The organism is Clostridium sp. CAG:221 (assembly GCA_000435835.1).
Lineage (GTDB): Bacteria > Bacillota > Clostridia > Clostridiales > Clostridiaceae > Clostridium.
In genome coordinates, this window is the sequence record FR883404.1 from 52,213 (window position 1) to 97,717 (window position 45,505).

Annotated in this window: 49 protein-coding genes; 45 read left to right on the forward strand and 4 right to left on the reverse strand. The window is 30.6% G+C overall.

The features are described 5' to 3' along the window. From Q5O44_RS08660 to Q5O44_RS08745, 18 genes are all read left to right on the forward strand, one after another. On the forward strand, nucleotides 1-482 hold a 482-nt coding region (locus Q5O44_RS08660), incomplete at its 5' end, for a solute carrier family 23 protein (RefSeq protein ID WP_302637689.1). Between the two features lie 81 nt (nucleotides 483-563). Beyond that, nucleotides 564-1,697: a DUF116 domain-containing protein gene (locus Q5O44_RS08665; protein WP_022168017.1), complete on the forward strand. Its 1,134-nt coding sequence runs from the start codon at nucleotides 564-566 to the stop codon at nucleotides 1,695-1,697. 90 nt (nucleotides 1,698-1,787) lie between these two features. Further along, complete coding sequence (locus Q5O44_RS08670) at nucleotides 1,788-2,669, forward strand: YicC/YloC family endoribonuclease (protein ID WP_022168018.1); 882 nt, start codon at nucleotides 1,788-1,790, stop codon at nucleotides 2,667-2,669. 13 nt (nucleotides 2,670-2,682) lie between these two features. Then, entirely contained in the window at nucleotides 2,683-2,952 is a 270-nt protein-coding gene (remA, locus tag Q5O44_RS08675) for an extracellular matrix/biofilm regulator RemA (protein ID WP_022168019.1), read from the forward strand. After that, nucleotides 2,952-3,584: a guanylate kinase gene (gene gmk, locus Q5O44_RS08680; RefSeq protein ID WP_022168020.1), complete on the forward strand. Its 633-nt coding sequence runs from the start codon at nucleotides 2,952-2,954 to the stop codon at nucleotides 3,582-3,584. Before remA ends, gmk begins: the two co-directional genes overlap by 1 nt. Continuing rightward, nucleotides 3,565-3,783, forward strand: coding sequence for a DNA-directed RNA polymerase subunit omega (gene rpoZ / locus Q5O44_RS08685; RefSeq protein WP_022168021.1), 219 nt, complete (start codon nucleotides 3,565-3,567; stop codon nucleotides 3,781-3,783). The genes gmk and rpoZ overlap by 20 nt, the downstream gene beginning before the upstream one ends. 4 nt (nucleotides 3,784-3,787) lie before the next feature. After that, entirely contained in the window at nucleotides 3,788-4,975 is a 1,188-nt protein-coding gene (gene coaBC / locus Q5O44_RS08690; protein ID WP_022168022.1) for a bifunctional phosphopantothenoylcysteine decarboxylase/phosphopantothenate--cysteine ligase CoaBC, read from the forward strand. 60 nt (nucleotides 4,976-5,035) lie between these two features. Then, complete coding sequence (gene priA, locus Q5O44_RS08695) at nucleotides 5,036-7,237, forward strand: primosomal protein N' (RefSeq protein WP_022168023.1); 2,202 nt, start codon at nucleotides 5,036-5,038, stop codon at nucleotides 7,235-7,237. Between the two features lie 13 nt (nucleotides 7,238-7,250). After that, a complete protein-coding gene (def, locus tag Q5O44_RS08700; protein WP_022168024.1) occupies nucleotides 7,251-7,694 on the forward strand; it encodes a peptide deformylase in 444 nt (147 codons plus the stop codon). Nucleotides 7,695-7,711: 17 nt separating this feature from the next. Next, entirely contained in the window at nucleotides 7,712-8,638 is a 927-nt protein-coding gene (fmt, locus tag Q5O44_RS08705; RefSeq protein ID WP_022168025.1) for a methionyl-tRNA formyltransferase, read from the forward strand. 25 nt (nucleotides 8,639-8,663) lie between these two features. Further along, on the forward strand, nucleotides 8,664-9,356 hold the full coding sequence (locus tag Q5O44_RS08710; RefSeq protein ID WP_022168026.1) for a zinc metallopeptidase: 693 nt from the start codon (nucleotides 8,664-8,666) through the stop codon (nucleotides 9,354-9,356). Nucleotides 9,357-9,366: 10 nt separating this feature from the next. Next, nucleotides 9,367-10,683 (forward strand): 16S rRNA (cytosine(967)-C(5))-methyltransferase RsmB, encoded by a 1,317-nt coding sequence (gene rsmB, locus Q5O44_RS08715; protein ID WP_022168027.1) that lies wholly within the window; start codon nucleotides 9,367-9,369, stop codon nucleotides 10,681-10,683. Between the two features lie 11 nt (nucleotides 10,684-10,694). After that, complete coding sequence (gene rlmN, locus Q5O44_RS08720; protein WP_022168028.1) at nucleotides 10,695-11,726, forward strand: 23S rRNA (adenine(2503)-C(2))-methyltransferase RlmN; 1,032 nt, start codon at nucleotides 10,695-10,697, stop codon at nucleotides 11,724-11,726. A 17-nt stretch (nucleotides 11,727-11,743) separates the two neighbouring features. Beyond that, a complete protein-coding gene (locus Q5O44_RS08725) occupies nucleotides 11,744-12,457 on the forward strand; it encodes a Stp1/IreP family PP2C-type Ser/Thr phosphatase (protein ID WP_022168029.1) in 714 nt (237 codons plus the stop codon). 2 nt (nucleotides 12,458-12,459) lie between these two features. After that, the gene (pknB, locus tag Q5O44_RS08730) at nucleotides 12,460-14,598 is read left to right on the forward strand and encodes a Stk1 family PASTA domain-containing Ser/Thr kinase (RefSeq protein ID WP_022168030.1); all 2,139 of its coding nucleotides are present in this window, start codon (nucleotides 12,460-12,462) and stop codon (nucleotides 14,596-14,598) included. Between the two features lie 113 nt (nucleotides 14,599-14,711). After that, nucleotides 14,712-15,575 (forward strand): ribosome small subunit-dependent GTPase A, encoded by an 864-nt coding sequence (gene rsgA, locus Q5O44_RS08735; RefSeq protein WP_022168031.1) that lies wholly within the window; start codon nucleotides 14,712-14,714, stop codon nucleotides 15,573-15,575. Nucleotide 15,576: 1 nt separating this feature from the next. Further along, on the forward strand, nucleotides 15,577-16,224 hold the full coding sequence (rpe, locus tag Q5O44_RS08740; RefSeq protein ID WP_022168032.1) for a ribulose-phosphate 3-epimerase: 648 nt from the start codon (nucleotides 15,577-15,579) through the stop codon (nucleotides 16,222-16,224). Beyond that, the gene (locus Q5O44_RS08745; protein WP_022168033.1) at nucleotides 16,224-16,862 is read left to right on the forward strand and encodes a thiamine diphosphokinase; all 639 of its coding nucleotides are present in this window, start codon (nucleotides 16,224-16,226) and stop codon (nucleotides 16,860-16,862) included. The genes rpe and Q5O44_RS08745 overlap by 1 nt, the downstream gene beginning before the upstream one ends. Before the next feature lie 247 nt (nucleotides 16,863-17,109). Here Q5O44_RS08745 and rpmB read toward each other — a convergent pair whose 3' ends face one another. Then, nucleotides 17,110-17,301, reverse strand: a complete 192-nt coding sequence (rpmB, locus tag Q5O44_RS08750; protein WP_022168034.1) for a 50S ribosomal protein L28 — start codon at nucleotides 17,299-17,301, stop codon at nucleotides 17,110-17,112. A gap of 217 nt (nucleotides 17,302-17,518) precedes the next feature. Between rpmB and Q5O44_RS08755 the strand changes: the two genes are divergently transcribed. The 6 genes from Q5O44_RS08755 (at nucleotide 17,519) to Q5O44_RS08780 (ending at nucleotide 23,309) form a co-directional block, all read left to right on the forward strand. After that, on the forward strand, nucleotides 17,519-17,869 hold the full coding sequence (locus Q5O44_RS08755; RefSeq protein WP_022168035.1) for an Asp23/Gls24 family envelope stress response protein: 351 nt from the start codon (nucleotides 17,519-17,521) through the stop codon (nucleotides 17,867-17,869). Nucleotides 17,870-17,880: 11 nt separating this feature from the next. Beyond that, nucleotides 17,881-19,521, forward strand: coding sequence for a DAK2 domain-containing protein (locus tag Q5O44_RS08760; RefSeq protein WP_022168036.1), 1,641 nt, complete (start codon nucleotides 17,881-17,883; stop codon nucleotides 19,519-19,521). An 81-nt stretch (nucleotides 19,522-19,602) separates the two neighbouring features. Continuing rightward, nucleotides 19,603-21,633: an ATP-dependent DNA helicase RecG gene (gene recG / locus Q5O44_RS08765; protein ID WP_022168037.1), complete on the forward strand. Its 2,031-nt coding sequence runs from the start codon at nucleotides 19,603-19,605 to the stop codon at nucleotides 21,631-21,633. A gap of 66 nt (nucleotides 21,634-21,699) precedes the next feature. Then, nucleotides 21,700-22,263 (forward strand): 16S rRNA (guanine(966)-N(2))-methyltransferase RsmD, encoded by a 564-nt coding sequence (rsmD, locus tag Q5O44_RS08770; protein WP_022168038.1) that lies wholly within the window; start codon nucleotides 21,700-21,702, stop codon nucleotides 22,261-22,263. 9 nt (nucleotides 22,264-22,272) lie between these two features. Next, complete coding sequence (gene coaD / locus Q5O44_RS08775; protein WP_022168039.1) at nucleotides 22,273-22,749, forward strand: pantetheine-phosphate adenylyltransferase; 477 nt, start codon at nucleotides 22,273-22,275, stop codon at nucleotides 22,747-22,749. Between the two features lie 23 nt (nucleotides 22,750-22,772). After that, on the forward strand, nucleotides 22,773-23,309 hold the full coding sequence (locus Q5O44_RS08780) for a hypothetical protein (RefSeq protein WP_022168040.1): 537 nt from the start codon (nucleotides 22,773-22,775) through the stop codon (nucleotides 23,307-23,309). On the opposite strand, the gene ylbJ is transcribed toward Q5O44_RS08780, so the two are convergent. Further along, nucleotides 23,295-24,479: a sporulation integral membrane protein YlbJ gene (gene ylbJ, locus Q5O44_RS08785; protein WP_022168041.1), complete on the reverse strand. Its 1,185-nt coding sequence runs from the start codon at nucleotides 24,477-24,479 to the stop codon at nucleotides 23,295-23,297. The genes Q5O44_RS08780 and ylbJ overlap by 15 nt on opposite strands. 78 nt (nucleotides 24,480-24,557) lie before the next feature. Then, complete coding sequence (locus Q5O44_RS08790; RefSeq protein WP_022168042.1) at nucleotides 24,558-25,760, reverse strand: nucleotidyltransferase; 1,203 nt, start codon at nucleotides 25,758-25,760, stop codon at nucleotides 24,558-24,560. Between the two features lie 219 nt (nucleotides 25,761-25,979). Here Q5O44_RS08790 and pta point away from each other — a divergent pair, with 219 nt between their 5' ends. From pta to Q5O44_RS08885, 19 genes are all read left to right on the forward strand, one after another. After that, nucleotides 25,980-26,978, forward strand: a complete 999-nt coding sequence (gene pta, locus Q5O44_RS08795; protein WP_022168043.1) for a phosphate acetyltransferase — start codon at nucleotides 25,980-25,982, stop codon at nucleotides 26,976-26,978. 79 nt (nucleotides 26,979-27,057) lie between these two features. Further along, nucleotides 27,058-28,257 (forward strand): acetate/propionate family kinase, encoded by a 1,200-nt coding sequence (locus tag Q5O44_RS08800; RefSeq protein ID WP_022168044.1) that lies wholly within the window; start codon nucleotides 27,058-27,060, stop codon nucleotides 28,255-28,257. A 169-nt stretch (nucleotides 28,258-28,426) separates the two neighbouring features. Next, entirely contained in the window at nucleotides 28,427-28,927 is a 501-nt protein-coding gene (locus Q5O44_RS08805) for a DUF177 domain-containing protein (RefSeq protein ID WP_022168045.1), read from the forward strand. 12 nt (nucleotides 28,928-28,939) lie between these two features. Then, nucleotides 28,940-29,125 carry a 50S ribosomal protein L32 gene (rpmF, locus tag Q5O44_RS08810; RefSeq protein WP_022168046.1) on the forward strand — a complete coding sequence of 62 codons (186 nt, stop codon included), beginning with the start codon at nucleotides 28,940-28,942 and terminating at the stop codon, nucleotides 29,123-29,125. A 62-nt stretch (nucleotides 29,126-29,187) separates the two neighbouring features. Continuing rightward, nucleotides 29,188-30,174, forward strand: a complete 987-nt coding sequence (gene plsX, locus Q5O44_RS08815) for a phosphate acyltransferase PlsX (protein WP_022168047.1) — start codon at nucleotides 29,188-29,190, stop codon at nucleotides 30,172-30,174. Between the two features lie 102 nt (nucleotides 30,175-30,276). After that, nucleotides 30,277-30,507, forward strand: coding sequence for an acyl carrier protein (gene acpP, locus Q5O44_RS08820; RefSeq protein ID WP_022168048.1), 231 nt, complete (start codon nucleotides 30,277-30,279; stop codon nucleotides 30,505-30,507). Between the two features lie 131 nt (nucleotides 30,508-30,638). Beyond that, entirely contained in the window at nucleotides 30,639-31,334 is a 696-nt protein-coding gene (rnc, locus tag Q5O44_RS08825) for a ribonuclease III (RefSeq protein WP_022168049.1), read from the forward strand. After that, nucleotides 31,327-32,358, forward strand: a complete 1,032-nt coding sequence (locus Q5O44_RS08830; RefSeq protein ID WP_022168050.1) for an elongator complex protein 3 — start codon at nucleotides 31,327-31,329, stop codon at nucleotides 32,356-32,358. Before rnc ends, Q5O44_RS08830 begins: the two co-directional genes overlap by 8 nt. Before the next feature lie 129 nt (nucleotides 32,359-32,487). Then, entirely contained in the window at nucleotides 32,488-36,045 is a 3,558-nt protein-coding gene (smc, locus tag Q5O44_RS08835) for a chromosome segregation protein SMC (RefSeq protein WP_022168052.1), read from the forward strand. A 10-nt stretch (nucleotides 36,046-36,055) separates the two neighbouring features. Beyond that, complete coding sequence (ftsY, locus tag Q5O44_RS08840; protein ID WP_022168053.1) at nucleotides 36,056-36,973, forward strand: signal recognition particle-docking protein FtsY; 918 nt, start codon at nucleotides 36,056-36,058, stop codon at nucleotides 36,971-36,973. Nucleotides 36,974-37,259: 286 nt separating this feature from the next. Continuing rightward, nucleotides 37,260-37,589 carry a putative DNA-binding protein gene (locus Q5O44_RS08845; protein WP_022168054.1) on the forward strand — a complete coding sequence of 110 codons (330 nt, stop codon included), beginning with the start codon at nucleotides 37,260-37,262 and terminating at the stop codon, nucleotides 37,587-37,589. Nucleotides 37,590-37,606: 17 nt separating this feature from the next. Beyond that, nucleotides 37,607-38,959 carry a signal recognition particle protein gene (gene ffh, locus Q5O44_RS08850; RefSeq protein WP_022168055.1) on the forward strand — a complete coding sequence of 451 codons (1,353 nt, stop codon included), beginning with the start codon at nucleotides 37,607-37,609 and terminating at the stop codon, nucleotides 38,957-38,959. A 37-nt stretch (nucleotides 38,960-38,996) separates the two neighbouring features. After that, complete coding sequence (gene rpsP / locus Q5O44_RS08855; RefSeq protein WP_022168056.1) at nucleotides 38,997-39,242, forward strand: 30S ribosomal protein S16; 246 nt, start codon at nucleotides 38,997-38,999, stop codon at nucleotides 39,240-39,242. 46 nt (nucleotides 39,243-39,288) lie between these two features. After that, nucleotides 39,289-39,528 carry a KH domain-containing protein gene (locus Q5O44_RS08860; protein WP_022168057.1) on the forward strand — a complete coding sequence of 80 codons (240 nt, stop codon included), beginning with the start codon at nucleotides 39,289-39,291 and terminating at the stop codon, nucleotides 39,526-39,528. A gap of 105 nt (nucleotides 39,529-39,633) precedes the next feature. Further along, complete coding sequence (rimM, locus tag Q5O44_RS08865; RefSeq protein WP_022168058.1) at nucleotides 39,634-40,131, forward strand: ribosome maturation factor RimM; 498 nt, start codon at nucleotides 39,634-39,636, stop codon at nucleotides 40,129-40,131. Then, on the forward strand, nucleotides 40,121-40,834 hold the full coding sequence (trmD, locus tag Q5O44_RS08870; RefSeq protein WP_022168059.1) for a tRNA (guanosine(37)-N1)-methyltransferase TrmD: 714 nt from the start codon (nucleotides 40,121-40,123) through the stop codon (nucleotides 40,832-40,834). The genes rimM and trmD overlap by 11 nt, the downstream gene beginning before the upstream one ends. A 116-nt stretch (nucleotides 40,835-40,950) precedes the next feature. Next, a complete protein-coding gene (rplS, locus tag Q5O44_RS08875) occupies nucleotides 40,951-41,301 on the forward strand; it encodes a 50S ribosomal protein L19 (protein WP_022168060.1) in 351 nt (116 codons plus the stop codon). A gap of 117 nt (nucleotides 41,302-41,418) precedes the next feature. Next, nucleotides 41,419-42,309 (forward strand): ribosome biogenesis GTPase YlqF, encoded by an 891-nt coding sequence (gene ylqF, locus Q5O44_RS08880; RefSeq protein ID WP_022168061.1) that lies wholly within the window; start codon nucleotides 41,419-41,421, stop codon nucleotides 42,307-42,309. Between the two features lies 1 nt (nucleotide 42,310). Then, on the forward strand, nucleotides 42,311-43,129 hold the full coding sequence (locus tag Q5O44_RS08885) for a ribonuclease HII (RefSeq protein ID WP_022168062.1): 819 nt from the start codon (nucleotides 42,311-42,313) through the stop codon (nucleotides 43,127-43,129). On the opposite strand, the gene Q5O44_RS08890 is transcribed toward Q5O44_RS08885, so the two are convergent. After that, nucleotides 43,126-43,494, reverse strand: coding sequence for a YraN family protein (locus Q5O44_RS08890; protein WP_022168063.1), 369 nt, complete (start codon nucleotides 43,492-43,494; stop codon nucleotides 43,126-43,128). The two genes, Q5O44_RS08885 and Q5O44_RS08890, sit on opposite strands and share 4 nt — an antisense overlap. 110 nt (nucleotides 43,495-43,604) lie before the next feature. Between Q5O44_RS08890 and Q5O44_RS08895 the strand changes: the two genes are divergently transcribed. Together Q5O44_RS08895 and Q5O44_RS08900 are read left to right on the forward strand one after the other, a co-directional pair. Next, a complete protein-coding gene (locus Q5O44_RS08895; protein ID WP_022168064.1) occupies nucleotides 43,605-45,125 on the forward strand; it encodes a YifB family Mg chelatase-like AAA ATPase in 1,521 nt (506 codons plus the stop codon). 8 nt (nucleotides 45,126-45,133) lie between these two features. Beyond that, nucleotides 45,134-45,505: DNA-processing protein DprA (locus tag Q5O44_RS08900; protein WP_302637706.1), on the forward strand; the 372-nt coding region annotated here is incomplete at its 3' end.

Consider the following 45,505-nt stretch of genomic DNA (forward strand, 5'->3'; position numbering starts at 1 on the left):
TAGGGAAAGCACTTATGTCTGATGCTATTGCCACTTCAGCAGGAGCAGCACTAGGAGTTTCAACAGTGACAACTTACGTAGAAAGTGCAACAGGTGTATCAGCAGGAGGTAGGACTGGTTACACAGCCATTACTACAGGAGCATTATTTTTGGTGGCTATGTTTTTCTCACCTATTTTTGTAGCTATTCCTAGTTGTGCCACTGCTCCAGCGTTAATTTATGTAGGATATTTGATGTTAAGTACTGTAAAGGATATTGAGTTTAATAATATAACTGAAGGTGTTCCAGCTTTCTTAACTATAGCATCAATGCCTCTTACCTACAGTATTGGTGATGGATTAACCATTGGAATATTATCATATGTGCTTATAAATGTCATATATAATATTTTCTTAGCAAAGGATGAAAGAGATAAGAAAAATATATCTTGGATCATGGTGGTCTTAGCAATTATATTTATATTAAAAATAATATTCCTTTAAAAATAAAATTCAGTAAAATTCAGGTAATTTTACTGAATTTATTTTTACATAATATGGTAAGATAAAAAGGGGGTGTTTATCTTGGTTACGTATGATCTAAAGGGAAAAGAAAAGAATTCAAAAAAATACTATGAAACCGCAAGGGAGATTTCAAAAAAAATAGTAAGAAATATAATGATTACAGGTGAAGATTTTTTATCAGACTATATGAAGTATATAGAAGATAATAAAATTGAAAGCCTTAGAAGTAGTGAGGAGTATTCTATAGAAATTTTGCTTATAGGAGTTCTTATGCTTGAATATATGGATAATGGACGTGCATTTATGAATAAGTCTGTTCATTTATATGTAAGTCTTAATGAACTTAGGAATTCCAGTGAAAAGTTTAAGACGTTTATTGATAAGTTAAGGGGGAGATTTATTAATAGAACCCTTACGAAAAAGAAAAAAGGAATAAATAATTATACTCTTTATGATTTCTATTTAGTAATTAGATGGATGGAAGCTGTGGGAGATTTTCAAGAAGAGCTTAAGAGAATAAAAGGATGGTATTTATTTCTAGAGTCAGAGGATAATGAATTTGTTGAAGAGTTTTTAATATATAGTGAAGAGATAGCAAAATGGGTGTGCAGTGTATGTGAAAATAAATTTAGCGATTATTTAAGCAATGTAGATAATTACCTAAACAGCTATAAAGAAGCTCATGAAGGAAAGGAAGACATAATTTTTTGTGGAAGAAGTAAAAATCAGTATTATTTAAATATAATTGGTGCGGAAATTATGAATGATGTATATAAAGATAGATTTATCTCCTGTAAGGAAAAAAGAGTTTATCTACCTGCATGTATGAGAAAAAATAAAGAGACTTGCAAATCTATAAAGACTAATGAAGGATTTAAGTGTATGAAATGTAATAAGGGATGTTCTGTGAGGACTATTACATTGATTGGAGAGCGTAAAGGTTTTGATACCATGATAATTCCACATCAGACCTCTCTTTTTGATATTAGAGGAAAGAAGGAAATAGGTGTTGTAGGTATTGCTTGTATTTTAAATTTATTATCTGGTGGATGGAAAGCAATAAGAATGGGGTTTACACCACAATGTGTGGTTTTAGAATATTGTGGCTGTGCACATCATTGGTGTGAAAAGGATGTTCCTACAGAAATAAATTATTCTGTATTTAGAGATAAATTTATAAAGGATTCAAAATAAATATGAACAATTTGTTAACAATATATTGACATAAAAAAAGTATGAATATAAACTATTTACTATCAGGAAGAAAGGTTAGTGAGCAAAGTTATGGTAAAAAGTATGACTAGCTTTGGAAGAAGCAGTAGTGAAGAAGGTAAAAAAAGATTTTTTACTGTAGAAATGAAAAGTGTGAACAGTAGATATTTAGATATTAATATCAGAATGCCAAAAAGTATTATTTCTTTAGAAGAGGAAGTAAGAAAAAGAATAAATGAATCACTTTCAAGAGGAAAGGTAGATGTGTTTATTAATCTAAAATCATATTCTGATGGTCAGGGAGTTCCTAAATTAAACTTAAAATTAGCACAGGAGTATTTAAATTGCTTAAAACAAATTGAAGATAACCTTTGTGTGAAAAATGATGTTACAGTAACTCAAATAGCAAGGTTTCCTGAAGTTATTACTATGGTAGAGGAAGAAGATAAAATAGATGAAATAGCTGAAGAACTTACTCCTTTAATATCAGAAGCATTGGAAATGATGATAAAGATGAGGGAAGTTGAAGGAGAAAAACTTAAAGAAGATATCCTCCTAAAGATCAGTAAGATAGAAAAACTAGTATCTGATTTAAATGTTTTAGCAGACAATGTCCCTAAAAATTATAAGGTAAAACTGGAAGAAAGATTGAAAGAACTTTCAGGTTCAGTAGAAATTGATGAAAGTAGAATTGCTACAGAAATATGCCTTTTTGCTGATAAATCTACAATAGATGAAGAAATTATCAGATTAAACAGTCATATTGAGCAGGTAAGACAAACTTTAGAATTAAGAGAGCCTGTTGGTAGAAAATTAGACTTCATTGTCCAAGAAATGAATAGGGAAACAAATACTATAGGATCAAAATCATGTGATATGGAAATGACTAATATAGTCATTGATATAAAAAATATTTTAGAAAAAATTAGAGAACAAGTGCAAAATATAGAATAATAGGAGGAGAATCATGGGGATAAAGTTAATTAATATAGGTTTTGGAAACATTGTTTCTGCAAATAGATTAGTTGCAATAGTTAGCCCAGAATCAGCACCCATAAAGAGAATTATTCAAGAAGCTAGAGATAGAGGAATGCTAATTGATGCAAGTTTTGGTAGAAGAACAAGAGCTGTAATAATTACTGATAGCGATCATGTAATATTATCAGCTGTTCAGCCAGAAACAATAGCACACAGATTATCTACTAAAGAAGAAGCGATAGATGAGGTTGATGAATAATGAATAAGAGAGGATTATTACTCGTTATATCTGGACCATCTGGTGCAGGTAAAGGTACTATATGTAAAGCTCTAGTTGAGAAGCATAAAGAATTATATGTTTCTGTATCAGCAACAACTAGACAGCCAAGAGTTGGTGAAATTGATGGAGTAAACTATCATTTCACTACAAAAGAACAATTTATAGAAAGAATAGAACAAAATGATTTCCTAGAATATGCAGAAGTATATGGAAATTATTATGGAACACCTAAATCTAAGGTGGAAGAAATGCTATCAAAGGGTATTGATGTAATTTTAGAAATAGATATTCAAGGTGCTCTTAAAGTAAAGGAAAACTTTGAAGAAGGTGTGTTCATCTTTATTCTTCCTCCATCAATGGAAGAATTAAAACAAAGAATTATTAAAAGGGGAAGTGAAACTCCTGAGTCATTAATGACAAGATTTAAATCTGCATATCAAGAATTAAATTATGTATCTAAATACAATTATGCAGTAGTAAATGATGAAGTGCATCTTGCTGCGAAGAAAATAGAAGGTATTATAGCAGCAGAAAAATGTAGAGTAGATAGAATAAAAGAAACAATATTAGATTCCAAGGAGGGCTTGATTCATGAACAACTCTATGATTAATCCATCAATAACAGAACTTTTAGAAAAGGTAGAAGATAGATACTCTTTAGTAATAGTAACATCTAGAAGAGCTAGACAAATAATAGATGGCAGTAAGCCATTAACTTCAAGTAAATCAAAAAAACCTTTAACACTTGCTATACATGAAGTTGAAGAGGGAACAGTAAGCTATCATAAAAATAACGAGGTAACAGAGTAGATTTATGAAAAAGTGTGTAGTAATTGGTGTAACAGGTGGTATAGCTGTTTATAAAGCATTAGATATAATCAGTGCTTTAAAAAAGAAGGATATAGATGTAAGGGTTATAATGACAGAATCGGCAACGAAGTTTGTGAACCCTATAACTTTCCAATCTTTAAGCAATAATGCTGTAGCAGTAGACACATTTCAAGAAATAAAGGTCCATGAAATACAGCATATTTCATTGGCTCAAAGGGCAGACTTAATGCTCATTGCACCAGCTACAGCCAATATTATAGGAAAAGTTGCAAATGGCATAGCAGATGATATGCTTTCAACTACTATAATGGCTTGTAAATCAAAAGTTATATTTGCGCCAGCTATGAATACTAATATGTACGAAAATAGAATTGTACAGGATAATATTGAAAAGCTAAAAGGCTACGGCTATGGCTTTATTGAGCCAGGTAGTGGAAGGTTAGCTTGTGGAGATATTGGCGTAGGAAAGCTTGCTGATGTTTCTGATATAGTAGAGAGGGTTTTAGTTGAACTTGAAAATAAAGAACAAGATTTAATTGGCAAAAAGGTGCTAATAAGTGCAGGACCAACAATAGCTCCTATAGATCCTGTAAGATTTATAACAAATAGATCAACAGGAAAAATGGGATATTCAATTGCAAAAGAAGCAAGAGATAGAGGTGCTGATGTGGTATTAGTATCTGGGCCAACAAATTTACCACAAATTAAAGGTATAAAGACCATTAAAGTAAATACTAATGAAGAAATGAAGTTAGCTATGCTATCTGAATATAATGATTCAGATATTGTAATTAAATCAGCTGCCGTTGCAGATTATAAGCCGCTAGAATATAGTGAGCAAAAGATTAAAAAATCTGAAGGAGACTGGAACCTAGTGCTTACAAGAGATAGTGATATCCTTAGAGAGTTAGGTGAAAGAAAAATTAAACAGATTTTAGTTGGATTTGCAGCTGAAAGCAATAATATTATAGAAAATGCAAGAACAAAGATTCATAAGAAAAATTTAGATTATATTGTAGCAAATGATATTACTGCAAATGATGCTGGATTTGGTAGTGAAGATAATAGAGTTACAATTTTATCAAAGGATGGAACAACCGTATCACTAGATAAAATGAGTAAATCTGAGGTGGCTTGCAACATATTTGATATGATTTTAGGAAAGCGCTAATTGCGCTTTTCTTTATATAATAGAAAGTATTTAAACCAATATAAAGGTGGTATTTTAAATTTGTATGCAGAAATAATATTAAATAGTGAAGCAATTGAAATTGATAGACCATTTACATATAAAGTACCTTTAGATATGGAAGAAAAAGTTAAAGTAGGGCAAATCGTAAAAGTTCCTTTTGGTGTTAGAAGTAAGCCTGTAGAAGGATTTATTTTAGATTTGAAAGCTGAAGAAGAAATGAAGGTTTCTTTTAAGATGAAGAACATACTTTCTGTTGAAAATGAAGAACCTGTTATAACAGAAGATGATCTTAAGCTGATTAATTTCTTAAGAGAAGAATATCTTTGTAAATATATTGATGCCATCAGACTACTGATTCCTGTTGGAATATTAAAAGGAGCTAAAAGCAAAAGTAGAAATGTCATTGTCTTTATAGATGATAATCTTGAAAAGATAAAAAACAAAGATGGTTATATAGAAACAATTGATTTTATAAAAAAAAATACAGGCAAATATACTAAAACAGAGCTTAGTAAGGAGCATGGGCTTTCTATTTACAAGCTTAACAAGCTCATGGAGCATGGACTTATAAAAAGTGAAGAGGAAATTGTATTTAGATATAACACTAGGGAATATAATAAAGATGTGCAGAAAAATCTAACAGCAGAACAGTCTATGGCAATAAAGGAAATTGAAGAAAGTGAAGAAAATTTGATATTGCTAAAAGGAGTAACAGGATCAGGTAAGACTGAAGTATATATGAGGATTGTTGAAAAAACACTTAAGGAAGGAAAATCAGCTATAGTCTTAGTGCCGGAAATTGCTCTTACACCTCAGATGATTGAGAGATTTAAAGGAAGATTTGGTAGTAATGTGGCTTTGTTCCATAGTAAGTTATCTGATGGAGAAAGATTCGATGAGTGGTATAGGGTAAAAGAAGGAAAAGCATCATTGATTATAGGGGCAAGAAGTGCTATATTCCTTCCTGCAAAGAATTTAGGACTAATTATTATAGATGAAGAACATGAAAATACTTATAAGTCTGATCAAAATCCTAAATATCAAACAAAAGAAGTTGCTGAATATATAGCAAAATTGAAAGGGTGTAAAGTGATTTTAGGTTCTGCTACACCAACTATTGAGAGTTATTACAGAGCCATTAGTGGGGAAATGAAGTTGGTGGAGCTAAACCATAGAGTAGACAATAAACCTATGCCGGAAATGATGCTGGTGGATATGAGAGAAGAACTTAGAAGTGGTAATAAGTCTCTTTTTAGTAGAAGATTGTATGCAAGTATGAAAGAAAAGCTAGAAAAAGGCGAACAAATTATCTTATTTCTAAACAGAAGAGGTTTTTCTACCTTTGTGTCATGTCGAAGCTGTGGATATGTTTTCCATTGTGAAAATTGTGATATATCAATGACTTATCACAAAAATGGATTTCTTGTATGCCATTATTGTGGCAAAACAAAGAAGCAGCCTAATCTATGTCCTAAGTGTGGAAGTAAATATGTAAAGTTCTTTGGTGCTGGTACAGAAAGGGTAGAGGAAGAAGTACGAAGACACTTTAAGAATGCAAAAATATTAAGAATGGACGTTGATACCACAAGAGCAAAAGATTCTCATGAAAAAATTTATAATGCTTTTAAATCTAGAGAAGCTGACATTTTAATTGGTACACAAATGGTATCAAAAGGTTTAGATTTTCCTAATGTTACATTAGTAGGAATACTTGCGGCTGATATGTCTTTAAATGTTCCAGATTATAGAGCAGCAGAGAGAAGCTTTCAGATAATTACGCAAGTGGCAGGACGTGCCGGAAGAGGAGATAAAGAAGGGGAAGTGATAGTTCAGACATATACCCCTGAACATTATAGTCTTCAATATGCAAAGAAATATGATTATGAAGATTTTTATGAAAAGGAATTTACCATAAGGGCTATGATGGGATATCCTCCTTTTGGAAGGATATTATTAATTAATGGCACTGGTAAGAAAGAAGATGAACTAAAAAAGCAGATGATTTATCTAGGGAAAAAGGTAAAAGAAAAAGCTGAGGAGTTTGGTGGTTTAGAAGTTTTAGGACCAACACCTTGTATAATATATAGAATTAAGGAAAATTATAGGTGGCAAATCATAGTAAAAGGTGAATTTTCATCAAAGTTTTCAAAAAGTATTAAGGATATACTTTATGATAAAGCAAATAACGTATATAATGATATAAGAGTAAGTATGGATATCAATCCGAATAGTTTAAGTTAGGAGGAATAAAATAATGGCAATTAGAAATATAAGAGTAAAAGGTGACGAAGTATTAAGAAAGAAATGTAAGCCAGTTGAATCAATAGGTAAAAGAGAAATGATTATTCTTCAAGATATGGCAGATACTATGTATAAGGCTGATGGTGTTGGTATAGCAGCTCCTCAAGTTGGAATCTTAAAAAGAATGTTCCTTGTGGATATAGGTGATGAAAATGGTCTTATGGTATTTATAAATCCTGAAATATTAGAGGTGGCAGGAAGCCAATGTGGAGATGAAGGATGCTTAAGTGTACCAGGTGAATCACATGAAGTGGAAAGACCTAACTATGTAAAAGTTAAAGCTTTAAATGAAAAGGGCGAAGAATTCATCCTTGAAGGAGAAGAACTTCTTGCAAGAGCAATATTACATGAAAATGACCATTTAGATGGTATATTATATATAGATTACGTTAAATAAGAAAGGAATAGAGAGAGATGAAGATAGTATTTATGGGTACTCCAGATTTCGCAGTTCCTTCTTTAAAAAGATTAATTGAAGAATATGGAGTAGAAGCAGTATTTACTCAGCCAGATAAACCAAAAGGAAGAGGAAAGAAAATGGCCTTTTCACCAGTAAAGGAAGTGGCTGTAGAACATGATATTAAAGTTTTTCAACCATTAAAGTTAAAGGAAGATAGAGAGGCAATAGAGTATTTAAAAGATCTTAAGCCTGACTTTATAATAGTTGTAGCATATGGACAGATACTTACGAAGGAAGTACTAGATATCCCAGTGTATGGATGCATAAATCTTCATGCTTCTCTTCTGCCTATGTATAGAGGAGCAGCACCTTTGAACTGGGTTATTGTAAATGGTGAGAAAAAGAGCGGTAATACAACTATGCTTATGGATGTAGGCTTAGATACTGGAGATATGCTTTTAAAAGATGAAGTTGATATAACAGAAGACATGACTGCTGGTGAACTACATGATATCCTTATGGATAGAGGAGCTAATCTTTTAGTAGATACAATCAATGGATTGAAAGCAGGTACTATTACACCTATTAAGCAAGAAGGTGAAACATGTTATGCTAAGATGTTAAATAAAGAAATAGCAAAAATAGATTGGAATTGTTCTTCAAGAGAAGTACATAACTTAATTAGAGGGTTAAATCCATGGCCGATAGCTCACACAAGTTATCAAGGACAGACTATGAAGATTTACGAAAGTTCTTATCTAAATGAAAATTCAAATAAAGAAGCAGGTACAATTTTATCTGTAGATAAAACAGGAATGAAAGTTTCATGTGGTAGTGGTATACTATTAGTTAAAAAGGTACAATTTCCTAATGGAAAGCCTTTAACAATAGAACAATATATAAATGGTAATTCTATAGAAGAAGGGATAAAACTTATATAGGTTTATCAGGAAAGGAGAGTTTTGAATGTTCTATCCTTTTTATTATGATAAAACAATGTTAATTTTGATTCCAGCAGTAATTATTGCTTTTTGGGCTCAAAGCAAAGTAAGTAGTACGTATAGAAAATATAGACAGCAACCTATGGCAGCTGGCTATACAGGAGAGCAAGTAGCTAGGATGATCCTAGATGGTGCTGGTCTTTATAACGTTCCAGTATTACTTACAGGAGGAGAACTTTCAGATCATTATGATCCAAGCAAGAGAGTCATTAAATTATCAAGGGATATTTTTTATGGAAATTCTATTGCAGCAGCTGGTGTAGCTGCTCATGAAGTAGGGCATGCAATACAACATCAAAAGGCATATAAGCCGTTAGTATTAAGAACCAGTATAGCCACAGGAGTTAATGTTGCAAGTCAGGCATCTATGATATTATTTATATTAGGGATATTTTTATCAATACCTGGACTAACAACTTTAGGAATCATATTCTTTTCAGCTACAGTGTTTTATCAACTTATAACACTTCCAGTTGAATTTAATGCTTCCAAACGTGCTTTAGATATATTAGAAAGTAGATCAATACTTTTAGGAAATGAAGTATCAGGAGCTAAAAAAGTTTTAAGTGCTGCAGCAATGACGTATGTGGCAGCAGCATTAATGTCAATAAGTCAATTATTAAGGCTTATACTAATAAATAATAGAAATAACGATTAAGAGGTAGTTTATGAACAGTAGAGAAATTGCATTAAATATAGTAAGTAGAGTTTTAGACGAGGGTGCTTATTCAAATTTAGTTCTTTCAAAAGAATTAAATGAATCAAATTTAGATGATAAAGATAGAGCGCTAGTTACAGAATTAGTTTATGGAACAATAAGAAGAAAAAATACATTAGATACAATAATATCTAACTTCGTAAAAGATATTAAGCTTATGGATAAGAAGGTTCTTAATATATTACGAATTGCTATTTATCAAATGCACTTTTTAGATAAAGTTCCAGAATTTGCAGCATGTAATGAAGCAGTTGAATTAGCTAAAGCCATTTCAGAACAAAATGGAAAGTTAGTAAATGGAATATTAAGAAGCTATACAAAAAACCCAGACGATATAGAAGTAAGTAATGGAGTAGTTGATAGATTAGCATATCAATATTCATATGAGCCATGGTTTATAAGAATGATTTATAAGCAATATGGTGAAAAAGATGGAAAGAGAATATTAAGTGGATTAAATCAAACGCCTAAAGTTACTGTAAGAGTAAATAACACAAAGGCTGATTTTGATGAAGTTTATGATAGACTTGAAGAAATGGGATATGATGTTGAAGAAGGATATGCTTGTCCAGAAGCAATAATCATTAGAGGTGGAAGATCAATTGAAAGTAACCCATTATTTATAGAGGGAGCAATAACAGTTCAAGATGAAAGTGCAATGCTTGTAGCACCACTTCTAGATTTAGAAGAAAATGATACTGTTTTAGATTTATGTGCTGCACCAGGTGGAAAGACTACACATATTGCTGAATTATTAGAAGGAAAAGGTAAAGTTTACGGATTTGATTTACATGAAAATAAATTATCTTTAATTAAAGAAAATGCTGAGAGATTAGGATTAAACAATATAGAAGTTAAGGAAATGGATGCAACAAAGATGGATTCTTTATATGTATCATCAGCTGATAAGGTTCTTATTGACGTTCCATGTTCAGGAATTGGAATTATAAGAAAGAAACCAGAAATCAAATGGAATAAGACAAGAAAGTCATTAAAAGAATTAATTCCTACTCAAAGAGAAATTATGGAAAATTCATGGCAATATTTAAAGAATGGCGGAACTATGATTTATTCTACATGTACATTAAATAAAGAAGAAAATGAAGACAATGTTGAATGGTTCTTAAATAAGCATAAAGATGCAAAAGTTGAAAAAATATTCTTAGGAAATATGGATAACTTTGTATATAATGCAGATGGATCATTAACAATACTTCCAAATGAATATATGGATGGATTCTATATTGCTAAGATAGTTAAGAAATAGCAGGTGGAAATATGTTAAATTTATTAGATTATACATTAGATGAATTACAAAACTGGATGAAAGAAAATAATGAATCAGCATTTAGAGCTAAACAAGTGTTTTCATGGATATATAAAAAAGTATATAATTTTAATGACATGAATAATATTCCCAAATCCCTAAAGGAAAAGCTAGAAAATTCATTTATTATAGATATGCCAAAAATTGAGCATGTATATGAATCAGCAGTGGATGGAACAAAAAAAATATTATTAGCCCTTAAAGATGGAAATTTAATTGAATGTGTTCTTATGAAATATAAGCATGGAAATTCAATTTGTATTTCAACGCAAGTAGGATGCAGAATGGGATGTAAGTTCTGTGCTTCTACTTTAGGAGGCAGAATAAGAAATTTAACTGCAGGTGAAATTTTATCAGAGATAATAGTAGCTCAGAATTATTTAGGAGAAAGAATTTCTAATATTGTGCTTATGGGAAGTGGTGAACCTTTAGATAACTATGATAATGTTGTTAAGTTTTTAGAACTTGTTAATGCTGAATATGGACTTAATATAGGCCAAAGACATATAACGCTATCAACATGTGGAATAGTACCTAAGATATATGAATTAGCAGATTTAGAACTAAGTGTTACTTTAGCTATATCGCTTCATGCCTTTAGCGACGAGAAGAGAAAAGAAATTATGCCTATTGCAAAAAAATATTCTATTAGTGAAATCCTTGAAGCTTGTGAGTACTATATAAACAAGACTGGCAGAAGAATAACCTTTGAATATTCACTAGTGGCAGGAGTGAATGATGGTAAAGAAGATGCAAAATCCCTTTCTAAACTTTTAAAGGGAATGCTGTGTCATGTTAACCTTATTCCAGTAAATGAAATAAAGGAAAATACATTAAAGAGACCATCAAAGAAAAATATATTAGAATTTGAAGAAATTTTAAAAGATAATGGAATAGAAGTAACCGTTAGAAGAGAAATGGGAACAGACATAAATGCAGCTTGCGGCCAGCTAAGACGAAGTTATTTAGAAGAAAATAAATAGTATATTTGGAGGGGCATATGGTTGGAATTAAGAGCGATGCTGGCAATGTAAGGGAACTAAATGAAGATTATGCATCATTTATTGAAGATGAGCGATTTAAAATTTATTTAGTTGCTGATGGCATGGGTGGACATAATGCCGGAGAAATTGCCAGCAAGTTAGCTGTAAAAAGCATAATACGATATTTACTGGAACATTCAGAAGAAGATGAAAATCTTCTTTTGAATGCAGTTAAATACGCTAATAATGAAATATATGAAATATCTCAAAAAAATGATAAGTGTAAAGGTATGGGGACTACTATCACAGGTTGTTTTATTAAAGGAGATATGATTCAGGTGGTAAATGTAGGAGATAGCTGTTGTTTTTCTATTAAAGATAATGAAATAAAAAAGGTGACGAAAGATCACTCCTGGGTACAAGAGCTCATAGATGCTGGAGCTATAACAGAAGAAGAAGGAAGAGTACATCCTAAAAAGAATATTATCACTCGAGCTTTAGGAACTAATTCATCAGTTAAAATAGATATATTTAATATTGATAAGAGTGAAAGTAGCATGTTTTTATTATGTTCTGATGGACTATCAAATGAGGTACGAAAAGAAGAAATGATTGAAATAGTTAATAAATGCAAAGACTTTAATGAAGCATGTGAAAAATTAGTTGATTTAGCCAAATCTAGAGGGGGAAAAGATAATATTACTGTTTTGCTATTTGGAGGAGAGGTGTAAAGATGATTGGAGAAATATTAGGTGATAGATATGAGCTTATTGAAGTAATAGGCGAAGGCGGAATGGCTATTGTATATAAAGCCAAAGATAAAAAGTTAAATAGATTAGTGGCAGTTAAAATATTGAAGAAGGAATTTTCAGATAATAAAGACATTGCAGAAAAGTTTAAAAGAGAAGCAACAGCAATAGCTAATCTATCTGATACCAATATTGTTAATGTTTTAGATGTAGGCCATGAAGATGAAGGTAACATAGATTATTTTGTTATGGAATATGTAAGCGGAAAAACATTAAAGGATTTTATTGTTTTTAATGGAAAGTTAAATTATACTACAGCAATAGAAATTGCTATCCAAATAGCAAAAGCATTAGATTGTGCTCATAGAAATAATATTATTCACAGAGATATTAAGCCACAAAATATTTTAGTAACAGAAAATGGTGATGTCAAGGTTACTGATTTTGGTATTGCCAAAAGTTCTACAGCATCAACAATAACTAATACAACTACAATTATGGGATCTGCCCATTATTTATCTCCAGAACAGGCAAAAGGTACATTTATAGATGGAAGATCAGATATTTATTCTTTAGGTATAGTTTTATATGAAATGTTAACTGGAAGACTTCCTTTTGATGGAGAATCACCTGTGACCATTGCATTAAAACATATACAAGAAGATGCGGTACCACCAAAAGATATTAATTTAGCAATACCAGATAGTTTGAATGCATTGGTTTTAAAATGTATGGCAAAAGAAGCTACTGATAGATATGCCAATGTGAAAGAATTAATGATGGATTTACAAAAAATTAAAGATGATCCTAATGCAATAATCAATAGTAAAGTAAGTGCATATGATAGCAAAACAATAATTATGACTCCTATAACTGAAAAGCAAATGAATACTGCAAAAGTTGATAAAGTTCAGGCTAAGGTTGTTAATAGTTCAGTTATTGACGATGATTATGATGAGTATGATGAATATGATGACGATGAGTATGAAGATGATGACGAAGATGAATTAGAAAATACTCCTGTGAAGAGAACAAAAGAAACAAATGTAAAGAAACCAAGAAAGTCAAGAAAAGGAATAATTATAGGAATTATAACAATAGCTATTCTAGCTATTATGATACCGCTTGGTATGTATTTTACCAGTGGAGCTAAAGAAGTTTCTATACCTAAGATTGTTGGATTATCACAAGATGAAGCAAAGAGTGTATTAAAGAAGTTAGGTTTAACTATGGAAGTGGATTCAACTAAATATGATGAAAATTATAAAGAAGGATGTATAATATCTTCTAATCCAGCTGAAGGAACAACAGTAAAAACTAATACCATAGTAAAAGTTATTGTTTCTAGTGGTAAAGAAAAAGTTAAAATGCCAGATGTAAGGGATTTAAGCAGTGATGCAGCTGTAAGTGCATTAGAAGATAGAGGACTTATAGCCTCTCTTTCATATGATTATAGTGATACAGTTGAATACGGATATGTTATTAGCCAATCAATAAATAAGAATGAAGAAGTTGAAAAAGGGACTAAAATTTCTTTAGTAATTAGCTTAGGAACAGAAGTAAAATGGGTAACTGTTGAAAATGTTATGGGATATAATGAGAGTGATGCAGTTGCAGTTTTAGAAAACCAAGGCATTGAGGTGAATATTACCACTGAAAATACAAGTAATGAATCAGAAGATGGAATAGTGCTTAATCAATCAATTTATGGAATTGATGTTAAAGTTGGAACAATGGTTACACTTACTGTAGGTAAATATGTTGAAACATCTTATAAAGTTTCTGATTATGTATATATAGGTCAGCCTTTATCTGAAGCTATAGCTGCTTTAGAAGGTGCAGGGCTTTCATATGAAATAAGTGGTGCTGTTTCTGGTGATGATTATGCTAATTATTCAATAACAGGATATACTCAAGAAGTTAAGAAAAATGAACCTGTAAAGTTAAAGGCAAAGAAAGATATAACAGGTGGTACAACTGGAACTACTTCTGGTGATACAACAACTGGAACAAATAATGATGACACAACTTCTAAAGAAGATACTGAAGTTACAGGTAATGATATATCTAGTGATACCATGACTGGGGGCTTTACAGATATATTTAATTGGCATCTTAACTAGATAAAAAAGATTGCACATGTGTGCAGTCTTTTTTTATAATAGTAAAAAAATAATTGCATTTTTTTATAGAAACTGTTTATTATAGATATGAGAGTAAAAAAGATGGAGGTACCATGAAAGGAAAAATTATTAAAGGAATAGGCGGATTTTATTATATTAAAACTGAAGAAGGGCTAATAGAATGTAAGGCTAGAGGAAAATTCAGACATAGGGACATGAAACCTATGGTGGGAGATGATGTTGAAATTACTTTTGAGGGAAGCAAGGGTGTGATAGAAAACATCTATGACAGAAGCTCAGAACTTATTAGGCCTACAGTAGCTAATGTAACTCAGGCATTTGTTGTATTTTCCATAAAGAATCCAGATATTAACTTTGACTTACTAAATAGATTTTTAGTTTTATGTGAGCATAATAATATACATGCTATTGTATGTTTGAATAAGGTTGATTTAGTAAGTGATGAAGAAAAAGAGGAAATAAAGAATAAGATAAATGCAATTGGTTATGATGTGTTATATATAAATGCAAAGAAAGGTATCGGAGTAGAGACCTTAAGAGAAAAGATAAAAAATAATGTTACCGTGTTATGTGGACCTTCAGGAGCAGGGAAATCTACATTAATAAATACTCTAAAGGAAAGTTATCATATGGAAACAGGAGAAGTTTCTGAAAAGATAGGTAGAGGAAGACATACAACAAGACATAGTGAGCTTATAGATGTTGAGGATGGATATATAGTAGATACTCCAGGGTTTTCAACTTTAGAAGTTACTTTTATTGAAAAGGATGATCTTAAATATTGTTTCCCAGAGTTTGAGGAATATAATAATAGTTGTAAATTTAGAGGTTGCCTACATTATAAGGAACCTAACTGTGCAGTGAAGAATGCAGTTGAAGAAGGGTACATAAATAAATTGAGATATGAATTTTATATAAGAACATTAGAAGAAATAATGAATGGGAGGAAGTATTAATATGATTAAAATAGCACCGTCAATATTATCAGCAGATTTTGCAGATTTAGGAAGAGATGTAGAAAGGTTAAGTAATGCAGGAGCAGACTTCATTCATATAGATGTAATGGATGGACATTTTGTTCCTAATATTTCTTTTGGAATGCCGGTAATTAAGGCCATAAGAAATAAAACTGATAAAGTATTTGATGTTCATCTTATGATAGAAAATCCATCTAAGTATATAGATGATTTTATAGATGCAGGAGCAGATATAATAACAATTCATTATGAAAGTGAAAAACATTTAGATAGAACTATAGCATATATTAAAGCAAAAGGAAAAAAGGCGGCAGTTGCACTTAATCCAGCTACACCTGTGCATTTACTTAAAAATATTATTGCCGAGCTTGATATGGTGTTAATAATGAGTGTTAATCCAGGTTTTGGAGGACAAAAATTTATTGAATATACAATTGATAAAGTGAAAGAAGTTAAGGAAATGAGCATAAAATATAATAAGAATTTGATGATCCAAGTTGATGGTGGTATTGATTCTTCAAATGTTCAAAAGGTAATAGATGCAGGTGCTAATGTTATAGTTGCTGGATCAGCTGTATTTAAAAATGGCGCAATTGAAGAAAATATAAAAGCCTTAAGAGGAATATAGTGAAAGTTTTAATTGTAGGTGGTGGAGATGAGCCATCAGGAAAACTAATGGTAAAGTATGCTAAAGAGGTTGATAAAATAATAGGTGTGGATAGAGGATGTTCATATTTATTAAAAAATAATATTTATCCAGATTATATTGTAGGAGATTTTGACTCCATAAATAAGGAAGATATTAAAAGATTAGAAATTGATAGCATAAGAAAATTTAAGTATAACTGTGAAAAAGATAGTACTGATTCAGATATTGCTATGGAAATAGCTTTGAAGATGGAGTTTGTAGAAATATATATGATGGCTATGACCGGCAGTAGATTTGATCATAGTTTTGCAAATTTAGGACTTCTATGTAAAGCTAATGATGCAGGAGCAAAAGCATATATTATAAATGAAACTAATAAGATATACTTAATAGAAGAAAGTTCTAAAATTAAGAAAGATAATTCATATAAATATATTTCATTTTTAGCATATTGTGATAAAGTAGAAAATTTCAATATAAAAAATGCAAAATATGATTTAGAGAATTACACTTTATATCTTGGTGATAATAGAACTGTGTCAAATGAGTTTTTAGAAGATGACATTGAAGTAGAATTTACTAAAGGAAAAATTTTAGTGATTTTTTCAAAAGATTAATATAAAAAATAATCACCTTATCCCGTTATCTAGCATAGAATAGTTAATGGGGGAAGGTGATTATTTTTAGGAGGTGAAAGGTTAATGAAGATAATTGCTATTAAATTACCTAAATTCCTGTCATGTATAATAAAGTTCTTTAGAAAAAAATAAAAATACATAGGAGGAGTGTTGTAACTTATATGTCTTATAAAAAAATATAATAAAAAATGCAATTGATTTAATCAATTGCATTTTTTATTTGAACTTATATTGCTCTTTCAACCTTACCAGATCTAAGGCATCTTGTACATACATGAACTGTTTTTGGTGTTCCGTTAACTAAAGCTTTTACTCTCTTTATGTTTGGAGCCCAAGTTCTCTTAGATTGACGGTGAGAATGGCTGAATTGTGTTCCAGAAACAACACCTTTATTACAAACTTCGCATCTTCTTGCCATTTAAAAACACCTCCTTATATTTGAAGATTATATCTCTTCAATAGGACGAAATTAAGTTTATCAAATTTTAATATAAAATGCAAGAGAAAAATAAAAAAAAATAAAAAAATGATAATAAAAGACGTAAGATATACGTAAATACATACAAATTTACTTGAATTAATACATTATCTAATATACAATAGCTTTATGGAAATGAAATTAAGGAGGGTTTTGTATGATAGGATATTCAAATAACCTTGGAAATATACATTATTCAGAAGAAGTACTTGCTAAGATAGTAGGTTTATCAACAATGGAATGCTATGGTGTTGTAGGTATGGTATCAAAAAATGCTTCTGAAGGCTTATGGGAACTAATGAGAATTGAAAATTTAAGCAAAGGTGTAAAATTAAATTTTACTGAAGATGATAAATTGAACATTGAATTATTTGTAATGGTTGAATATGGAACTAAGATATCGGTAATAGCAAATAATATAATTCAAAAAGTACGTTATAGTGTTGAAAGCTTTACTGGATTAAAGGTTTCTCAAGTTACGGTAAATGTTCAAGCGGTTAGAGTCTAGGAGGGAATAGGATGAAATATCAAAAAATAAACGGCCATGATTTCTATAATATGGTTGTTAATGCTAGTAATAGGCTATTGGAAGAAAGTGATTTTGTTAATGCATTAAATGTTTTCCCTGTACCTGATGGAGATACAGGAACTAATATGTCAATGACATTTAAAGCAGCTGTAAAAGAAATTGAAAACTTGAATTCAGAGTCTATAGGAGAAACTTCTAAAAAACTAGCAAAAGGTGCCTTAATGGGAGCAAGAGGTAACTCTGGAGTTATTCTTTCTCAAATTTTAAGAGGGATTTCTAAAGGCTTAGAAGGAAAAACAGAAGTTGATGGAAGAGATCTTGCAGTAGCCTTCGAAGAAGGAAGCAAAGCAGCATATAAAGCTGTTATGAGACCAACAGAAGGTACTATATTATCTGTAATAAGAGCAGCTGCTGAATCTGTAACAAATGTAGAAGAAAGTAATGTAATAGCAGTTATGGAAACTGTTGTTACTAATGCTAAGATAATGTTAGATAAGACACCGGATTTATTACCAGCTTTAAAGAAAGCTAAAGTTGTAGATTCAGGTGGAATGGGATTATATATAATTCTTCAAGGAATGCTTGATGCTTTAAAAAATGATATAAAAGCAGAAATAAAGGATGTAGCAGTAAAATCAGCAGGAGCTACAGGTGCAGCCTCTACTGAAGATATAGATATAAAATTCGGTTACTGTACAGAATTTATAATAGTAGGAGATGCATCTAAAGCTAAAGAATTCCAAGATAAAATTGAAAACTTAGGGGATTCTATGATAGTAGTAGGTTATGAAGATGTTATCAAAGTTCATATACATACAAATGACCCAGGCAAAGTATTATCAAATGCTGTTCAGTATGGTGAACTTTCAAAAATAAAGATTGATAACATGAGAGAAGAGCATAGAGAAGTATTAGCTCTTAAAAATGAAGAAGCAGCTAGCGATATTCAAGAGGAAGTTGCACCAGCTGAAAGCAAGAAATATGCGTTTATTTCAGTGGCAATGGGAGATGGAATCACTAGAGTATTAAAAGACCTTGGAGTTGACTACGTAATAGAAGGTGGTCAGACTATGAATCCATCAACACAAGATATGATGGAATGTATATCAAAGCTTAATGCTGATCATATTTTCATATTACCTAACAATAAAAATATCATCATGGCTGCAGAACAAGCAGCAGAAATATCAGATAAAGATATAAGAGTTATTCCAACTAAGAGTATTCCACAAGGAATTACAGCAATAACAATGTTTAACTATGAAGCAGACGTTGATGCCAACGAAGAAACATTAAAAGAAGCACTAGAAATGGTTAAAACAGGTTCAGTTACTTATGCAGTAAGAGATACTGAAATGGATGGAATAGAAATTAAAGAAGGAAATATGCTAGGTTTAGTTGAAAGTAAGATTAAAGCTGTAGGTGAAGATTACTTTGAAGTAGCTAAAGAGATACTAGAGTCAATGATTGATGAAGATAGTGAGCTTATTACTATTTTCTATGGAAAAGATGTTGATGAAAGCAAGATGGAAGAATTCATTGCTGAATTAGAAGATAAATATGATGATTTTGATGTTCAATGTTATAAAGGAGATCAACCATTATACTACTTCATAATGTCAGTAGAATAATAAAAGATAAAGCACAAGAAGCACGTCTTCTTGTGCTTTAATGTTAATTAAAAAATAAATTGTCATTGAGGGTGTGATGTTATGGATGTTTCAAATGATGTTTCGGTATTAAAAGGAGTGGGTCCTAAGCTTTTAGAAAAATTAAATAAGTGTGGAATATTTACTATAATGGACCTTTTATTATACTTTCCAAGAGATTATGAATTTTTAGGTAGCAATATACCGGTAAATGAAATCAGCCATGAGGAAAAGAATGTTCTAACTTGTGCTTGTATGGGATGTTGTGGAGATATAAAGACTAAAACTGGTAAGTATTTGACTACCATAAGGTTTAACTATAATGGGGTAATAATTGAAGGTAAGTGGTTTAATCAAAGATTTATTAAGAATACCTTTAAAATAGGAGAAAAATATGATTTAATAGGTAAGTTTAAAAAAGTAGGAAATAAGCTTGAAGTTGTAAATCCTATAGTAGGTGTTAAGGTAGCTAAGGAAAATGAGATAGTTCCTAAGTATAGTTTAAAGGAAGAATTAACAGATAAGATTTTAATTAAACTTATTTCTAATTGTCTAGAAAATATAAAGATAAATGATAATCTTCCACAAGAAATCATAGATAAATATAAAATGGTGGATCTTGATTTTGCTGTGAGGAATATACATTTTCCTTCTGGAAGAAACCAACTGGAAAAAGCTATCATAAGATTAAAATTTCAAGAACTATTTACTTATTCTATGAAATTGTTGCTTCTAAAAAGAAAGCTGAAGGTGGAAAATGGAATTTCCTTTCCATGGGTAAAGGAGCTAGGTGATTTAAAAGCTGCTCTTCCATATAGTTTGACAGATGCCCAGACTAGAGTAGTAAGAGAAATATTAAGGGATCAAAAGAGTTTATTTCCAATGAATAGATTGGTACAAGGAGACGTAGGTTCAGGAAAAACTGTAGTAGCTCTTATAGCTATTTTTAATGTGGTTAAATGCGGATATCAAGCAACACTTATGGTTCCAACAGAAATACTAGCTAATCAGCATTACCAAGAAGCAAAGAAGCTTTTAGAACCTTTCGGGATACATATAGAGTTACTTACAGGTAGTACTTCTGCTAAAGAAAAAAGAAGAATAAAAGAGCTTATTACTACAGATATGCCTATGGTGGTAATAGGGACTCATGCTCTAATACAGGAAGATGTAGATTTTAAGAATCTAGGACTTGTTGTTACTGATGAACAACATAGATTTGGTGTTGAACAGAGAAATAGGCTTATTAATAAAGGTAGAAGACCAGATGTGTTGGTTATGACAGCAACACCTATACCAAGAACATTAGCTTTATATGTATATTCAGATCTTGATATATCTGTTATTGATAAGTTACCACCAGGTAGAAAACCTGTAAAGACAGAATTCTATAACGGTGGTGATAGAATGATGGCATATGATTTAGCTTTAGATGAAATTAGAAAAGGAAGACAGGTATATATTGTATGTCCTCTTATTGAAGAAGATGAAAAACTATCGTTAAATTCTGTGGAAAAATTATATGATGAATTAAAGGATGGAGTATTTAGAGGGATAAATATTGAAATACTACATGGGAAAATGAAGCCAAAAGAAAAAGATGAAATAATAAACAGATTTAAGAGAGATGAAACTAAAGTTATAATATCCACAACAGTAATTGAAGTAGGGGTAAATGTACCTAATGCATCTGTTATGATTATAGAAAATGCGGAAAGATTTGGTTTAGCTCAGCTTCATCAATTAAGAGGAAGAGTGGGAAGAGGACAATACGAATCATATTGCATTCTTACTGGTAATGCTAAGACCGATACAACAAAAAGAAGAATGGAAATAATGACTGAATCTACTGATGGATTTTATATTTCTGAACAAGATTTAAAATTAAGAGGTTCAGGCGAGTTGTTTGGACTTAAACAAAGTGGTGATGAAGGTTTTGTGTTGGCAAACCTTTATGATGATATTAAAATTCTTAGATGTGCAAGAGAGGAAGGAAAGATGCTTTTAGAGTCTAAAGACCCTAATAAAGTTAAATTGTGTAGAGATATAGCTTACTCTTTAGAAAGATGGAGCAAGTATATATGCTTTAACTAATAAAAAAATTGTTTATAGAAATGTTATATGATAAAATGGTAATGTTAAACTAAAGGAGGAATGTTAATGAGAATTATAGCAGGAAAAGCAAGAGGACGTAAGTTAATACCTCCAGCGACTATGGAAACAAGACCTACATTAGATAGAGTTAAAGAAGCTATGTTCAGTACAATTCAAAATCATATATTAGATGCTGTGGTTATTGATGTATTTGCAGGAACAGGAAGCTTAGGTCTTGAATGTGCCAGCAGAGGAGCTGCAGAGGTATATTTAGTAGATAAGAGTCCGGTTACCTTTCCATTACTAAAACAAAATGTGGAAAATTTAAAATTTGAAGATTGTTGCTATCCGCTGAATATGGATTCATATGATGCACTTAAATCTTTAGCTAAAAAAGGGAAAGTATTTGATATTATATTTATAGATCCTCCATATTGTAAAGAAATGATTCCAGAAGCAATTAAGATAATAAAGGAACATAATTTATTAAAAGAAGATGGAATTATAGTAACTAAGATTGATTCCATTGAAGAAATATATGAGGGCTATGAAGATATAATTTTGACTAAAAGCAAGAAGTATGGGAATACAACTGTATGCTATTATAGAGTTGATTCTGAATTAGAGTAGGAGAAATATATGAGAGTAGCAATTTATCCAGGAAGCTTCGATCCAATAACAAATGGTCATTTGGATATTATCCAAAGAGGATGTAAGATTTTTGATAAGGTTATTGTAGCAGTTCTAATTAACATAGATAAAAAAGGATTGTTTACTATAGAAGAGAGAGTGGAGCTAATTAAAAAATCCACAGCTCATCTGGAAAATGTTGAAGTAGTAAGCTTTAATGGTTTATTAGTAGATTTAGCTAAACAATTTAATGCACGAGTTATTTTAAAAGGGTTAAGAGCTGTATCAGATTTTGAATATGAGCTGCAAATGGCACTTATGAACTCAAAGCTTGATCCAGATATTGAAACATTATTTATGATGACATCTATAGAATATTCATATCTTAGTTCTTCTTCAGTAAAACAAGTGGGAAAATTTGGTGGAGATATATCAGGATTAGTGCCAAGGAAAATTGTTGATGTGGTTAAAACAAGATTAAAATAAAGTTTTATTTTGGGGGGAGTAGTTTGAATAAGGTAGAATTAAATGTTATGGAACTATTAGAATATTTAGAAGAGATACTTGAAAATGCTCCTAAAGTTCCAATAACAGGTAAGGCAATGATTGATACAAAAGAATTTGAAGAAGTAATTGAGCAAATTAGAAATTACTTGCCTGATGAGCTTAAAAAGGCTAAATGGGTAATGGGTGAAAAGGATAGGATTCTTGAGGATGCTCAAAAGGAATATCAAAATGTAAAAAAAGAGACTATGGAAATGATGAGACAAAATATAGAAAATCATGACATGGTTAAGGAAGCTAAGCTTCGTGCAAATGAAATTATTGCCTTAGCACAAAGAGATGCTAAAGCAATAAGAATAGGTTCTAGAGAATATTCAACAGAAATATTATCACAACTTGATAAGGAAATAGAAGAAAAGAAGCTGCAACTTATACAATCAATGCAAGATTCATTTGAAAAAACAGCAAAAGAAATAGATGAAAAAATGACTAAAAGCAGTGATACTATTAAAGAAAACATAAATGAATTAAGAAATATGTAGTTTCTTAAATAATGTATTAATAAGTTTTCCCATTAGTGGAAGTAGTAGTAATGCATATATAAAAAGAACTATTTTATTGGTATTGTAATAAGAGTGAATATATAGGGATGATGAAGTGGTTTCTGTGCTAATAAGAATACTAGAAAATATAAAGGTAATTGTGAAACTAATTATCCCTTGAATAAATTTTATAAAGGAATATTTTTTTAGTGAAATGTTGAATTTGCCTGTAAAAGATGAAATTTGACCAATTATAGATAAGCCAGAAAATGAGCAGATAAAGCTTATAGCGCTGAGCTTAAATATAATTGATGAAGAAATAGAAGTTAAGATTTTGCATCCGTTTGTATATTCAATGGAACCTAGAAAAATTCCGTATAATGAATTGGGAGATAATGATAATACCTTTTCTATATTATTAAAAATAATATTTATTAAGGAACTGTTTTTTATTATACCTATAATAATAGAAAAAATAATTACAAAGGCCCCCACTTGTAATGTAGTATTAATTGCATTTTCAATAGATGTTTTTATTATTACTCCAAAATTGTAGGAGCCGCCAGTCTTTAAAGGATACTCATTAGAATTATTAAATTCATGAGTATTTTTTTTTGTAAAAAAACCTATTATTAAAGGAGAAAGATAATTTGCTATTAAAAGTATGAATCCGTATTTTATGTTTCCTAACATAGCAACACCTACAGAACCTATTAAGAAAATTGGGCTAGCATTTGAAGCAATATTTAATAATCTTAGAAATTCCTCTTTGGAAATATAGCCAAGTTCATAAAGATCACAACAATATTTGCAGCCAAGGGGATAACCACAAAGTATGCTAGCAACAATAGGAAATGACGAGCAATTGGATAATTTTAAAGGCTTGCATATAATTGGACCTAAAATATTTGAATAAAATGAAATACCATCATAATGAATAATAAGGTTACAAATAACTGAAAAAGGAAAAAGAGTAGGTAAAATGGCCTTAATAACCAAATTTAGCCCTGTAAAAGTAGATTCTATACATATACTTAAATTAATGATAAATAGCGCTATAAATAAGGTGATTAATATAGTAATTATTTGATTTTTCCTTAATTTAAGAAGTTTTATAAGTATTATTGAAAGAACAATTATTAAAAGCCATAAGATAAAAATTGTATACATAGTAGTCCTCCTATTAATGAAAGAATAAAAAATAAACTATATATACAATATTTATATGCTTATGGCTTTACATTATTATTATTTTATTATAGGGCTAATTAAATAATCGGAGTTTGCCTTAAGCTCTGGATTCAAAATGGAATAAGCTTTAGTTGCAGCAATATCCAGTTTTAATAGCGGATTTTCAGTGTTTTTAGGAAGTTTGGTAATGAGAGGTATGCTGCTTTGTTTTTTTATAAGGCTAAGCATTTCTCTTCCTTTTTTATTAAAAGCTAAGACTCTAGCATAATGATATTGTTCTAAATCCATCTTAGAATAATTTTCTTTATAAAAGCCAATGTAAATTTGTGTAAGGATTCGAGATATTTTTGTATATGTATATCTTTTGCTTTTTACATTTAAAATCAAGTCATCTAAAGAAGAGCTGTTTTCAATTTCTTTTGATATTTTTTTGTCAATACCTTCCTTAACTTCTGAAAGATTGTTAAAATTTATACAGTTGGTGGTTATTAAATATTTTATATATTGAAACATGCTTTCTTCAAAAGTAAATGGATAGTTTGAAGTTTTAAGCTCTTGTAAAATATTAAATGATTGTTCAGGAACAGCATCCTTAATAAGAGAAATATCGTTTTTGTCCTTTAAGGTTTCTCTTATGGAAGTGGCAGAAGAAAAAGAGTTAGAAAGCTCTTTATCGTTATAGCCTGAACCTTCTCGTTTTAAAGATAAAGGAACTATTTTGCTATTAAGTTTTAAAATAGCCTTAATATACTCAATTCCAAGTATGTTGTTGGAAGAGGAAATGATATTTTCAATGTGTTTATCATTGGTAAATTCAATTAAGGATAACTCTCTTGCTTTGGCAAATGTTAATCCATTATTCATATTTCTTTTTAAAATTTCTTGAAATTCCAATGGTTCATTCACAAGAGTTTGTGCAATTTTAGTCAAAGATTTAACATCACCAGATTCTGAACCGAAGAATAGATTGTTGACAATTCCTAAGGAATTTAAGATAGATATAGCACCGTATGCAAAGAACTCAGCTGATGAAACAGCATAGTATGTAGGAAGTTCAATAACAAGATCAACGCCATTTTCTATAGCCATTTCTGCTCTTTTCCATTTATCTATTATGGCAGGTCCTCCTCTTTGCATAAAATTTCCACTCATTATGCAAATGGTACCATCGCATTTAGTAGTTTTTTTGCACTGTTGTAAATGGTGCAGATGCCCATTGTGAAATGGGTTATATTCAGTGATAATGCCTGTAATATTCATTAGAAAACTCCTTTAAAAAAATATAAAAATATTATAGCATAACATGGGCTTAAGTTGAAAAAAATAAAAAATGTATTAAAAATATTTGAATTTTCTAAAAATTCAAAATATAAAGAAATAATTTATTTCATAAATTTAGTATTGAAAAATATGCACATATAGGAGTATATTATATGATGAAGATTGAGTTCGTATCACTAGAGAAAGGAGAAAGATAATATGGAACTTATGAATAAATTATGGGCTGCTGCTAAAGCAGACAAAAGAAGAATAGTTCTTCCAGAAGGTGATGAAGAAAGAACTATCAAAGCTACAGGGAAGATTGTTGAGTTAGGATTAGCTAAACCAGTACTTGTAGGAGATGAAAACGTAATAAGAAGTAAAGCAAAAGATCTTGATGTTGATCTTACTGGAGTTGAAGTAGTAGATCCTAATAAATCAGATAGATTAGAAGCTTATATAAATGCGTTTTATGAACTAAGAAAAAACAAAGGTATGACAATGGAAAAGGCTGACAAAATAGTTAGAGATCCATTATACTTTGGTACAATGATGGTTAAGTTAGATGATGCTGATGGAATGGTTTCAGGAGCAGTTCACACTACTGGAGATTTATTAAGACCAGGTTTACAAATTATAAAGACTACACCAGGTGTTTCTGTTGTATCAAGTTTCTTTATAATGATGGTTCCAGGTTCTGTTTATGGTGAACAAGGTATGTTATTATTCTCAGATTGCGCTGTTAACCCAAATCCTACATATGAACAATTAGCAGCTATAGCAATAGCTACAGCAGACACAGCTAAGAATCTTTGTAAGATTGAACCAAGAGTTGCAATGTTATCATTCTCAACAATGGGAAGTGCTGACCATGAAATGGTTGACAAAGTAAGAAAAGCTACAGAATTAGCTAAAGAATTAAGACCAGACTTATTAATTGATGGTGAATTACAATTAGATGCTGCTATAGTACCAAGTGTAGCTGCACAAAAGGCTCCAAATAGTCCAGTTGCTGGAAAAGCAAACGTGTTAGTTTTCCCAGATTTACAAGCAGGAAATATTGGATATAAATTAGTTCAAAGATTTGCAGGAGCAGAAGCTATAGGACCAATGTGTCAAGGATTTGCTAAGCCAATCAATGACTTATCAAGAGGATGCAATGTAGACGATATTGTTAACGTTGTAGCTTTAACAGCTGTTCAAGCTCAAGCAAAATAATATAGATAAATGTTCAAAGCACAAGGCATTTTAGAGTATTAAAAAAATTTTTATAGACATTATAGTGAGGTGTTTTTTTATGAAGGTATTAGTTATAAATTGTGGAAGTTCTTCATTAAAGTATCAATTAATCGATATGGCAACTGAAGAATCATTAGCTCAAGGTTTAGTTGAAAGAATAGGAATTGAAGGTTCTGTTTTAACTCAAAAGGTTGAAGGAAAAGATAAATATATAGTTAAAGAACAAATGAAAGATCACAAAGATGCTATCAGATTAGTTTTAGCAGCTTTAGTTGATGAAAATAATGGTGTTATCAAGTCAATGGATGAAATTTCAGCTGTTGGGCACAGAGTAGTTCATGGTGGAGAAAAATATAAAGAATCTGTAGTTATTAATGATGAAGTTAAAGCTAATATAGAAGAATGCTTCAAGTTAGCTCCATTACATAATCCAGCAAACATGATAGGTATAAAGGCATGTGAAGAGTTAATGCCAAATACTCCAATGGTAGCTGTGTTTGATACTGCTTTCCACGGAACAATGCCAGAAGATGCATATCTTTATGCATTACCATATGAACTTTATGAGAAACACGGAATAAGAAAATATGGTTTCCATGGAACATCTCATAAATATGTTTCTCAAACTTGCGCAGAAGTTATGGGAAGAGACATAAAAGATTTAAAAATAATTACATGCCACTTAGGAAATGGTGCAAGTTTATGTGCTGTTAAAAATGGTGTATCTGTTGATACTTCAATGGGATTCACTCCACTTGAAGGTTTAGCAATGGGAACAAGATGTGGTAACATAGATCCTGCTATAGTTACTTTCTTAATGAAAGAAGAAGGATTATCAGTAGATGAAGTAAATGATTTATTAAACAAAAAATCAGGTGTATTAGGTATATCAGGAATAAGCTCAGATTTCAGAGATATCGAAGATGCTGCATTTAACAAAGATGACAGAAGAGCTAAATTAGCATTAAAAATATTTGAATACAAAATAAGAACTACTATAGGTGCATACGCAGCTGCTATGGGTGGTGTTGATGCTATCGTATTTACAGCTGGTGTTGGAGAAAATGGACCAGAAACTAGAGAAAAATGCTTAGAAGGATTAGAATTCTTAGGTGTAGAAATAGATAGAGAAGCTAATAATGTAAGAGGTAAGGTAAGAGAAATATCTAAAGCAGGATGCAAGGTTAAAGCATTCGTTATCCCAACTAATGAAGAATTAGTAATTGCAAGAGATACTTTAGAGTTAATTAAAAAGTAAGAATAAATTACTTGACTTTTATCGACACACTTTATATAATAAATGTTGTTTGAGCCACAAATGGTTCAAACAATAAATCTAAGGAGTGAAAAAGCTGCTTTGCTCGAGCTGTGCCTAGCACAATATATTAAATACGTTTAATATGAGGAGGAAATCCAGAGCTAAGAATATGATTATAAAATTTTCAGATTTACTTGCTAAAGGCGGTAGAAATAAAGAAATTAAATTATCATTTGAATTCCAACCTGTAAAATTTGAAGGTGAGGAAATTAAAGCAGTTTCCATGGTTGATGTAAATGGCCAAGTTAATTCAAAAGATGAAGTTCTTGAATTAAAGGCTCATGTTAAAACAAACTTAGAACTTACATGTTCAAGATGTTTAGACACCTTTATCTATCCAATAGATATTGATATAGAAGAAAGGTTTACAAAAAGTAAAGAACTTCAAGATGATGAAGAACTTATTTTTGTAGAGGATGATACATTAGATATTATCCAAATCGTAGAAAATTGTATTATTTCAACCTTACCTATCAAAAGACTTTGTAAGGAAGACTGTAAAGGTCTGTGTTCACAATGTGGAACTAATAAAAATATTAAAGAGTGTCAATGTGATGACTTTGATGTAGATATTAGGCTTGCAAAGCTTAGAGAGTTGTTTGGGGAATAAGGAGGTGTAATAATGGGAAATCCAGCTAGAAAGACATATAGAGCAAAAAGAGATTCTAGAAGAGCTCAAACTTTTAAGTTAAGCTTACCAGGAATAGTTGAATGTCCACAATGCCACGAAATGAAGATGGCTCACAGAGTTTGCAAAAACTGTGGATTCTACAAAGGTAAAGAAGTTGTTGCTTCAACTGAACAATAGAAAGAAAGTCTTATGACTTTCTTTTCTTTATATACAGATTTTTTTTAAAAGGAGTGAGAATGATGAAAATAGCTATAGATGGAATGGGTGGAGATAATGCACCAGCAGAAATTGTCTCAGGCGTTATAAAGGCCATGGAGGAATTTAAAGATATAGAATTTTATATAACTGGACCAGAAGATGCTATTAAAAAGGAAATTGCAAAAAATAACTATAGTGGTAATAATATTATTATTATTGATTCTAAGGAAGTAATCACCACTAATGAACATCCTGTAATGGCAGTTAGAAGAAAGAAGGATTCAAGTCTTTGTAAAGCTTTAAATCTAGTTAAAGAAGGAACTTGTGATGCAGTAATTTCAGCTGGTAGTACGGGGGCATTCTTAGCTGGGTGTACTTTTATTGTAGGAAGAATAAAAGGAATTAAAAGACCTGCATTAGCCCCTGTTATGCCAGGAAAGAATGGAAGTTTTATAATAGTTGATGCTGGAGCAAATGTTGATAGTAAGCCAGAGTATCTTGTTCAATTTGCCCATATGGGAAAAGAATATTATAAAGGTGTTTTAAACGGGGAAAACCCTTCAGTAGGACTAGTAAATATAGGTGAAGAAGCAGAAAAGGGAAATGATCTTACAAAAGAGACATTTAAACTTTTATCAGAAGAAAAGCTAAACTTTATTGGAAACATAGAACCTAGAGATATAACAAAAGGTGATGTTAACGTAATTGTATGTGATGGTTTTGCAGGAAACACCATACTTAAGATGTATGAAGGTACTGCATCTACAATCATGAAAGTAATAAAAGAAGAAGTAATGGCTTCAGGTATTGTTTCTAAGATAGGGGCAGTATTATTAAAGCCTGTATTTAATAATATAGCAAAGAGATTTGATTATAAAGAATATGGCGGAGCACCTTTCCTAGGCGTAGATGGTATTTGTATAAAAGCTCATGGAAGTTCAGATGCAAGAGCTTTTAAAAGTGCTATAAAGCAAGCTAAAATGTTTTATGATAACAAAGTTTTAGACAAGATAAAAGAAAATATATAAGATATAACTAGTATATGGTGATAATATAAATTTTATAGTGTATATTGACGTATGTTACAATATATAATATTATCTAAATGGGCGTAGTGAGGAGGTGAGATTATGTTTGAAAAAGTAAAAGCTTTAATAGCGGATAAATTAAGCATAAATGAAGATGAAATAACAATGGAATCAGCATTTGTTGATGATTTAAATGCAGATTCATTAGATATAGTTGAGCTTATAATGGCTTTAGAAGATGAACTTGATATGGAAATACCAGATGATGAAGCTGAAAAGTTCGTTACTGTTGGTGATGTAGTTAAATTTATTAAGGCACATGTTGAGGAATAAATAAAATCCCGCAGTATTTGCGGGATTTTATGATATATTTAAATAAATTAAAAAAAGGCTAAGTATAGTTTATTCTTGAATTTGTTTATAACGAAAGCAAGTTGAAGAATAAACTTGGAGGAGTTGTTGAAATGAAAGAATACATAGAAGAGGTTCAAAAGATTATTGGAATAAAGTTTAATGAACCTAAATTATTAGTAACAGCATTAACTCATTCTTCATATGCAAATCAGCATAGAGAAGAAGAGTATAATGAAAGATTTGAATTTTTAGGAGATTCAATACTTCAGCTTACAATAACGGAGTATTTATTCTTAAACTTTAAAGATAAAAGTGAAGGAGAACTTACAAAGATTAGAAGTCTAATTGTTTGTGAAAATTCTTTATATGAAATAGGAAAGTCTTTGGATTTAGGAAATCACTTAAGAATGAGCAAAGGTGAAGAACTTACTGGGGGACGTGAAAGAGTATCTTTAATAGCAGATGCTGTTGAGGCTTTAATAGCAGCAATATATTTAGATAAAGGTTTAGAATATGCTAAGGACTATATTATAGGTGCATTTAAAACTATAATAGAAAAAGCTATTAATAATGATATAATTTTAGATTACAAGACTAGACTGCAAGAATACCTTCAAAAAAATGGAGAAATATCTATAGTTTATGAATTAATTAAATTTGAAGGACCTCCACATAGAAGAAAGTTCTATACAAAGCTTATTATAGACAATAAGGAAATATCAAGTGGTGAAGGCTATAGTAAGAAAGAGTCTGAACAGGATGCAGCTAAAATAGCATTAAAACAAATGGAGAAGAGTAATGAGTAAGAATTATTATATAATACCAGTATTTATATCACATCAAGGATGTCCACATCAGTGTGTATTTTGTAATCAAGATAGAATAGCAGGAGTTTATGATGAAGTAACAGCAGAAGATGTAAGAGAAAGAATAGATAGTTACTTAGATACAATGAACACTAAAAATTCTACAATAGAAGTATCGTTTTTTGGAGGGACTTTTACAGCTATTCCAGTGATAAAGCAAAAAGAGCTTTTAGCAGTAGCTATAGAATATAAAAATAAGGGGCTTATCCATAAGATAAGATTATCCACAAGGCCAGATGCAATTAATGGATACATATTAAGCTATTTAAAAGAATTTAAAGTTGATATAATAGAATTAGGAGTACAGTCATTAGATGATAATGTTTTAAGATTAGCAGGTAGAGGTCACAGTGCTTATGATGTTGAAAATGCCTCTAGACTTATTAAAGCAGAAGGATTTACATTAGGCCATCAGATAATGCCTGGACTTCCAGGAGATACAAAGGAGATTGACTTAGCAACTATTAAAAAATCCATAGAAATGAAGCCAGATATAGCAAGAATATATCCGGCCTTAGTAATCAAGGATACTCCTATGGAGACAATGTACAATAGAGGAGAGTATGAGCCATATTCACTTGACATGGCAGTAGAAGTTTCAAGAGAGATGCTGAAACTATATAATGCAGCTAAGGTTAAAGTTATTAGAATTGGTCTTCAACCAACAGATACCATAGCTGAAGGAAAAGATGTGGTGGCTGGACCATTCCATCCAGCCTTCAGAGAGCTAGTGGAAGGATCGTTAATTTGTGAGAATATAAAAGAGAAGACTAATGAATCAAGTGACATAATAATTGAGATAAATTCAAAAGATATTAGTAAATTATATTGTAATAAGAAGCAATACTTTAATGAATTTAAAAAAAATAGACATGGCAAAGTATTTGTGAAGACAGTTGATAAGCTAAAGAGGGGTAGAGTTAGAGTAACGGTTATAGAAAAGGTTGAAGAATTTAAAATCTAAATATGGAGTGATATATAAATGAAAAAGAAGACAAGAGAAAAAATGATATATGCTATTTCTGTATTTATGTTAATTTCTTTTATTTTAGGGTTGATTCCAGTACTTATGTAGTTAAAAAGGAGTGAAGTCATGTTTTTAAAGTCGTTGGAAGTGCGTGGGTTTAAATCTTTTGCAGATAAAACAGAGCTGGAGTTTAAAAAAGGCGTAACTGCCGTGGTTGGGCCTAATGGTAGTGGTAAAAGTAATATATCTGACTCAGTAAGATGGGTACTAGGAGAGCAAAGTGTTAAAAGCCTTAGAGGGGGAAAAATGGAGGATGTAATTTTTGCAGGAACTCAATTTAGAAAACCTCTAGGACTTGCACAGGTTTCTCTTACTTTAGACAATTCTGATGGTACTCTGCAAACTGATTATAATGAAATTACAGTGACAAGAAGAATATTTAGGTCTGGAGAAACAGAGTACTTAATTAATAACCAAAAGTGTAGATTAAAAGATATTACTGAGCTTTTCATGGATACAGGTATAGGTAAAGAAGGATATTCAATAATTGGGCAAGGAAAGATTGATGCCATCTTAAGTGGAAAGGCAGAAGATAGAAGAGCACTTTTAGAAGAGGCAGCTGGAATAGTAAAGTATAAGTCTAGAAAAGAAGAAGCAGAAAAAAGGTTGGATAATACTGACAATAATCTAGTGAGAATAAGAGATATTATTGCTACTTATGAAGAAAGACTTGAGCCATTAAGAATTGAAAAAGAAAAAGCTTTAGAGTACAGAGAATTAGCTGAAGAGCTAAGAATTAAGGAAGTATCTCTGCTTGTTCATAATATTGAAGAGATAAAGAAGGATTATGAGCAGGTATCAACGGAATTAGAAGAAAAAGAAAAAGAAATAAATGCTAAAAGAGAAATTTTAGACAAATTTAAAGAAAACTTAGTTTCTTTAGAAAAAGAAATTGAATCTTTAGAAGAAAAAAATGCAAAAGAAAAAGATGAGTACTATAAAGGTAGAGAAGAAGTAAATCAAAATGAAAAAGATGTAGGTCTTTTCAATGAAAGAGTGCAAAATTTCAAAAATATGATCCTTAAGGGCGAAGAAGAAATTAAGACTTTAAAGATAAAGGTGGCAGATTTACAGTCTTCAAAAGAAGCTATTGAAAAGAAGCTTTCATCTAAAGAGGAAGAAAAGAACAATAAATTAAATGAATTAAATGAGATAGATAGCACTATAAATGAGATTAATAATGAAATAAAAAAATTTGAAATGGAAATTGCTCAATTAAAGAATGAAGAGATAAATAATATTTCAAAAAATTCTAATTTAAATAATTTAATTGTTTCTTTAAGAAAAGACGTAGAAACCAATGAAGAAAAGCAAAGAAATATAAAAGTTAATATTGAAAATTTTGAACGTAATTTATCTGTAAATAAAGGAACTATAAAAGGTTTAGAGGATAATATTAAAGAGACAAAAGAAACAATTAAGAAGTTACAAGAAGAGGGGATAAGCCTAAAAAAAGCACTATCTCATGAATATAATAATTTAAGTGGACAAGAAAAGAAACTTAATTTACTTACAAAGAAAATAAATGAAACAGAAGCTAGACATAATGTTTTAACTAATTTAGAAAAGCATTATGAAGGATATAATAGAACTGTTAAAAATTTAATGGAGCATGTCAATGCTGGCAGAGTAAATGGCATCAGCGAAATAAATGTTGTTGGTGAAATCTTTAAGGTGGAACAGCAATATGAAATAGCAATTGAAATTGCATTAGGAGCTGCCATATCTAATGTTATAACACAAAAAGAAGATGATGCTAAAAAGCTTATAGTTTTTTTAAAGACAAAGGGATTAGGAAGAGCAACGTTCCTTCCATTAAATATTATTAAAGGTAGAAGAATTACAATTCCTAATAATGTGAAAAATTACGAAGGGTATTTAGGTATTGCTTCTGATTTAATATCATTTGATGAAAAATATAAAGATATAATAGATTATTCATTAGGAAGAACACTTATAGCTAAGGATATGGATGCTGCATTATATATTTCAAAGATGGGGCAGCATAATTATAAAATTGTTACCTTATCAGGAGAAGTTATAAACCCAGGTGGGGCACTAACTGGAGGAAGTATTCAAGGAAAGAATACAAATCTTTTAGGAAGAAAGAGAGAAATAGATGAATTAGCTATTTCCTTAGAAAAACAAAAAAGTGATTTAAAATCACAAAAAACAGCATTTGAAGAAATTAAGAAGAAGATTAAGAATTTAGATGAAGAAATATTAAATAAGAGAGAAGAAATTCATCAAAAAAATATTGATTTAACAATATTAGATGGTGATGTAAAAGCTTTAATTAATGAAGTAGATAAGGTGAAAAAATCTATTAAGTTTAGTAATGAAGAACTGGAGAGAGTTGTAGAAGCCTTTAAAGTATTAAATGATAGATTGGAAGTTAAAACTAAAGAACTAGATACCTTGGAGAATAGAAATAAAGAAGGGCAAGAAAAGATTAAAAGCTTAGATAAGGAGCTTGAAAATAGAAGAGAAAAACTTGAAAATATCAGGAATTCCTATACAGATATAAGAGTATCAAAAGCTGCCTTAGATGAAAGTCTTGAAGGTGATAAGAGAGAACTTTATGCTAAGAAGGCAGAAATAAATGAAGCTACAGAAAAGATTTTATCTTTAGATGGAGAAATAAAATCTAATTTAGATAATATTACAGTTCTTGAAGAAGGTATTGAAAATAAAAAAGATACCATAAATAATCTGAATAAAAGATTATCAGAATTGGAAAATGTATTTAAAGAAGATGAAGTTAAAAGAATAAATTTAAAGGAAAATCAAAAATCTAAGCAGTCAGAATACAACTTATTTGTTGAAGACATAAAGGTTCATGAAAATGAAATGAATAAGAAAGCTATTCAAAATGCTAAAATAGAAAGTGAGCAGGAAGCTTTATTAAATAAGCTTAACTCTGAATTAGAACTTACACTTGCTGAAGCAGAAGAAATTGCTGTAAAGATAGACAATATAAATTCTGTAAGGGATATGGTCTATAAATTAAAGAATAAAATAGCAGCACTGGGAACTGTAAATTTATCTGCCATTGTGGAATATGACGAAGTTTGTGAAAAATATGAATTTATGTCTACACAAGAAGAGGATTTAGAGAAAGCAAAGGAAGAGTTGCAATCTGTAATAGATGAAATGACCATTAAAATGAAAGAGTTATTTGAAGAAAACTTTAAGATTTTAAATGAAAACTTTGAGGAGACTTTCAAGGAATTATTTAACGGTGGTACTGCAGAACTTATATTAGAAGATGGTGATGTGTTAAAATCTAATATAATTATAAATGTTCAACCAGCAGGCAAGAAGTTGCAAAACATAAACTTGATGTCTGGAGGAGAAAAAGTTCTTTCAGCAATAGCTTTATTATTTGCTATATTAAAGATGAAGCCAACACCATTCTGTATCTTAGATGAGATAGAAGCGGCACTAGATGATGCTAATGTATATAGATATGCAGAGTTTTTAAAGAAATTCTCAAAAAACGTCCAGTTTATTGTTATAACACATAGAAAAGGAACAATGGAAGCAGGTGATGTCATGTATGGCGTGACAATGGAAGAAAAGGGTGTATCTAAAGTAGTGTCAGTAGATTTAGATAATGAGTAGGAGGATAACTATGTTTGGAAAATTATTTAATAACTTAAAAAATGGATTAACTAAAACAAAAAATGCTTTAACAGATAAGATTAATGAAACATTAAAATTAGCTATAACAATTGATGAGGATCTATACGAAGAATTAGAAGAAATACTAATAATGGCTGATATTGGTATGGATACTACTATGGAAATCATTGATAGATTAAAAGATAAAATTAGAAAAGAAAAAATTAATGATGTGGAACTAGTAAGACCAGCATTAAAGGAAGTAATTCTTGAAATTATGACTGAAAATGATGATGCAACAGAAGAGGCTCTTCATGGTGAAAAAGAAGTAATGCTTGTGATAGGTGTAAATGGTGTAGGAAAGACAACTAGCATAGGTAAGCTTGCTGCTAAAAATAAAGCTGAAGGTAAGAAAGTATTATTAGCTGCAGCTGATACTTTTAGAGCTGGGGCAATAGATCAGCTGGTAGTTTGGAGTGAAAGAGCTAAGGTGGATATTGTTAAGCATGAAGAAGGTTCAGATCCAGCTGCAGTAGTTTTTGATGCAATAAATGCTTCAAAGTCAAGAAATGTAGATTTATTAATTTGTGATACTGCAGGAAGACTTCATAATAAAAAGAATCTTATGGATGAGTTAGGTAAGATAAATAGAATAATTGATAGAGAGCTTAGTGATGCAAGAAAAGAAACATTATTAGTTCTTGATGCAACTACAGGTCAAAATGCTGTAATGCAAGCAAAGCAATTTTCAGAAGTGTGTCCAATAGATGGTATAATTCTTACTAAACTTGATGGTACAGCTAAAGGTGGTATAGTAATATCTATCAAGAATACACTAAAAATGCCTGTAAGATATATAGGCGTTGGAGAAGGAATAGAAGATTTGCAAGAATTTGATGCAGAGAGCTTTGTTGAAGCACTATTTTAATTAATGATGAATTATGAATGATGAATTTTGGAGGAAACTCTTAGGAGTTTCTTCAAATTACATTTATAAACAAACAAAAAAATATTGATGAATAGTTAAGTTTATTATATATTTATTTTATTAGATTAAGAAAATTTTTATCTTATAGAGAAAGAAAATGTGTTTTAACACCTTTATTTATGCGGTTTTACCGTATTCAACAAAAAAATACAAAGTGTTAAGTGAAAATACTTGACACATGTAATTTTCTTTGATAAAATTTCAGAGGTAGGTAAGGTGATTGCAGATGGAAGATAGAGTTGAGATTTCTTTACTGATGGACATATACAGTCCATTATTAACAGAAAAACAAAAGAATATCATGGAACTTTATTATAACGATGATTTATCTCTTGCAGAAATAGCAGAGCTAAATAATACTAGTCGTCAAGCAATACATGACCTTATAAAAAGATGTTATAAACAAATTCTATCCTATGAAGATAAATTAAATTTGCTTAAAAAATCATTAGAAAAAGAATCAGTAATTGAAGCTTTGTTAAATGATATGAAGAAAAAGTATTCTATAGAGGAAAAGGATTTAGAGGAATACAAAGATATCTTGTTTAATTTATAGACTAGGAGGGTTTAAACATGGCTTTTGAAGGTTTAGGCGAGAAGCTGCAGGAAACATTTAAGAAGCTTAGAGGTAAAGGGAAGCTTGGTGAAAAAGATATAAAAGAAGCCATGAGAGAGGTAAAGCTTGCGCTATTAGAAGCTGACGTAAACTTTAAAGTAGTTAAAAAGTTTGTTAAAAATGTTAGTGAAAAATGTGTTGGTAGCGAAGTGTTAGAAAGTCTAACACCAGCTCAACAAGTTATTAAAATAGTAAATGATGAACTTACAACTCTTATGGGTGGAAGCAAAAGCGAAATTGATTTTAGTGGTGTGGGACCAACAGTTATTATGATGGCTGGTTTACAAGGTGCCGGAAAAACTACAATGAGTGGTAAGCTTGCGCTTCAACTTAGAAAGAATCATAATAAAAGACCGCTATTAGTTGCATGTGATATATACAGACCAGCAGCTATTAAGCAATTAGAAATTGTAGGTAAGCAAATTGACGTTCCAGTTTTTCAAATGGGTGATAAAATAAGCCCAGTTGAAATAGCTAAAGAAGGTATTAAATATGCTAGAGAAAATAGCTTGAACGTTGTAATAATAGATACAGCAGGACGTCTTCATATTGATGAAGAATTAATGACTGAGCTTAAAGATGTGAAAGCTGCCGTAGATCCAAATGAAATTCTACTAGTAGTTGACTCAATGACAGGTCAAGATGCTGTAAATGTAGCAGAAACTTTTAATGAAGCACTAGATATAAGTGGAGTTGTTTTAACAAAGCTTGATGGTGATACAAGAGGTGGAGCTGCACTTTCAATAAGAGAAATGATCCAAAAACCAATTAAGTTTATTGGGGTTGGAGAAAAGATGAATGACTTTGAAGTCTTTCATCCAGATAGAATGGCTTCAAGAATACTTGGTATGGGAGATGTTCTTTCTTTAATAGAAAAAGCACAAGAAGCCATAGATGAAAAAGAAGCTACTGAGTTAAGTCAAAAGATGTTAGAAAATGATTTTACATATGATGATTATCTAACAGCACTTGAACAAATGAAAAAACTCGGACCATTAAATAAGATTATGGAAATGATACCTGGGATGCCTAAGGAAATTAAGGATATTGATTTTGCTGCAGGAGAAAAAGAGTTAGCTAAAGTTAAAGCAATAATTCAATCAATGACAGCAAAAGAAAGAAAAAATCCAAAACTTATTGTTGGATCTTCTTCAAGAAAGAAGAGAATTGCCCAAGGGTCAGGAACATCGCTTCAAGCAGTTAATAAGCTTATAAAAGGTCACGAAATGATGAGAAAACAAATGAAACAGTTTAAATCATTAACCAAAAAACCTGGTAAAAAAGGATTATTTGGCAAGTTACCTTTTTAAGAAATAGATATTATCCTTTAAAGGAGGTGAAATAATAATGGCAGTTAAAATAAGATTAAGAAGAATGGGTGCTAAGAAAGCTCCTTTCTACAGAGTTGTTGTTGCTGATTCAAGATCTCCAAGAGATGGTAGATTCATCGAAGAAATCGGATACTACAACCCAGTTGCTCAACCAGCTGAAATAAAAATCAACGAAGAAAAAGCTACAAAGTGGATAGCTAACGGAGCTCAACCTACAGACGTAGTTAAGAGATTATTCAACACAGTAGGTATCAACAAATAATTTTTTGGAGGTGAATTTATAGCTGATTATATTAGCTATAAACCTTATGAAAGAGTTAGTACAAGTAATTGCTAAATCCTTAGTGGATAACCCTAGTGAAGTTCATGTAAATGAAGTTCTGGGTGAGCAATCAGTAGTTCTTGAATTAAGGGTTGCTCCAGAAGATATGGGCAAAGTCATAGGCAAGCAGGGAAAAGTAGCAAAAGCTATTAGAACTGTTGTCAAGGCAGCGTCACTAAATGTAGATAAAAAAGTAGTCGTTGAAATATTAGATGACAAGAGCTAGGATTTCCTAGCTCTTTTTTGCTTTATTATAATAATTATTTTTTGATTTTTGGATAAAAGTCTGATATAAATAATATAGTAATAAATATACATACGAGGTGAAGAGATGAGTCAATTATTGAAGGTTGGAAAGATTGCTAACACTCACGGATTAAAGGGAGAAGTAAAGGTTATAGCATTAACTGATGATCCTAAAAGATTTAATGATTTAGAATATGTTATTATTGAAGGAAAAACTATATCAGTTGAAGGCTGCAAGTTCCAAAAAGATAGAGTAATAGTAAAATTAGAAGGTATTGATAGAATAGAAGATGCTGAAAGACTAAAAAATAAATTTATGGAAATACATAGAGAAGATGCAGTAGAATTAGAAGAAGACTGTTACTTCCTTGCAGATTTAAGAGAATGTACAGTATTTGATACAGAAGGAAAAGAATTAGGACAAATATATGATGTTATTCAAACTAAGAATAATGATGTATATTGGATAAGAAAACCTAAAGAACTTTTAATTCCAGTATTAAAATCTATAGTTACAGATATTAATATAGATGAAAGAAAAATTATCATAAGACCAGTAGGAGAATGGATGGATGAAGATTAATATATTAACTCTCTTTCCAGAAATGTTTGACATATTTAATCATAGTATAATAGGTAAGGCACAAGATAAGGGCATTATTGATATAGAAGCTGTGAATATAAGAGATTATACAAATAATAAGCATAAAAAAGTTGATGATTACCCTTATGGAGGTGGAGCTGGAATGGTTATGCAAGCTCAGCCAGTAGTTGATGCCATAAGAGCATGTAAGAAGGAAAATAAGGGTAAAGTAATATTCCTTGGTCCTAAAGGAAAAACCATGAATCAGGCTCTTGTAAAGGAGCTATCTACAGAAGAAAATCTTATTTTCTTATGTGGGCATTATGAAGGGATTGATGAAAGAGCCTTTAAAGAAGTGGATATGCAAATTTCACTAGGTGATTTTGTGCTTACTGGGGGAGAGATGGCTGCCATTCCTGTCATTGATTCTATTGTAAGGCTTGTGCCTGGAGTTCTAAACAAATCTGAAAGTCATGAAGATGAATCTTTTTCAGATGGTCTTTTAGAATATCCTCAATATACTAGGCCAGAAGTTTTTGAAGGAGAAAGGATACCAGAAGTATTAATTTCAGGTCATCATGAAAATATAAGGAAATGGAGAAGGTTACAATCTCTTTTAATTACCAAGGAGAGAAGACCTGATCTTTATGAAAAAGTGGAGCTGACAAAAGAGGATAAAAAGATTTTAAAATGCAAAAAATAATTGCTTGAAATATAATTTTAATTATGTTACAATAAGTCTCGTGCTAGTACGGGCGTTCCGCTGTCAAGAACATAATTTGTTAAGAACGTCAATTATCAATTAGGAGGGAATGCACTATGAACGAAATATTAAGAGCTATTGAAGCAGAACAAATGAGAAATGACTTACCAAACTTCAGAATTGGAGATACAGTTAAGTTACACGTTAAAATCAAAGAAGGTAACAGAGAAAGAATCCAAATGTTCGAAGGTACTGTTATTAAGAGACAAAACGGTGGATTAAGAGAAACTTTCACAGTAAGAAGATTAGCTTACGGAGTTGGAGTTGAAAGAACTTTCCCAGTTAACTCTCCAATCATCGAAAAGATGGAAATAACAAGAAGAGGTAAAGTAAGAAGAGCTAAGTTATTCTACTTAAGAGATAGAGTAGGTAAGGCTGCTAAAGTTAAGGAATTATTAACTAAATAGTTATAAGTTAATAAAGATATTAAGGGACTTAGTTATAAGTCCCTTTTATTTTATGGTAAATTAAAATACATAAATTTGTTAACAATATAGATATATACTTAAAAGAGGTGAAGTGTAGTGGCTACGACAACAATAAACTGGTTTCCAGGTCATATGAGAAAGACGCAAAGAGAAATCAAGGAAAATTTAAAGCTTGTAGAAGCAGTTATAGAAATTAGAGATGCCAGAATACCAAGAAGTTCTGCTAATCCTGATATAGAAAAGCTTTGTGGAAATAAACCAAGACTTATACTATTAAACAAAAGTGATTTAACAGAAAGTCGTGTTACAAGGGAATGGATGAAAGAATTATCTAAGGATAATGTTAAAGCCATTGAAGTAAATTGTTTAAAAGGTAAAGGCTTAAATCAAATAAAGCCAGCACTTGAAGAGTTACTAAAAGAAAAGCTTGAAAGATATAAAGCTAAGGGATTAGTTAACGTAGTAATAAGAGTAATGGTAGTAGGTATACCTAATGTAGGTAAATCTACATTCATTAATAAGATGGCAAAGAATAATATAGCTAAGACTGGTGATAGACCAGGGGTAACTAAAAGTAAACAATGGATCAAAACTCCATTAGGAATAGAGATGTTAGATACACCAGGGGTTCTTTGGCCAAAATTTGAAGATGAAAGAACAGCTTTAAACTTAGCTTTTACAGGTGCAATTAAAGATGAAATAATGGATACAGAAGAACTTTCATATAAATTAGTAGAAAGGCTTCAAAAGCATTATGCAAATGAATTAATGGCAAGATATAAGATTGAAAGAGTATTTGAAGATCCACTGGATACATTAGATGCAATAGCAAGAAAAAGAGGTTGTTTAATGTCAGGTGGACATATAGATTACAATAGAATTGCTGTTATATTATTAGATGAGTTTAGAGGCGGAAAGATAGGAAATATATCTTTAGAAAGAGTAGATGATGTATTAGACGAAGAAGAAAATGAAGGAGAAGTTTAGTATGAATCTATTAACTGATGACATATCTAAATTAAGCTTTAAAGTAATAAAAGATGAAATAAGTAAGATAGACTTTAATGAGTTTTATAACAGTAGTGACTATGAAAAGATTGTATCAATACTTACTGCTGATAAAAGAAAAAATGTATCTTCTTTAGGTGCTAAAATAATTAAAGATAAAGAAAAACTTGATAATGAAAAGAAACGTATAAGAACTATGTATGATTTTGATAAATCTTTTGGAGACTATAGTGTAATAGCTGGAGTAGATGAGGTAGGAAGAGGTCCTCTTGCTGGCCCTATAGTTAGTTGTGCAGTAATTTTAGATTTAAATGCTATTGATGATGATCTTATCCTTGAACTAAATGATTCAAAGAAGATAAGTGAAAAGAAACGTGAAGAACTAAGTATAATAATAAAAGAAAAAGCACTTGCTTATAAGATTGCTTATAGGACATCAAAAGAAATTGATGAAAAAGGCATAGGAGTATGCAATAATGAAATTTTCTTAGAAGCATGTAATTCTTTAGAAATAAAACCAGAGCTAGTATTATCAGATGGATATGCAGTGAAAGGTTTAGAAATAGATAATAAAGCTGTTATTAAAGGTGATACTAAATCTGCCTCTATAGCAGCAGCTTCAATTGTAGCTAAGGTGTACAGAGATAATTTAATGAAGGAATATGCAGAGAAATATCCTTACTATGGATTTGATGGTAATGTAGGATATGGTAGTAGTAAGCATATTGAAGCAATAAAAGAACATGGACCATGTGAAATACATAGAAGGTCTTTCTTAAATAATATATTAGGATGCTAATAAGTTCTAAAAGCATCTATTAAATGATTTATTTTATATGTATCATTTAAATGATTAAAAATAATTTCTATAACATCATATCTTATATTGTAATCATATAAATTATTTACATATATATAATATGAAGAAATTGAAATTATCTTTCCTTTTTTATGGCAGGTAACTGATTCTAATGGAGTACCAAAGGAATTAGTATACCTGCTTTTTATTTCAAAAAATATTATCATGTCATCCTTTTGCCCAATAATATCTACTTCACCATACCTTGTTTGAAAATTTCTATCTAATATTTCATAACCATTATTAATGAGATAATCTGCTGCAATAGTTTCTCCATACTTTCCGATAGTTTTATTATAATTCATAAACACATCTCCTTTTTATTTATAATGATTAACATATTTCCTTTACCTATACTAGATAATAATAGGTTTAAGAATAAAAACTTTGTCAATAATCAATAAGGGTGATGAATATGTCAATAAATATATATAGTGCTACCAATCATGGTTTAGACGGAGTACTTATAAATGTTGAAGTGGATATAATGAGAGGAATACCGTCATTTCATATGGTAGGACTTCCTGAGGCATCTGTAAAAGAAGCAAGAGAAAGAGTTAGGGCAGCAATTGTTAATTCAGGATATACTTTTCCTTTAGGGAGGATAATAATAAATTTAGCACCAGCAGATGTCAGAAAGAAAGGTACATTTTTGGATCTGCCAATAGCCATAGGAATTTTAATGGCTTCTGGTCAGATAAAATACAAAGAGTTAGAGAATTTTATAATTTTTGGAGAGCTTTCATTAAATGGAAACTTAAAAGGGGTAAAAGGTGCATTACCTATAATCTTAGAAGGTTCTAACAAAGCAAAAGAAAATTTTATTTTTCCCTTAGAAAACTTAAGTGAGATTGCTGAAAATGGTCAAGGAAATTTTTATCCATTTAATAATTTAAAGCAAGTAATAGCTTACATAACTAATGGTGACTTATTGCCTTATAAAGAAAATATACATAAAGAAAAGATAAATAAAAATAAAATAGATTACTGCGAGATTATAGGTCAGATAGAGGCTAAAAGAGCAATGGAAATAGCCGCAGCTGGTAGGCATAATATCTATATGTTTGGTTCACCAGGTGTAGGTAAGACCATGTTAGCAAATGCAATTACTTCCATATTGCCACCTCTTACAAAAAGAGAGCAAATGGAGGTTGCCAAAATATATAGCATAGCAGGGCTTAGAAAGGAAATGGAAACATTAGATATTCCCTTTAGGGCTCCCCATCATACCATAACAAAGTCTGCACTGATTGGTGGTGGGAGAGAAATAACTTTAGGAGAAATAACTTTAGCTCATAATGGAGTATTATTTTTAGATGAAATTCTAGAATATAAAAGAGAAATTTTAGAGCTATTGAGAAAGCCTATGGAAGAAGGCTATATAAGTTTGACACGACAACATGAGAGGTTTATATTGCCAAGTAAGTTTCTTTTAATTTCTGCTAGTAATCCATGTCCTTGTGGAAATTGGATGAATACAGAGGGGAAAAAGTGTAAATGCACTGATATGGAAATTCACAAATATATAAATAAGCTATCTAGTGCAATTATAGATAGAATGGATTTATTGTGCTATATTCCAAGAGTACGACCTGAGGAACTTTTAAATAATAATGAAAAGTATACCTCAGAAAAAATGAAGGAAAGGATTCTTTTAGCAATAGAGAGAGAAAACTATCGCTTAAGAAATACAGAATATAGATATAACTCTGAAATAACTGGTAAGGATATTTATAGATTATGTAGCATTACCACAAAAGCAAGGAAAATTTTAGAAAAGTGTTATATGAGTTATGGTATTTCCCTAAGGGCTTATGGTAAGATTGTTAAGGTTGCAAGAACAATGGCAGACTTACAAGATGAAGAGAAGATAACTGAAGACAATATAATAGAAGCTTTAGGGTATAGAAAAAATATTTTTGGAGAAATTGTATAGAGGTAGATATGAACGAATATGAAATACGCTTTACACTAGCTAATATAAGTAATAAAATTAAGCTTAAATTATTACAAATGTATAATAATGAAGAAAATATTTATAATAATATTGACGAAATTCTTAAATCTGACATGATGAGTCTTAAGGATAAAATAAAGATTAAAGAGGACTCGTATGAAGACAAGATGAATTTTGTAAAAGCTTTAAATGATAATTCTATTAAAACTATAAGGATAACAGAAGAAGATTATCCAGAAAAACTAAGGAATATAGATGATCCTCCTTATATATTATTTTATAAGGGAGAGCTTTCTTTGGCATATGATGATATGATTGCTGTAGTAGGTTCAAGAAAAAGCAGCATATATGGATTAGAT

Excerpts from the sequence above, each read along its gene's own strand:
- Q5O44_RS08670 (WP_022168018.1), top strand. The coding sequence starts at position 1,788 with ATGGTAAAAAGTATGACTAGCTTTGGAAGAAGCAGTAGTGAAGAAGGT.
- remA (WP_022168019.1), top strand. The coding sequence starts at position 2,683 with ATGGGGATAAAGTTAATTAATATAGGTTTTGGAAACATTGTTTCTGCA.
- gmk (WP_022168020.1), top strand. The coding sequence starts at position 2,952 with ATGAATAAGAGAGGATTATTACTCGTTATATCTGGACCATCTGGTGCA.
- rpoZ (WP_022168021.1), top strand. The coding sequence starts at position 3,565 with ATGAACAACTCTATGATTAATCCATCAATAACAGAACTTTTAGAAAAG.
- coaBC (WP_022168022.1), top strand. The coding sequence starts at position 3,788 with ATGAAAAAGTGTGTAGTAATTGGTGTAACAGGTGGTATAGCTGTTTAT.
- def (WP_022168024.1), top strand. The coding sequence starts at position 7,251 with ATGGCAATTAGAAATATAAGAGTAAAAGGTGACGAAGTATTAAGAAAG.
- fmt (WP_022168025.1), top strand. The coding sequence starts at position 7,712 with ATGAAGATAGTATTTATGGGTACTCCAGATTTCGCAGTTCCTTCTTTA.
- Q5O44_RS08710 (WP_022168026.1), top strand. The coding sequence starts at position 8,664 with ATGTTCTATCCTTTTTATTATGATAAAACAATGTTAATTTTGATTCCA.
- rsmB (WP_022168027.1), top strand. The coding sequence starts at position 9,367 with ATGAACAGTAGAGAAATTGCATTAAATATAGTAAGTAGAGTTTTAGAC.
- rlmN (WP_022168028.1), top strand. The coding sequence starts at position 10,695 with ATGTTAAATTTATTAGATTATACATTAGATGAATTACAAAACTGGATG.
- Q5O44_RS08725 (WP_022168029.1), top strand. The coding sequence starts at position 11,744 with ATGGTTGGAATTAAGAGCGATGCTGGCAATGTAAGGGAACTAAATGAA.
- pknB (WP_022168030.1), top strand. The coding sequence starts at position 12,460 with ATGATTGGAGAAATATTAGGTGATAGATATGAGCTTATTGAAGTAATA.
- rsgA (WP_022168031.1), top strand. The coding sequence starts at position 14,712 with ATGAAAGGAAAAATTATTAAAGGAATAGGCGGATTTTATTATATTAAA.
- rpe (WP_022168032.1), top strand. The coding sequence starts at position 15,577 with ATGATTAAAATAGCACCGTCAATATTATCAGCAGATTTTGCAGATTTA.
- rpmB (WP_022168034.1), bottom strand. The coding sequence starts at position 17,301 with ATGGCAAGAAGATGCGAAGTTTGTAATAAAGGTGTTGTTTCTGGAACA.
- Q5O44_RS08755 (WP_022168035.1), top strand. The coding sequence starts at position 17,519 with ATGATAGGATATTCAAATAACCTTGGAAATATACATTATTCAGAAGAA.
- Q5O44_RS08760 (WP_022168036.1), top strand. The coding sequence starts at position 17,881 with ATGAAATATCAAAAAATAAACGGCCATGATTTCTATAATATGGTTGTT.
- recG (WP_022168037.1), top strand. The coding sequence starts at position 19,603 with ATGGATGTTTCAAATGATGTTTCGGTATTAAAAGGAGTGGGTCCTAAG.
- rsmD (WP_022168038.1), top strand. The coding sequence starts at position 21,700 with ATGAGAATTATAGCAGGAAAAGCAAGAGGACGTAAGTTAATACCTCCA.
- coaD (WP_022168039.1), top strand. The coding sequence starts at position 22,273 with ATGAGAGTAGCAATTTATCCAGGAAGCTTCGATCCAATAACAAATGGT.
- ylbJ (WP_022168041.1), bottom strand. The coding sequence starts at position 24,479 with ATGTATACAATTTTTATCTTATGGCTTTTAATAATTGTTCTTTCAATA.
- Q5O44_RS08790 (WP_022168042.1), bottom strand. The coding sequence starts at position 25,760 with ATGAATATTACAGGCATTATCACTGAATATAACCCATTTCACAATGGG.
- pta (WP_022168043.1), top strand. The coding sequence starts at position 25,980 with ATGGAACTTATGAATAAATTATGGGCTGCTGCTAAAGCAGACAAAAGA.
- Q5O44_RS08800 (WP_022168044.1), top strand. The coding sequence starts at position 27,058 with ATGAAGGTATTAGTTATAAATTGTGGAAGTTCTTCATTAAAGTATCAA.
- Q5O44_RS08805 (WP_022168045.1), top strand. The coding sequence starts at position 28,427 with ATGATTATAAAATTTTCAGATTTACTTGCTAAAGGCGGTAGAAATAAA.
- rpmF (WP_022168046.1), top strand. The coding sequence starts at position 28,940 with ATGGGAAATCCAGCTAGAAAGACATATAGAGCAAAAAGAGATTCTAGA.
- plsX (WP_022168047.1), top strand. The coding sequence starts at position 29,188 with ATGAAAATAGCTATAGATGGAATGGGTGGAGATAATGCACCAGCAGAA.
- acpP (WP_022168048.1), top strand. The coding sequence starts at position 30,277 with ATGTTTGAAAAAGTAAAAGCTTTAATAGCGGATAAATTAAGCATAAAT.
- rnc (WP_022168049.1), top strand. The coding sequence starts at position 30,639 with ATGAAAGAATACATAGAAGAGGTTCAAAAGATTATTGGAATAAAGTTT.
- Q5O44_RS08830 (WP_022168050.1), top strand. The coding sequence starts at position 31,327 with ATGAGTAAGAATTATTATATAATACCAGTATTTATATCACATCAAGGA.
- smc (WP_022168052.1), top strand. The coding sequence starts at position 32,488 with ATGTTTTTAAAGTCGTTGGAAGTGCGTGGGTTTAAATCTTTTGCAGAT.
- ftsY (WP_022168053.1), top strand. The coding sequence starts at position 36,056 with ATGTTTGGAAAATTATTTAATAACTTAAAAAATGGATTAACTAAAACA.
- Q5O44_RS08845 (WP_022168054.1), top strand. The coding sequence starts at position 37,260 with ATGGAAGATAGAGTTGAGATTTCTTTACTGATGGACATATACAGTCCA.
- ffh (WP_022168055.1), top strand. The coding sequence starts at position 37,607 with ATGGCTTTTGAAGGTTTAGGCGAGAAGCTGCAGGAAACATTTAAGAAG.
- rpsP (WP_022168056.1), top strand. The coding sequence starts at position 38,997 with ATGGCAGTTAAAATAAGATTAAGAAGAATGGGTGCTAAGAAAGCTCCT.
- Q5O44_RS08860 (WP_022168057.1), top strand. The coding sequence starts at position 39,289 with ATGAAAGAGTTAGTACAAGTAATTGCTAAATCCTTAGTGGATAACCCT.
- rimM (WP_022168058.1), top strand. The coding sequence starts at position 39,634 with ATGAGTCAATTATTGAAGGTTGGAAAGATTGCTAACACTCACGGATTA.
- trmD (WP_022168059.1), top strand. The coding sequence starts at position 40,121 with ATGAAGATTAATATATTAACTCTCTTTCCAGAAATGTTTGACATATTT.
- rplS (WP_022168060.1), top strand. The coding sequence starts at position 40,951 with ATGAACGAAATATTAAGAGCTATTGAAGCAGAACAAATGAGAAATGAC.
- Q5O44_RS08885 (WP_022168062.1), top strand. The coding sequence starts at position 42,311 with ATGAATCTATTAACTGATGACATATCTAAATTAAGCTTTAAAGTAATA.
- Q5O44_RS08890 (WP_022168063.1), bottom strand. The coding sequence starts at position 43,494 with ATGAATTATAATAAAACTATCGGAAAGTATGGAGAAACTATTGCAGCA.
- Q5O44_RS08895 (WP_022168064.1), top strand. The coding sequence starts at position 43,605 with ATGTCAATAAATATATATAGTGCTACCAATCATGGTTTAGACGGAGTA.